53 protein-coding genes (2 of these 53 only partly in view) are annotated in these 57,671 nt (G+C 68.9%); 24 read left to right on the top strand and 29 right to left on the bottom strand.

Going from position 1 to position 57,671, the window contains the following annotated elements; translation table 11 throughout:
* Window positions 1-271, bottom strand: partial view of a recombinase family protein gene (locus IE660_RS14080; RefSeq protein ID WP_203569003.1) — the 5' end (the start) only. The gene continues 368 nt to the left of window position 1, outside the view; the window shows 271 of its 639 coding nt (coding positions 1-271); its start codon is at window positions 269-271; its stop codon lies off the left edge, out of view.
* 327 nt (window positions 272-598) lie between these two features.
* On the opposite strand from IE660_RS14080, the gene IE660_RS14075 reads away from it, so the two are divergent.
* Window positions 599-949 (top strand): hypothetical protein, encoded by a 351-nt coding sequence (locus IE660_RS14075; protein ID WP_203569002.1) that lies wholly within the window; start codon window positions 599-601, stop codon window positions 947-949.
* 37 nt (window positions 950-986) lie between these two features.
* On the opposite strand, the gene istB is transcribed toward IE660_RS14075, so the two are convergent.
* The 4 genes from istB to IE660_RS14055 all read right to left on the bottom strand — a co-directional run bounded on the left by istB (window position 987) and on the right by IE660_RS14055 (window position 10,244).
* The gene (gene istB / locus IE660_RS14070; RefSeq protein WP_203569001.1) at window positions 987-1,781 is read right to left on the bottom strand and encodes an IS21-like element helper ATPase IstB; all 795 of its coding nucleotides are present in this window, start codon (window positions 1,779-1,781) and stop codon (window positions 987-989) included.
* Window positions 1,781-2,992, bottom strand: coding sequence for an IS21 family transposase (gene istA, locus IE660_RS14065; RefSeq protein ID WP_203569000.1), 1,212 nt, complete (start codon window positions 2,990-2,992; stop codon window positions 1,781-1,783). The genes istB and istA overlap by 1 nt, the downstream gene beginning before the upstream one ends.
* Before the next feature lie 264 nt (window positions 2,993-3,256).
* Window positions 3,257-3,676 carry a hypothetical protein gene (locus tag IE660_RS14060; RefSeq protein ID WP_203568999.1) on the bottom strand — a complete coding sequence of 140 codons (420 nt, stop codon included), beginning with the start codon at window positions 3,674-3,676 and terminating at the stop codon, window positions 3,257-3,259.
* Between the two features lie 40 nt (window positions 3,677-3,716).
* On the bottom strand, window positions 3,717-10,244 hold the full coding sequence (locus IE660_RS14055) for a DNRLRE domain-containing protein (protein WP_203568998.1): 6,528 nt from the start codon (window positions 10,242-10,244) through the stop codon (window positions 3,717-3,719).
* 290 nt (window positions 10,245-10,534) lie between these two features.
* Here IE660_RS14055 and IE660_RS14050 point away from each other — a divergent pair, with 290 nt between their 5' ends.
* The 12 genes from IE660_RS14050 (at window position 10,535) to IE660_RS13995 (ending at window position 23,449) form a co-directional block, all read left to right on the top strand.
* Complete coding sequence (locus tag IE660_RS14050; protein WP_203568997.1) at window positions 10,535-10,783, top strand: N-6 DNA methylase; 249 nt, start codon at window positions 10,535-10,537, stop codon at window positions 10,781-10,783.
* A 10-nt stretch (window positions 10,784-10,793) separates the two neighbouring features.
* On the top strand, window positions 10,794-11,684 hold the full coding sequence (locus IE660_RS14045) for an Eco57I restriction-modification methylase domain-containing protein (RefSeq protein WP_203568996.1): 891 nt from the start codon (window positions 10,794-10,796) through the stop codon (window positions 11,682-11,684).
* A gap of 111 nt (window positions 11,685-11,795) precedes the next feature.
* On the top strand, window positions 11,796-12,743 hold the full coding sequence (gene mshD, locus IE660_RS14040) for a mycothiol synthase (RefSeq protein ID WP_203568995.1): 948 nt from the start codon (window positions 11,796-11,798) through the stop codon (window positions 12,741-12,743).
* Window positions 12,733-14,829 carry an RNA degradosome polyphosphate kinase gene (locus tag IE660_RS14035; RefSeq protein WP_203568994.1) on the top strand — a complete coding sequence of 699 codons (2,097 nt, stop codon included), beginning with the start codon at window positions 12,733-12,735 and terminating at the stop codon, window positions 14,827-14,829. Before mshD ends, IE660_RS14035 begins: the two co-directional genes overlap by 11 nt.
* Before the next feature lies 1 nt (window position 14,830).
* Window positions 14,831-15,730, top strand: coding sequence for an NUDIX hydrolase (locus IE660_RS16460; protein WP_203568993.1), 900 nt, complete (start codon window positions 14,831-14,833; stop codon window positions 15,728-15,730).
* A 179-nt stretch (window positions 15,731-15,909) separates the two neighbouring features.
* Complete coding sequence (gene pstS, locus IE660_RS14025; RefSeq protein ID WP_235998092.1) at window positions 15,910-17,025, top strand: phosphate ABC transporter substrate-binding protein PstS; 1,116 nt, start codon at window positions 15,910-15,912, stop codon at window positions 17,023-17,025.
* Between the two features lie 128 nt (window positions 17,026-17,153).
* Window positions 17,154-18,113: a phosphate ABC transporter permease subunit PstC gene (gene pstC / locus IE660_RS14020; protein ID WP_328701969.1), complete on the top strand. Its 960-nt coding sequence runs from the start codon at window positions 17,154-17,156 to the stop codon at window positions 18,111-18,113.
* Entirely contained in the window at window positions 18,113-19,171 is a 1,059-nt protein-coding gene (pstA, locus tag IE660_RS14015) for a phosphate ABC transporter permease PstA (protein WP_203568992.1), read from the top strand. The genes pstC and pstA overlap by 1 nt, the downstream gene beginning before the upstream one ends.
* A 54-nt stretch (window positions 19,172-19,225) precedes the next feature.
* Window positions 19,226-20,005, top strand: a complete 780-nt coding sequence (gene pstB, locus IE660_RS14010) for a phosphate ABC transporter ATP-binding protein PstB (RefSeq protein ID WP_203568991.1) — start codon at window positions 19,226-19,228, stop codon at window positions 20,003-20,005.
* Complete coding sequence (locus IE660_RS14005; protein ID WP_203568990.1) at window positions 20,002-20,520, top strand: hypothetical protein; 519 nt, start codon at window positions 20,002-20,004, stop codon at window positions 20,518-20,520. The genes pstB and IE660_RS14005 overlap by 4 nt, the downstream gene beginning before the upstream one ends.
* Complete coding sequence (locus tag IE660_RS14000; RefSeq protein ID WP_203568989.1) at window positions 20,513-21,379, top strand: sucrase ferredoxin; 867 nt, start codon at window positions 20,513-20,515, stop codon at window positions 21,377-21,379. Before IE660_RS14005 ends, IE660_RS14000 begins: the two co-directional genes overlap by 8 nt.
* Window positions 21,380-21,412: 33 nt before the next feature.
* Window positions 21,413-23,449: a M3 family metallopeptidase gene (locus IE660_RS13995; protein ID WP_203568988.1), complete on the top strand. Its 2,037-nt coding sequence runs from the start codon at window positions 21,413-21,415 to the stop codon at window positions 23,447-23,449.
* A gap of 180 nt (window positions 23,450-23,629) precedes the next feature.
* Here IE660_RS13995 and IE660_RS13990 read toward each other — a convergent pair whose 3' ends face one another.
* Both IE660_RS13990 and IE660_RS13985 read right to left on the bottom strand, forming a co-directional pair.
* Window positions 23,630-24,919, bottom strand: a complete 1,290-nt coding sequence (locus IE660_RS13990; RefSeq protein WP_203568987.1) for a glycoside hydrolase family 3 N-terminal domain-containing protein — start codon at window positions 24,917-24,919, stop codon at window positions 23,630-23,632.
* Window positions 24,919-26,382 carry a mycothione reductase gene (locus IE660_RS13985; protein ID WP_203568986.1) on the bottom strand — a complete coding sequence of 488 codons (1,464 nt, stop codon included), beginning with the start codon at window positions 26,380-26,382 and terminating at the stop codon, window positions 24,919-24,921. The genes IE660_RS13990 and IE660_RS13985 overlap by 1 nt, the downstream gene beginning before the upstream one ends.
* Window positions 26,383-26,415: 33 nt before the next feature.
* Here IE660_RS13985 and IE660_RS13980 point away from each other — a divergent pair, with 33 nt between their 5' ends.
* Window positions 26,416-27,222: an SDR family NAD(P)-dependent oxidoreductase gene (locus IE660_RS13980; protein WP_203568985.1), complete on the top strand. Its 807-nt coding sequence runs from the start codon at window positions 26,416-26,418 to the stop codon at window positions 27,220-27,222.
* Here the strand turns inward: IE660_RS13980 and IE660_RS13975 are convergent.
* From IE660_RS13975 to IE660_RS13940, 8 genes are all read right to left on the bottom strand, one after another.
* Window positions 27,212-28,261 (bottom strand): GerMN domain-containing protein, encoded by a 1,050-nt coding sequence (locus tag IE660_RS13975; protein WP_203568984.1) that lies wholly within the window; start codon window positions 28,259-28,261, stop codon window positions 27,212-27,214. The two genes, IE660_RS13980 and IE660_RS13975, sit on opposite strands and share 11 nt — an antisense overlap.
* Window positions 28,261-28,776 carry an RNA polymerase sigma factor gene (locus tag IE660_RS13970; RefSeq protein WP_235998091.1) on the bottom strand — a complete coding sequence of 172 codons (516 nt, stop codon included), beginning with the start codon at window positions 28,774-28,776 and terminating at the stop codon, window positions 28,261-28,263. The genes IE660_RS13975 and IE660_RS13970 overlap by 1 nt, the downstream gene beginning before the upstream one ends.
* 88 nt (window positions 28,777-28,864) lie before the next feature.
* Complete coding sequence (ccsB, locus tag IE660_RS13965) at window positions 28,865-29,788, bottom strand: c-type cytochrome biogenesis protein CcsB (protein WP_203568983.1); 924 nt, start codon at window positions 29,786-29,788, stop codon at window positions 28,865-28,867.
* A complete protein-coding gene (resB, locus tag IE660_RS13960) occupies window positions 29,785-31,488 on the bottom strand; it encodes a cytochrome c biogenesis protein ResB (protein WP_235998090.1) in 1,704 nt (567 codons plus the stop codon). Before resB ends, ccsB begins: the two co-directional genes overlap by 4 nt.
* Window positions 31,488-32,210, bottom strand: a complete 723-nt coding sequence (locus IE660_RS13955) for a cytochrome c biogenesis CcdA family protein (RefSeq protein WP_203569034.1) — start codon at window positions 32,208-32,210, stop codon at window positions 31,488-31,490. Before IE660_RS13955 ends, resB begins: the two co-directional genes overlap by 1 nt.
* An 80-nt stretch (window positions 32,211-32,290) precedes the next feature.
* Complete coding sequence (locus IE660_RS13950) at window positions 32,291-32,863, bottom strand: TlpA family protein disulfide reductase (RefSeq protein WP_328701968.1); 573 nt, start codon at window positions 32,861-32,863, stop codon at window positions 32,291-32,293.
* Complete coding sequence (locus IE660_RS13945; protein WP_328701967.1) at window positions 32,860-33,555, bottom strand: histidine phosphatase family protein; 696 nt, start codon at window positions 33,553-33,555, stop codon at window positions 32,860-32,862. The genes IE660_RS13950 and IE660_RS13945 overlap by 4 nt, the downstream gene beginning before the upstream one ends.
* Window positions 33,556-33,780: 225 nt before the next feature.
* The gene (locus tag IE660_RS13940; RefSeq protein WP_203568981.1) at window positions 33,781-34,248 is read right to left on the bottom strand and encodes a hypothetical protein; all 468 of its coding nucleotides are present in this window, start codon (window positions 34,246-34,248) and stop codon (window positions 33,781-33,783) included.
* A 131-nt stretch (window positions 34,249-34,379) separates the two neighbouring features.
* Here IE660_RS13940 and IE660_RS13935 point away from each other — a divergent pair, with 131 nt between their 5' ends.
* The 3 genes from IE660_RS13935 to IE660_RS15965 are packed head-to-tail and all read left to right on the top strand — an operon-like array spanning window position 34,380 to window position 38,308.
* Window positions 34,380-35,000, top strand: coding sequence for a PadR family transcriptional regulator (locus IE660_RS13935; protein WP_203568980.1), 621 nt, complete (start codon window positions 34,380-34,382; stop codon window positions 34,998-35,000).
* Window positions 34,997-35,755, top strand: coding sequence for an ABC transporter ATP-binding protein (locus IE660_RS13930; RefSeq protein WP_203568979.1), 759 nt, complete (start codon window positions 34,997-34,999; stop codon window positions 35,753-35,755). The genes IE660_RS13935 and IE660_RS13930 overlap by 4 nt, the downstream gene beginning before the upstream one ends.
* Window positions 35,756-38,308 (top strand): ABC transporter permease, encoded by a 2,553-nt coding sequence (locus IE660_RS15965; protein ID WP_203568978.1) that lies wholly within the window; start codon window positions 35,756-35,758, stop codon window positions 38,306-38,308. It abuts the gene before it with no gap.
* Window positions 38,309-38,674: 366 nt separating this feature from the next.
* Here IE660_RS15965 and IE660_RS13920 read toward each other — a convergent pair whose 3' ends face one another.
* The 7 genes from IE660_RS13920 to IE660_RS13890 all read right to left on the bottom strand — a co-directional run bounded on the left by IE660_RS13920 (window position 38,675) and on the right by IE660_RS13890 (window position 44,044).
* Entirely contained in the window at window positions 38,675-40,276 is a 1,602-nt protein-coding gene (locus tag IE660_RS13920) for a uroporphyrinogen-III synthase (protein ID WP_203568977.1), read from the bottom strand.
* A gap of 214 nt (window positions 40,277-40,490) precedes the next feature.
* Window positions 40,491-40,796 carry a glutaredoxin family protein gene (locus IE660_RS13915; protein ID WP_203568976.1) on the bottom strand — a complete coding sequence of 102 codons (306 nt, stop codon included), beginning with the start codon at window positions 40,794-40,796 and terminating at the stop codon, window positions 40,491-40,493.
* 113 nt (window positions 40,797-40,909) lie between these two features.
* Window positions 40,910-41,011 (bottom strand): 30S ribosomal protein bS22, encoded by a 102-nt coding sequence (locus IE660_RS13910; RefSeq protein ID WP_002550589.1) that lies wholly within the window; start codon window positions 41,009-41,011, stop codon window positions 40,910-40,912.
* Window positions 41,012-41,105: 94 nt separating this feature from the next.
* A complete protein-coding gene (locus IE660_RS16630) occupies window positions 41,106-41,417 on the bottom strand; it encodes a response regulator transcription factor (protein WP_407929027.1) in 312 nt (103 codons plus the stop codon).
* Window positions 41,418-41,614: 197 nt separating this feature from the next.
* Window positions 41,615-41,875, bottom strand: a complete 261-nt coding sequence (locus IE660_RS16625; protein ID WP_407929028.1) for a hypothetical protein — start codon at window positions 41,873-41,875, stop codon at window positions 41,615-41,617.
* 292 nt (window positions 41,876-42,167) lie between these two features.
* The gene (gene proC, locus IE660_RS13895; protein ID WP_203568974.1) at window positions 42,168-42,998 is read right to left on the bottom strand and encodes a pyrroline-5-carboxylate reductase; all 831 of its coding nucleotides are present in this window, start codon (window positions 42,996-42,998) and stop codon (window positions 42,168-42,170) included.
* Complete coding sequence (locus tag IE660_RS13890) at window positions 42,995-44,044, bottom strand: aspartate-semialdehyde dehydrogenase (protein ID WP_207731131.1); 1,050 nt, start codon at window positions 44,042-44,044, stop codon at window positions 42,995-42,997. Before IE660_RS13890 ends, proC begins: the two co-directional genes overlap by 4 nt.
* A gap of 36 nt (window positions 44,045-44,080) precedes the next feature.
* Between IE660_RS13890 and IE660_RS13885 the strand changes: the two genes are divergently transcribed.
* A complete protein-coding gene (locus IE660_RS13885; RefSeq protein ID WP_203568973.1) occupies window positions 44,081-45,019 on the top strand; it encodes an aminoglycoside phosphotransferase family protein in 939 nt (312 codons plus the stop codon).
* Window positions 45,020-45,086: 67 nt separating this feature from the next.
* Window positions 45,087-45,887: a hypothetical protein gene (locus IE660_RS13880; protein ID WP_203568972.1), complete on the top strand. Its 801-nt coding sequence runs from the start codon at window positions 45,087-45,089 to the stop codon at window positions 45,885-45,887.
* 66 nt (window positions 45,888-45,953) lie between these two features.
* On the opposite strand, the gene IE660_RS13875 is transcribed toward IE660_RS13880, so the two are convergent.
* The 3 genes from IE660_RS13875 to IE660_RS13865 all read right to left on the bottom strand — a co-directional run bounded on the left by IE660_RS13875 (window position 45,954) and on the right by IE660_RS13865 (window position 48,681).
* Window positions 45,954-46,712 (bottom strand): CPBP family intramembrane glutamic endopeptidase, encoded by a 759-nt coding sequence (locus IE660_RS13875; protein ID WP_235998089.1) that lies wholly within the window; start codon window positions 46,710-46,712, stop codon window positions 45,954-45,956.
* A gap of 93 nt (window positions 46,713-46,805) precedes the next feature.
* Window positions 46,806-47,732 (bottom strand): proline dehydrogenase family protein, encoded by a 927-nt coding sequence (locus IE660_RS13870; protein ID WP_203568971.1) that lies wholly within the window; start codon window positions 47,730-47,732, stop codon window positions 46,806-46,808.
* Between the two features lie 31 nt (window positions 47,733-47,763).
* Entirely contained in the window at window positions 47,764-48,681 is a 918-nt protein-coding gene (locus IE660_RS13865; protein WP_203568970.1) for a sugar phosphate isomerase/epimerase family protein, read from the bottom strand.
* Window positions 48,682-48,796: 115 nt separating this feature from the next.
* On the opposite strand from IE660_RS13865, the gene IE660_RS13860 reads away from it, so the two are divergent.
* The 3 genes from IE660_RS13860 to disA all read left to right on the top strand — a co-directional run bounded on the left by IE660_RS13860 (window position 48,797) and on the right by disA (window position 52,031).
* The gene (locus tag IE660_RS13860) at window positions 48,797-49,435 is read left to right on the top strand and encodes a VOC family protein (RefSeq protein ID WP_203568969.1); all 639 of its coding nucleotides are present in this window, start codon (window positions 48,797-48,799) and stop codon (window positions 49,433-49,435) included.
* A gap of 136 nt (window positions 49,436-49,571) precedes the next feature.
* A complete protein-coding gene (gene radA, locus IE660_RS13855) occupies window positions 49,572-50,957 on the top strand; it encodes a DNA repair protein RadA (protein WP_203568968.1) in 1,386 nt (461 codons plus the stop codon).
* 9 nt (window positions 50,958-50,966) lie between these two features.
* Entirely contained in the window at window positions 50,967-52,031 is a 1,065-nt protein-coding gene (gene disA, locus IE660_RS13850; RefSeq protein ID WP_328701966.1) for a DNA integrity scanning diadenylate cyclase DisA, read from the top strand.
* An 18-nt stretch (window positions 52,032-52,049) separates the two neighbouring features.
* On the opposite strand, the gene IE660_RS13845 is transcribed toward disA, so the two are convergent.
* The gene (locus IE660_RS13845) at window positions 52,050-52,805 is read right to left on the bottom strand and encodes a hypothetical protein (protein ID WP_203568967.1); all 756 of its coding nucleotides are present in this window, start codon (window positions 52,803-52,805) and stop codon (window positions 52,050-52,052) included.
* A gap of 70 nt (window positions 52,806-52,875) precedes the next feature.
* Between IE660_RS13845 and IE660_RS13840 the strand changes: the two genes are divergently transcribed.
* Window positions 52,876-53,766: an HhH-GPD family protein gene (locus tag IE660_RS13840; protein ID WP_203568966.1), complete on the top strand. Its 891-nt coding sequence runs from the start codon at window positions 52,876-52,878 to the stop codon at window positions 53,764-53,766.
* Here IE660_RS13840 and IE660_RS13835 read toward each other — a convergent pair.
* The 3 genes from IE660_RS13835 to IE660_RS13825 are packed head-to-tail and all read right to left on the bottom strand — an operon-like array spanning window position 53,756 to window position 57,033.
* A complete protein-coding gene (locus IE660_RS13835; RefSeq protein ID WP_203568965.1) occupies window positions 53,756-55,387 on the bottom strand; it encodes an ABC transporter permease in 1,632 nt (543 codons plus the stop codon). The genes IE660_RS13840 and IE660_RS13835 overlap by 11 nt on opposite strands.
* A complete protein-coding gene (locus IE660_RS13830; RefSeq protein ID WP_328701965.1) occupies window positions 55,384-56,292 on the bottom strand; it encodes an ABC transporter ATP-binding protein in 909 nt (302 codons plus the stop codon). The genes IE660_RS13835 and IE660_RS13830 overlap by 4 nt, the downstream gene beginning before the upstream one ends.
* A gap of 42 nt (window positions 56,293-56,334) precedes the next feature.
* Window positions 56,335-57,033, bottom strand: a complete 699-nt coding sequence (locus IE660_RS13825; RefSeq protein WP_203568964.1) for a DNA alkylation repair protein — start codon at window positions 57,031-57,033, stop codon at window positions 56,335-56,337.
* 324 nt (window positions 57,034-57,357) lie between these two features.
* Here IE660_RS13825 and IE660_RS13820 point away from each other — a divergent pair, with 324 nt between their 5' ends.
* Window positions 57,358-57,671, top strand: partial view of an endonuclease domain-containing protein gene (locus IE660_RS13820; protein ID WP_203568963.1) — the beginning only. The gene runs 427 nt beyond the window's last position; the window shows 314 of its 741 coding nt (coding positions 1-314); the start codon lies at window positions 57,358-57,360; the stop codon falls past the right edge of the window.

Raw genomic sequence — 57,671 nt, 5'->3', positions numbered from 1 at the left:
GGAACTGGACTCCACGTTCGCCGAGCGCGGTGATGGTGGTCACCAGGTGCGACAGGGACCGGCCCAGGCGGTCGAGTTTCCATACCGTGAGGACGTCGCTCGGCTGGAGCAGCTCGAGCAGCCGGCCCAGTTCGGGGCGGTTCTGCTTCGCGGCGGAGGCATGCTCGATGACCAGGTGCTCGTCGTCGACGCCGGCGCGGCGGAGCGCGTCGAGTTGCAGCTGGGGGTCCTGATCGGTCGTGCTGACCCTGGCGTATCCCCACGCCGTCATGTTCACCTCCTGTGCTCGAAAGTCGGCCTTGGTGAGCCTTTCGGGCAAGTCTATCAGTGGGCAGGGGTTTTGAGCAGATCTGGTGAGCGTGCAGCGGAACCGACCCCGGTGCCCAGACGGTGTGCCCGAAAGGGATCGGATGTGGACAGTTGGAGGAACTCCACAATGCAGAACGGGGTGCTCGCTGGAGAATCAGAACCAGTACTAGGGTGAGATACCCGCTAGCACCACCCGATGCTGGGAGAACCGCCCTCCTTAGCCCGGGCGTTCGAAGAGCCGCACTGTCTACAGCGTGTGTTGTGCCCAGGTGCCGTCGCTCTGGCGTACGTGAACGCTGGTCGGGGTGGGGAAGAGATCCTTCTCGCTCAGCAAGCGCTTTACACCCTTCAACGCATCCCGAACCAACCCGTGCATGTGCTGCACGAACACCCGCCGCCCATCAGGAAGCGTCCGCATCTCCCAATCGCCGTAACCAACCTCACTCAACAGACCCGTCCACCCCCTGGCCAACCGAGTGATCATCTCGAGGTCGCCTTCCACCGCCCGATCGACTGCTCACTGATCTTCTCGCGGCGAGCCGCCTCGGCGATCGTCATCTCCCCCAGCGAGCACGCTCATCACGATCCGGGACTGACGACGACGCTCGAACTCTGGTCGGTTTCGACGGCCGAAAAGTGAACAGTCGTTGGGCCTGAGGCCCTTGGTTGTGGGGAGTCTATCCCGGGTTGGTGCTGGTGGCTGTGCGGACGCTGGGGAGGCTGTCGATGCCCCGGTTGCGGAGCCGGTAGCTGGCTCCCTTCAGGGTGAGGACGTCGGCGTGGTGGACGATGCGGTCGATCATCGCGGCGGCGACGACTTGGTCCCCGAACACGCCTCCCCAGCTGCTGAATGGCAGGTTGCTGGTGAGGATCAGGGAGGCGTGTTCGTAGCGTGAGCTGACGAGTTGGAAGAACAGGTTCGCGGCGTCTTGTTCGAAGGGCAGGTAGCCGACCTCGTCGACGATGATGAGCCCGTAGCGGCGGAGCCGGGCGAGTTCGGCGGGGAGGCGGCCGGCGCGGTGGGCGTCGGTGAGGCGGGTGACCCAGTCGGTGGCGGTGGCGAACAGGACGCGGTGGCCGTAGTGGGCGGCCTTGATGCCCAGTCCGATCGCGAGGTGGGTCTTGCCGGTGCCGGGCGGTCCGAGCAGGACCACGTTGCGGGCCTCGGCGAGGAACCCGCCGGAGGCGAGCGCGGCGACCTGTTGGCGGACGGCTGGCTGCTGCTCGAAGTCGAAGTCGTCGAGGGTTTTGCGGGCTCCGAACCCGGCATGCCGGATCCGCTGGTCGGCGCCGGAGGCGTTGCGGGCCGACACCTCACGCTCGAGGACGGCGGCCAGGTAGTCCTCGTAGGTCCAGCCGGCGTCGCGGGCGGCATCGGCCAGCCTGCCGGCGGCTTCCAGGATCCGGGGCGCCTTCATCGCACCGGCCAGGTAGTGCAGCTGCTTGTCGACCTCGGTGGTCTTGGTGGCCATCACGCGACCCCCTCACCGGTCAAGCCGAACGCCCGGTCGTAGTCGGCCAGGTCCCGCACCAGCGGATCCCCGGCCGGTCGCGGGCGGGGCTGCTGGAACTCGCGCCGCAGCCGGCCAGCGGTCTCCACATGGGCCGGGTCGGTGAGGGTGACACCACGCGCCCATACCCGCGGATGCTCGCCCACCAGCCTGCCTTCGAGCTTCACCTTGACCTTGTCGAGGTCGGCGTGGGCGTCGACCATTCGGCCGATCGCGGCAGGGTCGACCGAGTAGTCGTTCCCGGCGACCCTGACGTAGTAGTCACGGCCCAGCCGGGCCTGCCGGCGCCACCCGGTCACCGGCGGAACCGGTGGCAACGGCAACATCGCGGCCTTATCGGTCTCAAGCAGGTCGACCGGTCTCGCCTTGGTCGTGCGCACCACCCGGCTGTTCGCGCCTGCCAGCCAGTCGGTGAACTGCTCGTTGAAATCGGCCGGGGACGCGAACGACCTGCCGGGCATGAACGAGGTCTCGAACCAGCCGTTGCGGCGTTCCACGATCCCCTTGGACTCCGGGTCACGGGGCGGCAGCAGCACCAGCCTGGTCGCCAGGGTGCCCATGAACGCCGGCACTCCCTCGGAGCGGCGCGGGCCGCGGCCGATCCCGCGCTCGTTGTCCCACAACAACCGGCGTGGCACCCTGCCCAGCTGGTGGAGCAGCTGCCACATCCCCAGCAGCAGGTCCTCGGTCGCCTTCGACGGGATCATCCGCCCAACGGTGAACCGCGAGAACGCCGCCGTGATCACCAGCACCGGCAACAACGCCGCCGTGCCGTTCTCCAGGGTGATCTTCCTCGGCGGGAACCACAGATCACACTGAGCCGCGTCGCCCGCTTCCCACGACAGCCGGTCCGCCGGGTCCACCGGCCGATGCTCGGGCCGCAGCCGGGCCACGTTCTCCCGGAACCACGAGACCGAACCCGTCCAGCCGACCCGCTCCGCGAGCACCGTCGCGGGCATATCCGGGAACTCCGCCAACAGCACCCGCACCCTCGGCTCGAACACCGCGAACGACGTCTCCGCCGACTTCCGGACATACTTCGGCGGCGCGTCCGAATTGACCGCCTTCACCACCGTGGTCCGTGAGATCCCGAGCCTGGCCGCGATCCGAGCGTTCGGAACCCCCTCCGCGGCAAGCCTCCTGATCAAAGCCCAGTCCTCCAAGGTGATCACCCTCCATCGTGGTTGGGTGTCCACTTTTCACCGGCGAAAGTGTTCAGTTTTCGACCGTCGCCGACAGGGACTTCTGCTCGGCCGAGATCACAGGGGGTCTACCCATAGTTCAGATCCTCCTCCAGGACTCACTTAACAGCCCTGCCAGAAATCTTGACGCGGAACACGGGCAAGCCGGGACAGGTCAGGGGCGGTTCACATCGAACCTGCGAACGGTTCAGACCGCCACCAGTCTCGACGCAGCCTCAGCCCCGGACCACTACGCTAGGCCGCCACGAAGTAGACGGCAATCACCATCAGGCTCGCAATTGCGACCCCTCCGAGATCGTCCAAGGCGCCAGGTACGCGGAAGCGAATCACCCCTCGCCGCTGCAGAAATGCCTTCAGAGCGAAAAAGATCGAAGCCCCGATCCCCCACACCATCAACCAGCTAAAGACCCATGTCAGATGGTCGACGCCGACGCGCTCCTCAACGAGCCAAGACACCCCAATCCACATCAGAGCATTCACCACACCCAGAATGCCCATCGGATAAGCCACGTACATGTAGTCGTTGTCATCCAGATCCCACGCCCAAGGCGGATCGCCTGCCTGCCCCTTCCGCTCCCACTCGAGCCACTCGTCAGCGAGCGCCCAACGGCGGCGCCAGTCATGCTCCTCGGGTGACACGTAGGCCAGGACCACACGAAGCACCCACCAGGACGGCCCGCGCCAACCTCTGAATCTAGACCGCGCGCTGGTAATCACGATAGTTGCTGTACAACCCACCCAGACCCATCACAGCGTCGACACGGTTGGCCCGCCTCACGACTGTCTGATGACGCGCGTTTGAACGTCGCGTGTTTTTCTGGATGTACTTCTGCTTGCTGGCGTTTTCGCGCCTCCTCTGCTTCGGCGTCGCCTTTTTCTTATTCCACTTACTGATCTTGCTAGCCGCTTTGGTTACCGACCTAGTTTTCGCCGCCTTAGCCATCCAAGAGATACCCTTCGCCCCACCCGGAAGTAGCCCGAGTGCCTCGGAGGCTGCGGCACGTCGGTTGCCTCGCGAGAGTTCGTAGATCGCTGAAGCACCAGCAACGCTTGCTGAGATGACGTAGCAGACGGTGCAACCAGGGACCATCCCCAGTGCCGATGAGAAGGTCTTAACAGCCTTCCAAACTCGACTCTTCGACCACCACCTTCGACCATCCAGATCGGCACTATTGACCGGGTCCGTGGGATACCCGTAGCTGGTGTCGCCGCCTTGAAACTCGGGGTCGAGGCTGGTGAAGAGACCGCTTGCAGGGTTGTAGAGGCGGGCGCCCATGAGGGTGAGGCCGAGGGTGGTGGTGGCGCGTTGTTTGGTGCCGAGCCAGCCGTAGCCGATTCCTTGGGTGGTGCCGGGTGTGGTTGTGGTGGGTTGGCGTGGGGTGCCGTATTCGGTGTAGTCGTTCCACATCTCGAGCCCGGTGGCAGGGTCTCCGGTGGTGGGGGTGGTGGCGTTGGCGGGGAGGTCGATTTCGGAGGTGACGTCGCCGCGTGGTCCGGAGACGGCGAGTGTGGCGGTGGAGCCGGCGCCGGTGGTGGTGATGGTGAGCCCAAGGTCGCCGCTGATGAGTTCGGCGTAGCGGGTGGTGGTCGAGGCCCCGGCCGCGGTGTCGACTGACCAGGTTGGGTTGTCGGAACTGTCGGTGTAGTGCCTGGTCAGCGTGGCTGTTCCGGTTGGGGTGTTGCTGGTTTGGACCTTGCGTCGGGTTTGGGAGTCGAGGCTGAATCCGATGGTGGTTCCGTCTTGGGCGATGGAGGCGATGGCGTCGTTGTCGTAGTAGGCGAGGGATGTAGCCCCTGCGCCCGGGTTGGCTGAGTCTGCTGCGGGGATGGTGGTTTGGCGGCCGAGCTGGTCGTAGACGTATGTGCCGGTGCCGTTGGCTCCTGTGGTGGGCCGATCAGCCGTGTCGTAGGCGCGGGTGACGGTCGCCGTCGCGGTAGTGGGACAGGTGCTGGTGGCGGAGGTGGCGGTCCCCTGGCTGGTGCGGTTCCCGTTGGTGTCGAAGCTGTAGGTGCGCAGGGTGCAGGGAACGTCGGTGTCAGGGTCGGGGTTACCGGTGAGGTCCTTGACCGTGGTGAGGCGCCCGGCTTGGTCGTAGCTGTAGCTGCGATCGGACGCGATCACGGTCTCGCCAAGGTCACCGGTGGTGCCGAGCTGGCCGTTGGGCATCCATTCGTGCACGACCCGGCCAGCGGCATCGGTGCGCGAGGACCACGCGATCCAGGGCTGGTCGGCCAGGACGGTGTTGTCGGGTTGGACAACGGGGCCGTTCCAGGTGAGGTCGATCAGTTCACCTGCGACGTCGTAGTTGGTGCGCTTGATGATGCCGCCGGGGAACTTCTCCAGGGTGAGGGTTCCTTGGGCGTCGTAGGCACCGGTCGAGGTCCAGGACTTGCCAGCGGTGGAGATCGTGACCGCGGTGACCAGGCCGCGACGTTCGGTGTTTCCTGCGGCGTCGGTTCCGTCGTAGACGTAGCTTGTGGAGCCGTTGTTGTCGACCACAGATACCACTTGCCCGAGGGCGTCGTAGGTAGTGGTCGAGGAATCGGTCTGGCCGGCGTTGGTGATGCTGTACCCGGTTTGGCGTCCCCACTGGTCGTAGGTGTTGGTGACGGTCCCGAACGCGTTCGAGGTGGTCGCGACCCGACCAGAGGTGTCGTAGGTGGTGGTCGTGGGCGGGAGCCCGGTGGAACCGGCCAGCCCGGCAGTGATGGTGTCGGTGGTGGTGACCCGGAATGCGGTGTCGTAGGTGGTGGTGGTTGTCGATGTCACCGCACCAGAAGTCACCACCTCGGTGGTGGGCTGCATCGCGAAGTTGTAGCCAGTGGTCTTCGACTCGGGCAGCGTCTGCCCTGCGGGTTGGGCCTTGGGGCCGACGGTGCAGGCCAGGCCAGCGTAGGCGGCGTTGACGCAGCCCCCGGTACCGGTGCCGGTGTAGTAGGTGGTGAGACGGACTCCAGCGTCGCTGGCTTCAGCGGACTTGGGTTGGCGCTGCTCGATGATGCGTCCGCGAGCGTCGTAGCGGGTGACCCTGGTGATGTCACCGGTGCCGACCAGCTTGTCGTTGTTCATGTCGGTGGTGATCTTGGTGGGTTGACGCAGCTCCCACCCGGTCTTGGGATCTGCGGCGTCGACCTTGTCGTATCCGTTGATCGTGGTGGACAGGGTGTAGATCGGGGTGCCGTTGCCCGCGATCACCGTTTGGGTGGTGCTGGTGACCAGCCACGGTTTGGTGTCGGGGTTGTTCTCGTCCGGGCTGCCCTTGTCGTATTGGGTTTCGGTCAAGACCCGGACAGATTCCCCGTCGGGGGTGCCGCCTGGGATGACGGCGCGCCGGATGGGGCTGATCGTCTTCACGATCTGGGTGCCGTTGAACTTCTCCCAAGCTGGGTCGGTGCTGGTGTAGTAGATGGTGTCGGTGGCGCGTTGGTCGACGGTGCCCTCGAGGAGGTTGGTCTCGGGGTCGGCCAGGTTGGCGCGGATCGCCGCGGTGGTGCGGGCATCCCAGGACTTGATCACGTTGTCGTACTGGTCGTAGATGGTGGCGTCGAGTTGCCACTGTCCTACGCCCATGTTGGCGGTGTGGATGGTGTAGCCCTCAGCGTCTGTGAGATACAGCGAGGCGTATTCCCAGTCCGCACCCGCCGGTGCTGCCCCGGCAACAACCCGATCAGGGCCGAAGGTCGCGAAGCCCTGGCTGGCTGAGCGGGTCAGGCCGTAGCCGGCGCCGCCGTCCTCGGTGGCTTTGAACTGAGTCAGGTCCAGCCCGGTGACCCCAGTGAGGGTGTCGAGGTCGTAGATCGCGAGCAGCTGCGCGGTGCCGCCGATCGAGTCCGGCTGAGCACGAGTGACCTTGACCAGAGCCTCAGCATCACCGGCCTTGGGCCGCGTGGCGTAGGTGAGGGTGTAGGGCTTCTCTCCGGGCGGGGTGATCGTGGCCAGGTTCCCCGCCGTGTTGTAGGTGTAGCCGGTGGACAGCCCGGTCAGGCTGTCAGTAGCGGTCACCAGACGGCCTTGGGTGTTGTAGCTGTAGCCCGCGATCTGCTTGGACTCGGCACCGTTGTAGGCGGTCACCGAGGTCAGCCGCCACGGCATCCCCGGAGTGAGGGACGTGTAGTCGGTGCTGCTGTAGGCAAGCTTGATGAACCGACACCCCGGCCCCGGCGAGGCAGTGTTGCAGGTACTGATGCCTTCGGGCAGAGGAGCGACGATGTGGGTCACCCGGCCTTGCGTGTCGTACTGGTAGGAGGTCGATTCGCCAGTCACCTTGTCGGCGACACCGGAGGCGCGGAACGCGGCATCCCCGGTGCTGGTCGCCACCGTGGTGGTGGTGAAGGTGGTTTCGAAACCATCCTGGTCGGTGAACTTCAGGATCGGTGATGCCGATGCTGGGGTGGCGATGGTGAGGGTGATGCCGGCGGCTTTGGTGTCATCGGTGACCGGCGTCCAAGTGCCCGTCTCGAAAGTGGCGGTGGTGCGGCGCTTGCCTGACGGTGAGGCGAAGACCAGCACGTCTCCTTCGGCGGATTCGACCACGAGGGTGCCGTCGTCGCGGGTGCCGTCGTAGACCTCTGAGCCGGTCAACCCGTCAGATTCGGCCGCATCCAGGGCCGCGGTCCAGCCCGGACCAAAGATCGCGTTACGAGGCTCCGCCGGTCCGGCCAGTGAGCTGAACGTGCGCGACACCGACAGGCCGGCGCCGGGGGTGTTGAACTCTGCATCGGTGTCGCTGACCTGGACCTCCCCGGTCCACAACGCGACGTTGGCCGGGCCCGCCTCGGTGGTGGGGAAACCCGCGCCGTAGGCGTGCGGGACCTTCACCAACGTGCGGGTGTCGCACTTGGTGCCACCGGGATAGGTGAAGCACAACTTCAACTCGATACTGGAAGCGGTCCGCTTGGACACCTTCGCGCCCGAAGCGTCGGCCTGGTCCACCAGAGCTGCTGTGTTGAACAGGCCGCTGACCTTGCCGGTGGTGGTGTTGATCGTCAGCTTCGACGTCGCTGTCGCGGGGGCAGCCGTCCACCCCGACGTGGTATCCGGGGCACCAGCAACCCGCCACTGCAGACTCGACGAAGTCGCGTTGGCCGGGCCCTCGACCAACACACCGATCGAGTCAGTCGTCACCGCATTCTGCGCCGGCAGACTGAACTGCAACTGACCGAACCCGAACTTGTAGGTGGTGGTGGCCGAGTTCTTCGCCAACGGTGAGGTCGCGAACGCCGTGATCGTGTGCTGCCCCACCTTGTCCTTCTTGATGGTGAAGTTGTAGACCCGCGACGCCGTCGCTGTCGGCTGGGCCGGGGCGAGGTCGTACTTGGTGCCGTCGACGGTGTAACTGGCCCACAACGGCGCTGACGTGTTCGACCCGGTCAGCGTCATCGTGCAGGTGATGTCAGCCGTCGGCATCGCGTCGTTCCAGGAGTTGTTGCTGTACGGGGCCGGGCAGGCGATCGTGGGCACGTTCGGGACACTGTCAGCGACAGTGAACTGCCGCGCAGCCGACCACGCCGACAAGTTGTGGCTGTCATTGACCCGGTACCGCAGCCAATAGGTCGCGTTGTCAGCCACCGCCGGCATCACACACTGCACCGTGGTACCGCCAGCCACGTAACCGGTGTTGCACGACGACACCTCACCAGTCCCCGCACCAGCCGAGGTGAAGATCTTGAACTCTGCCCGGACGGTGTTCCCGTCGGGATCGTTCGGCATCACCGCGGACGCGGTCGGGGTCTTCGACGACCACTGCACCTCGCGATACAACGGCCCCGACACGTACGGAGTGACCGGGGTACCGATGGTGCGGTTGTAGGAGACACTCAACAACGGCTGATACGACGAGTTCGCCGAGTAGAACCGCTTCCATCCATACGGATCGGTCTCATCATCGGCGCGCAACATCATCCCGACCTGAGACGCTGACGTCGTTGACCATGACTGCGCCAACCCGCCCAAGTTGTACACCGACACCCGCCCCGCAGGACAGGACGTGGACGCTCCCTTGGTTTCGGTCGAGGTGGCGCGCTTGGTCCCGATCGTGGGCTGCGCTGTCCACCGGGTCGCAGTCGACGCCAACCCGGCGTCGTAGGCAGACCACGGCTTCGCCGTGCACGACCAGGAATGCTTCGCGAAAATCGACAACGATGCATTGACGATGGTGCGTCCCTTGAACAGAGTCGCATCAAAGTTCATGTACGTGCGGGCCACCTGGCCGGCACCGTTGTTGCCCAGCTTCAACTCACCATCGGCCGACATGTCAGTCGTGTAGCCCTGCTGCACGAACGTGTCCAACGCCGGCGCCCGATAATCCGAGGCATACGTCGGGTCGATCATGACCGGGAACGCACGGTTGGGCTGGTTCAACCACGCCACCGACGCCACCACATCCACCTTGCGGGTGGTCTGCTTGCCCTTCGCTACAGCGTTGCCCGGCTTGAACGACACGGGCTCGATCACACCCCGACTTTCCGCCTCGGTCTTCGGAGCGTCCCACATCACCGGCGCCGCGAACGACCCCACCTTGGCACCCTTGGCGCCCTTGAGCACCAAAGCACCCGACTCGATCGAGGTCGTCACCGCAGCGTCGGTGGTGATCGTGGTCGGCAGCTCCAACACCCCAGCCCTGCCCCAACGCTTCACCAACTCCGCAACCGCGGCCTTCGACTTCACGATCCACAACAGTTCGAACCCGGCAGGAAGGATCTCCACCGACACGTCGACACCCGGCACGACATCGACATAGACAGCTCGAGAGCCCTCCACGCGCGGTTCGGGCAACTTCAACCCGTCCAACGACAACGACAACGCACCCGACACATCCACCGCCGCGGTGGCACCCGACCCGAGTACCACGGGGTTCTTCACCGCGTTCGGGCGCAGCCTGCCGTCCTTACCCGTCACCAGACGGGTATCAATCGCACGCCACCCGTGCTCAGCGGTCGGGTCGGGGAACTGCACCGGCCCAGCAGAGATCTCCTGATCCACCACCCCATCAGGCCGGATCCACGTCTTACCGAACTCGGTGCGCTCCGACAACACCTCCACCCGGGCACCAGACGCCCGCGCCGTCACCGTCGCCGACACCCAATCCGGACGCACCAGATCAGCCTTCTTCGACGGCTCATCAACCGGGGCCGGATCAGCCACAGCAGCCTTGGTCGGCAACAACGCCCACCACACCGCCAACGCCACCACCACAGCCACACAACGACGCAGAACGCCCATCACACACACTCTCCCCGCAACGATCCCGAACCGACAACGCTGCGGGCCAATCCCAAGCTCAGCGCGTCCACGAAACGTAAACCCTCAACACCGAAACAAGCGATCACGGACAGGTAACGATTTCTTCTCACTCGCACCCAACTCCGCGCAACCCGCGACGCAGAGTAGGGCCCAGCCAATGTGAAACTCCTCAAAGGCCGGGCTTCCTTGAGGGATCGGCCGCTCCGGCCGCATGAGACGCGGGCTGGGTAGATGCCGCGAAAGTCGGTGGGAACCGCCACGATGGCCCCATGATGAGCCACCTGGCCTCCGTGCCCGACACCGCGGACCTACGGAAGGCGCGTGGCGCGTTCTTCACACCTGACCAGCTGGTCTCGTTCGTGGTCGACTGGGCGATCCGCAGCGCTGATGACCAGGTACTTGAGCCGTCATGCGGTGAAGCCGCATTCCTCACACAAGCGGTCGACGCCCTGCGTACCCGTGGCAGCAGCGCTACACCGCGTCGATGGGGTCGAGATCCACGCCGCTTCCGCACATGAGGCGCGGCGCATGGTACTCAAAGCAGGCGGCGACCCAAACATCATCGTGACCGACTTCTTCCTCACCGAGCCCACCGGCACCTACTCAGCGGTCATCGGGAATCCTCCCTACATTCGGTACCAAGACTTCGCCGGCGAGGCCAGGAAGCGATCCCGCGAGGCAGCGTTGCGGGCCGGGGTGAACATGTCCGGGCTGGCTTCGTCATGGGCCGCGTTCACCGTCCACTCCGCCCTCATGTTGCGCAAAGGTGGGCGCCTCGGCCTGGTGGTCCCTGCTGAGCTGCTGTCGGTGAACTACGCAGCAGAGGTACGCCGGTTCCTTCTGGACCGATTCAAGCGGATCGACCTCGTGCTGTTCACAGAGCGTGTGTTCGCTGAGGCACAGGAAGACGTGGTCCTTCTGCTGGCCGACGGATTCAATGAAGGGCACGCCGAGCACATGTCGATCTATCAGGCGCGGAATGCGGCCTCCCTGACGACGACTCTTGCAGCAACCACCTGGAGCCCGGCCGATCCGGCCGACAAGTGGACACCCTCCCTCCTGACGAGAGACGCCCTCGTCGCCTACAACGCTCTCACCGCAGACGGATTCACGACACTCCACACTTGGGGCGAGACGACCCTCGGGATGGTCACCGGAAACAACCGCTACTTCACCATGAGCCCGGCCGAGGCCGCCGATCGCGGCATCCCGAGATCGGAGCTGCTCAAACTCTCACCCCTCCGGCAGCTCGCACCTGCGAGGGCTCATGCTGTCAGACGACTCCTGGCGGGCCCTGGGGAAGAAGGGGGCAGCGACGTACCTGTTCCGGCCGAACGACACCCCCCTCTCCAGCGGCCCAGGCGTACATCCATGCAGGCGAGACGGCCAAGGTGGACCAGGCCTACAAATGCCGGGTGAGGAAGACCTGGTGGCAGGTGCCCTTGGTCAAGCCCGCCGACCTGTTCCTCACCTACATGAACGCGGAACCACCAGATTCCACCCCACGAGCGGTCTGACTAGGCTGACCACATGGACGCACCGATCACTTCCGGCACCACGCTGCCGAGCCCTTGGCGCGAGCAGATCGAGGACTGGCTCGAGGCTGTCACCCGCGCCGACGGGGTGCGTCCGGTCAACGACCTCGGCCTGCGCATGCTGCGCGGCGACCGCGAGGGCAGGTTCTGGTGGGTCGAGCGAAGCGGGGCCCTGCTGGGGGTGGCCCTGCTCGACCCGGCCGACCGCTCGGTGCAGGTGGTGGTCGACCCGACCGTCCGTCGCCAGGGTCTGGGACGACGACTGGCCGAGCAGGTGCTGGCTGCAGACCCGGCCACCTGGTGGTCGTTCGGCACCCTGCCGGGGGCACAGGCCTTGGCCGCCCGGTTGGGTCTGGAGCCGGTGCGCCAACTGCTCAAGATGCGCCGCGACCTCAGCCGGGCACCGCTGTCGGCCGACGAGATCTCGTCCCTGCTGCCGACCGGAACCTCACTGACCGGCTTCACCGACCCCGACCTGGACGACCTGGTCAGGGTGAATGCCGCTGCCTTCGCCGACCACCCCGAGCAAGGGGCGATGACCGCCGACGACTTTCGGGTGGCGATGGCCGAGGACTGGTTCAGCGCCGACGACCTGTTGCTGGTGCGCCAGGACGACACGGGGGACGACACTGGGGGCGACGCTGGGGGCGACACTGGGGACCTGCTCGCCTTCCACTGGACCAAGACCGTCGGCGACGACGGTGAGGTCTACGTGATCGGCGTCGCTCCCGAGCACGACGGACGCGGCCTGGGTCGGGCGCTGCTGGCCGCCGGCCTGGCCCACATGGCTCGGCGCGGGGCCCGCTCGATTCACCTGTTCGTCGAGGCCGCGAACACCAGGGTGGTGACCATGTACGAGTCCGCTAGCTTTGAGGTGGAGCTGCGTGACACCTCCTGGGCCGCGAGCCCGACCGCTTCCAGCGAGGATCTCGATGAACACTGATCTACCCACCGACGAGCCGGTCGAGCTGCCGCCCGACCGCTACTCCGACCGTGAGCTGTCGTGGCTGGCGTTCAACCGCCGGGTGCTCAACCTCGCTCAGGACGACCTGCGCATCCCGCTGCTCGAGCGGGCCAAGTTCCTGGCGATCTTCTCCAACAACCTCGACGAGTTCTTCATGGTGCGCGTCGCCGGCCTGAAGCGCCGCATCGACGCCGGCGTGGCCGTGCCGGCAGCCACCGGTCAACTGCCCCGCGAGGTGCACGAGTCGATCCTGTCCGAGGCCCAGCAGATCGTCGCCGAGCAGTCGGCCACCTTCCAGGAGCACGTGCGTCCGGCCCTGGCCGAGCACGGCATCGTCGTGCTGACCTGGGAGGAACTGACCGGCGCCGAGAAGGACCGGATGCGCACGCTGTTCAGCGAGCGGATCTTCCCGGTGCTGACTCCGCTGGCGGTCGATCCGTCGCACCCGTTCCCGTTCATCTCGGGCCTGTCGCTCAACCTGGCCGTCGCGCTGCGCAACCCCGCCACCGGTGCCCGCCAGTTCGCCCGGGTCAAGGTGCCCACCATCCTCAGCCGCTTCGTCTCGCTCGGCGAGGGGCGCTTCCTGCCGCTGGAGGAGGTGATCCGGCGCCACCTCGAACAGATCTTCTCGGGCATGGAGGTGGTCGAGTCGACCACCTTCCGGGTCACCCGCAACGAAGACCTCGAGGTCGAGGAGGACGACGCCGAGAACCTGCTGTTCGCCCTCGAACGGGAGTTGCTGCGCCGCAAGGTGGGTCGTCCGCCGGTGCGCCTCGAGGTGGACGACGACATCTCGGCCCGGATGCTCGACCGGCTGATGAACGAACTCGACGTCAACGAGAACGAGGTCTTCCGGGTGCCGGCACCGCTCGACCTGACCGGGCTGTTCTCGCTGGCCGCGGTCGACCGGGACGACCTGAAGTACACCAACTTCCTGCCGGTGACCCACCCCCACCTGGCCGAGGTCGAGACCGCTCGTCCCGCCGACATGTTCGCCGCCCTCAAGCACCGCGACGTGCTGCTGCAGCACCCCTACGACTCGTTCGCCACCTCGGTGCAGCGCTTCATCGAGCAGGCCGCGGCCGACCCACAGGTGCTGGCGATCAAGCAGACGCTGTACCGCACCAGCGGCGACTCCCCGATCGTCGACGCGCTGATCGAGGCCGCGCTGGCCGGCAAGCAGGTGCTCGCGGTGGTCGAGATCAAGGCCCGCTTCGACGAGCAGAACAACATCGCCTGGGCGCGCAAGCTCGAGCAGTACGGCGTGCACGTGGTCTACGGCATGCTCGGGCTCAAGACCCACTGCAAGCTGTCGCTGGTGGTCAGGGACGAGAACGACCAGTTGCGCCGCTACGCCCACGTCGGCACCGGCAACTACAACCCCAAGACCGCCCGCCAGTACGAGGACATGGGGCTGCTCACCTCGAACCCGATCATCACCGACGACGTGGCCAGGCTGTTCAACCACCTGTCGGGGATGACCCACGAGACCCACTACCGCCGGTTGCTGGTCGCCCCGCACGGCATCCGTTCGGGTCTGATCGAGCGGATCGAGAACGAGATCGACAACCACCGCGCGGGCCTGCCCGCGGGCGTGCGGATCAAGGTGAACTCACTGGTCGACGAGCAGGTCTCGGACGCCCTGTACCGGGCGTCGATGGCCGGGGTCGAGGTCGACCTGTGGGTGCGTGGCATCTGCACGATCAAGCCCGGGGTGCCGGGGCTCAGCGACAACATCCGGGTGCGCAGCATCCTGGGTCGCTTCCTCGAGCACTCCCGGATCTTCTGGTTCGCCAATGCCGGCCAGCCTTTGGTGGGCATCGGTTCGGCCGACCTGATGCACAGAAACCTCGACCGTCGCGTCGAGACCCTGGTCAGCCTCACCAACCCCCAGCACGTCGCCCAGGTCGAGGCCCTGTTCGCGCGAGCCTTCGACGACGACACCGTCGCCTGGCACCTGGTCGACACCACGTGGACCGAGAAGTCGCGCCGCGAGGACGGATCGCCGATGACCGACCTGCAGGAGACGCTGGTGCTCGAGAACGCCGGCCGACGACACAAGTGACGTGAGCAGCAAGAAGAACCGACCGGTCCAGGTCGCCGCAGGGGCTGTGGTGCTGCGTGACAGCACCACCGGCGAGCCAGAGGTGCTGGTCGTCCACCGCCCCGCCTACGACGACTGGTCGCTGCCCAAGGGCAAGCCTCGTCCGGACGAGGACCTGGCCGTCACCGCCGTCCGTGAGGTGCGCGAGGAGACCGGCTGCCAGATCAGGGTCGGGCTGCCTCTGGGCTCGTCCAGCTACCCGATCGGCAAGGGACCCAAGACGGTGCACTGGTGGCGCGGTCACGTGGTCAGTGAGCACCGCTGGAAGAAGTCGTCCGAGGTCGACCGGGTCGAGTGGCTGCCGGTGAGCAAGGCGCGCCGGCGGTTGAGCTACGAGGACGAGCGTGGCCTGCTCGACAAGGCGCTGGCCGCCGAACCGACCGGGGTGCTGCTGATCGTGCGCCACGCCAAGGCGATGGAGCGCAAGAACTGGTCGGGTGGCAAGGACTGGAAGCGCCCGATCGGCACCCGGGGTCGCCGGCAGAGCAAGCGCTTGGCCGGCCTGCTCGCCGCCTACGGCGTGGCCGAGTGCATCTCGTCGTCCTCGACCCGGTGCGTGCAGACCCTTCGTCCCTATGCCGAAGCGGCCAAGGTCGACCTGGTCGAGGTCGACGAGTTGAGCGAGGAAGCGTTCGAGAAGAAGCCCGAAGGGGCGGCCAAGGCGATGCGCCGGCTGCTCAACCGTGTGCGCCAGACCATGGACCAGCCGTTGGCGGTCTGCGGGCACCGCCCGGTGCTGCCTACCATGCGCGAGGCGATCGACATGCCACACAAGCCGATGCTGACTGCCGAGACCCAGGTGCTGCACGTCGACGGCGAGGGACGCCTGGTCGTCCAGGAGACCGTCAAGTCCAAGTTCTGAGCACCGTCCGCCATCTGGCGCGCGACGCAGTGACCGAAACGAGATTCCCCGTTCACCCTGCGTTCACCCGCAGGGACCGGACGCGTCATGAGGCCTCCCTAGCGTGAGTGACGGCGCCGGTGGCAGAACCGGCACCCGGGGTGACCACCCCGCCCTTGTCTCACTCGTGAGGAAAGACGTTGAACATCAAGAAGATCGGCGCCCCGTTCGCCATCCTGATGGCTGCCGCGCTGTCGATGAGCGCCTGCGCCGCCAACGAGGGAACCCCGGCTGACAACGCCACCACCCAGAGCAGCGGCTCGGCCGACGCGGGATCGAACCTCAGCGGCACCCTCGCCGGCCAGGGCGCCTCCTCGATGAGCGTCGCCCAGCAGACCTGGATCGCCGAGTTCCAGAAGAAGAACAGCGGCGTCACCATCAACTACTCCCCCGACGGCTCCGGCGCCGGCCGCAAGGCCTTCCAGGGCGGCGGCGTGCAGTTCGCCGGCTCCGACCGGGCCTTCAAGGACGAGGAGATGAAGGCCGGCTCGTTCGGCAAGTGCACCGCCGAGTCGAACGCGCTGAACCTGCCCGTCTACATCTCCCCGATCGCCGTGATCTACAAGGTCGACGGTGTCGACGAGCTCAAGCTCGATCCCGACACCCTGGCCGGCATCTTCGCCGGCAAGATCACGAAGTGGAACGACCCGAAGATCGCCGCCACCAACGAGGGCGTCACCCTGCCCGACGCGACGATCACCGCCGTCCACCGCTCCGACGACTCGGGCACCACCGAGAACTTCACCGACTACCTCTCCCAGGCCGCCCCGTCGGTGTGGACCGAGAAGGCCAATGGTGAGTGGCCGTCGGCCTTCGGTGGCGAGGCCGCCAAGGGCACCGCTGGTGTCGTCGACGCCGTCACCCAGGGCAAGAACACCATCGGTTACGCCGACGCCTCGCAGGCCGGCGACCTGGGCGTCGCCAAGGTGAAGGTGGGCGAGGAGTTCCTCGGCCCGGACGCCGACAAGGCCGCCAAGTTGGTTGAGGCCAGCCCCAAGGTCGAGGGCCGCAAGGACCACGACTGGGCCCTGAAGCTCGACCGCAAGGCCCAGGGTGCCTACCCGATCGCGCTGGTCGCCTACGCCCTGGTCTGTGAGGACTACAAGGACGACAAGGACGCCGAGCTGGTCAAGGCCTACGTCGGCTACATGGTCTCGGACGAGGGCCAGAAGGTCGCCCACGAGAAGGTCGGCTCTGCCCCGCTGTCCGCCGACATGCAGGCCAAGATGAAGGCTGCGGTCGACTCCATCAAGTGACCGCGTGCTGACAGACTGACACTGGTGCCCGCTCCCGGGAACCCCGGGGGCGGGCACCAGACGGTCAACTGCCGTACGCCCCCCCCCGCACCACCTCCGCCACGGCGGACCAACCCTGGAAGGGTGACGTGAGTTCGAGCACCATCGCGCAGACGGACAGTTCCCTGCGCCCGGCCAAGCGCCGCATCGGCGACACGGTCTTCGGAGGACTCTCGACGTTGTCCGGCGTGTCGATCCTGGTGATCCTGGCCGCGGTCGCCATCTTCCTCCTCGCCCAGGCCCTGCCTGCGCTGACCACCGCCCCCGACGTGCTGGCCGAGCAGGGCTACGGCGAGTTCTGGGGCTGGGTCCTCCCCTTCGCCTTCGGCACCGTCTGGGCCGCCTTCCTCGCTCTGCTGATCGCCGTGCCGGTCTCGATCGGCATCGCCCTGTTCATCTCGCACTACGCCCCCCGCCGACTCGCCCAGAGCCTGGGCTACCTGATCGACCTGCTGGCCGCGGTGCCGTCGGTGGTCTACGGCCTGTGGGGCATCTTCCAGTTGGCGCCGGCCCTGCAGCCCGCCCACCTCTGGCTGTCGAAGTACCTGGGCTGGTTCCCGTTGTTCAGCGGCAACCCCTCTGGCACCGGCCGGACGATCTTCACCACCGCCTTCGTCCTCGCCGTGATGATCCTGCCGATCATCACCTCGCTGTGCCGAGAGGTGTTCCTGCAGACCCCGCGGCTGCACGAGGAGGCTGCCCTGGCCCTGGGCTCGACCCGCTGGGAGATGATCCGGATGGCGGTCTTCCCGTTCGCGCGCGCCGGCATCGTCTCGGCCATCATGCTCGGCCTGGGCCGGGCGCTGGGCGAGACCATGGCCGTGGCGATGGTGCTGTCGGGCGCCGGTGTCATCCACTTCAAGGTGCTCACCCAGCAGAACCCCAACTCGATCGCCGCCAACATCGCGCTGAACTTCCCTGAGGCCTTCGGCCTGCGGGTCAACCAGTTGATCGCCTCGGGCCTGGTCCTGTTCATCATCACCCTGGCCGTCAACATCCTCGCGCGGTGGATCGTGTCGCGGCGCGCCCAGTACTCGGGAGCGAACTGATGTCGGTCACCACGAACTCCTCCAGCAAGGCGCTCAACCCGCTCAAGGCAGGCCAGCTGCCCCGGTGGGCACCGTGGGCCGGCCTCGGCCTCGCCCTCATCGTCGGTCTGGTCTTCGGCGGCATGAAGGTCGCCGCCTCGACCCTGATCGCGGCTGCCGTCTTCGTCGTCGGCATGCACGTGCTGTCGCTCTACGTCGAGGGACGACGCCGCGCCAACGACCGGCTCGCGCAGCACATCGTCTATGGCATGTTCATGCTGGCGCTGGTGCCGCTGGTCTGGGTCAGCTGGATCGCTGTCAAGAACGGTCTGGCCCGCCTCGACGCCCCGTTCTTCACCTACTCGATGCGCAACATCGTGGGTGAAGGCGGTGGTGCGGCCCACGCCATCTACGGCACCCTCTACGTGACCGGCATCGCCACCGCCATCTCGGTGCCGATCGGCCTGTTGACCGCGATCTACCTGGCTGAGTACGGCGGCAACTCCAAGCTGGCCAAGGGCATCACCTTCTTCGTCGACGTGATGACCGGCATTCCCTCGATCGTCGCCGGCCTGTTCGCCTACGCGCTGATGGCGCTGCTGTTCGGGCCCGGCACCGTCAACGGCATCGGCGGCGCCATCGCCCTGTCGGTGCTGATGATCCCGGTCGTCGTCCGCTCGGTCGAGGAGCTGCTGCGCATCGTCCCCAACGAACTGCGCGAGGCCGCCTATGCACTCGGGGTGCCGAAGTGGAAGACCATCCTCAGCATCGTCATCCCCACCGCCATCTCGGGCATCGTGTCGGGTGTGATCCTCGCGATCGCCCGAGTCATCGGTGAGACGGCTCCGTTGATGGTGGCCGCGGGCTTCACGCAGAGCCTCAACAACAACCCGACCCAGGGCCAGATGATGACCCTGCCGGTGTTCGTCTACGACTCCTACGCCCACCCGGGCATCCCGCGCCAGCCCTACTGGGACCGCGCCTGGGCAGGAGCCCTCACACTGATCCTCATCGTCATGCTGCTCAACCTCATCGGGCGAGTGATCGCCGCACGATTCGCCCCCAAGGCCGGTCGCTGACCGGGGCCATCCCCCAGCCGACGTCCAGCCGCTGACCCAGGAGAACCACCGCACATGTCCAAGCGCATCGAGGCCAAGAACCTCGACATCTACTACGGCTCGTTCAAGGCCGTCGAAGACATCTCGATGGTGATCGAGCCCCGGTCGGTGACAGCGTTCATCGGTCCGTCGGGTTGTGGCAAGTCGACCATGCTGCGCTCGCTGAACCGCATGCACGAAGTGATTCCGGGTGCCTACGTCGAGGGCGAACTGCTGCTCGACGGACACGACCTGTACGGCCCCGGCGTCGACCCGGTCAACGTGCGTCGCCAGATCGGCATGGTGTTCCAGCGGCCCAACCCGTTCCCGACGATGTCGATCAAGGAGAACGTGCTCGCCGGGCTCAAGCTGAACAACCGCAAGATGAAGGGCTCCGAGGCCGACGACGTCGCCGAGCGGGCCTTGCGCGGCGCGAACCTGTGGGAAGAGGTCAAGAACCGGCTCAGCCTGCCGGGCTCGGGCCTGTCGGGCGGCCAGCAGCAGCGTCTGTGCATCGCTCGGGCGATCGCCATGCAGCCCGAGGTGCTGCTGATGGACGAGCCGTGTTCGGCCCTCGACCCGATCTCGACGCTGGCCATCGAGGACCTCATCCAGGAACTCAAGGACAGCTACACCATCGTCATCGTCACCCACAACATGCAGCAGGCCGCGCGGGTCTCGGATGCCACGGCGTTCTTCAACATCGCCGGCACCGGTGCGCCGGGCAAGCTGATCGAGATGGGCCCGACCGACAAGATCTTCTCGACCCCCGACCAGAAGTCCACCGAGGACTACATCACCGGCCGCTTCGGGTGAGCACTCGCAGCGCGGCAGACCTGCTCCTGGTGGTCGGGCCGATCGCCAGCGGCAAGTCGTCGACGGCCGCTGGGGTCGCCGCCCAGCTTCGCGAGCGCGGGCACCTGGTCGCGCTGGTCGGTCTGGACGAGGTCGCCGACTCAGTCGCTCGGGCCGACTGGGCGGCCGCCCACCAGGTGCTCGGCGAGTTGACCGGGGCGTGGCTGCGACAGGGGGCGACCGTGGTCTGCGAGGGGCCGTCGACCCCCGACCAGGTCGCCGAGGTGACCCGCTGGGCACCGGAGGGCACGCGGGTGGTGACGGTGCGGCTCGCGATCGACCTGGCCGCGGCCCATGCCCGGGCGCAGACCGACCCGAGCCGCGGGATCTCGAAGGATCTCGCGTTCCTGACCCGCGACCATGCCGACCACGATGCTGGGGTGGCCGGGCTGGCCGTCGACCTGGTCATCGACAGCGGAACCACCACGCTCGACGAGGCGGTCAGCCAGATCGTGGCAGTCTTGAACGGTGACTGACGCCCCTTCCCCAGTCCCCCCTGCTCCGGTCGGACGCCATGACGCCGTTCGCTGCCACGATGCCTGGCTGCGCGACGACCTGCCCGCGTGGGGCACGGCAGCACGCGCGCTGTTCTGGGTGGCGCTCGAGGTGCCGGGACCCTGGGGACGCACGGCGGCCACCGAATCGCACCTCGACCCCGAGTTCGGTCAGTGGCTCGACCAGTGGTGCTCCTCGCGGGGCGGACGACTGGTGCTGGTCCGTCGTCCGGGACGGCACGCCGATGCCCACCACATGGCGTCGCGCACGCTGTTGATCGCCTCGTCCTTGGCGGGGCGGCCGTGGTTGGGTGGCGTCGAGGCGAGCGATCCGGACGAGCTGCGGGCCAGACTCGACGCCCTGGGCGACCAGGTGCTCACGTTGACCGCCGACCGCCACCCCGACTGGCTGGCCGACCAGCCCGGCGCCCTGCTGGTCTGCACCAACGCCAAGCGTGACCAGTGCTGTGCCCTGGTCGGACGACCGATCGCCGCCGCCGTCGAGCAGCTGGCACCCGGACGCGTGTGGGAGTGCAGCCACCTCGGCGGGCACCGGTTCGCACCGACGGTGCTGGCGCTGCCGACCGGGCAGGTGTTCGGCCGGGTCGGTGTCGAGTTGGCCGAGCAGGTGCTGGCCGACCTCGACGCCGGGGTGGTCTCGACCACCTCGGCCTGGCACGACAGGGGACGATCACACCTGCCCCCCGCCGACCAGGTCGCCGACATCGCCGTGCGGCTGGGGCTGGCGGGCACCCCGGTGCAGGTGGACGCGGGCGAACTGCCCGAGTCGTGCGGCAAGTCGGCGGTGCCGGTGAGCGTGTGGCGGCTCGACGCTGGCTGAGCAGCTGCGTCGAGGCTCTGGTTGGATGGATCCATGGCCAACCCTCTGCTGTCCCCCTCCGCGCTGGAGTTCCAGCTGCCCGACTATGCCGCGATCACCGACGCCGACTTCCGTGAGGCAATCGAGGTCGGCATGGACGAGCAGATCGCCGAACTCGAGGTGATCGCCACCGACGAGTCGCCGGCCACCGTCGCGAACGTGCTCGAGGCGTGGGAGCGCACCGGCGCCACTCTGACCCGGGCGATGTACGCGTTCTGGGTGGCCAAGGCCGCCGACACCAACGACGAGCGGGACGCGATCATGCGCGACCTCGCCCCCAAGCTCGCCGAGCACACCGACCGGATCAACCTGGACCGCCGGCTCTACCAGCGCCTGGTCGCGCTGGATGCCCGGGTCGAGGAGGCCGAGATCGTCCTCGACGAGCAGGACGCCCACCTGCTCGAGGAGCGGCTCAAGGAGTACCGCCGTGGCGGGGTGCACCTCGAGGGTGAGGCCCAGGAGCGGTTCAAGCAGATCAACACCGAGCTGGCCACCCTGTCGGCGCAGTTCGAGGAGTTGGTCGTGGCCGGACGCAATGCCTCGTCGGTGCACGTCACCGATCGTGAGCGGCTGGCCGGGTTGAGCGAGGACGAGGTCGCCGGTGCTGCCGAGGACGCCAAGGCAGCCGGGCTCGAGGGCTGGCTGCTGACCCTGACCAACACCACCCAGCAGCCGCTGATGACCTCGCTGGACGACCGCGAGCTGCGCCGGGAACTGTTCCAGCTGAGCATCAACCGGGGACTGGGCGGCGCGCACCCCACCGGTGACCTGATCATCCAGATCGCCAAGCTGCGCGCCGAGCGGGCCGAGTTGCTCGGCTACCCCCACCACGGGGCGTACGTCGCTGAGGACGGCTGCGCCGGCAGCACCGAGGTGATCGGTGAGATCCTCACCCGTCTGGGACGAGCCTCGCACGCCAATGCCCGCACCGAGGCGGACGAACTGGCGGCCCGGTTCGCCGAGCTGGTGCCCGGTGAGACCTTCGAGGCGTGGGACTGGGCGTGGACCGCCGAGATCGTCCGACAGGAACGGTTCCAGCTGGGCGACTCACAGCTTCGTCCCTACCTGGAGTTCGAGAACGTGCTGACCAAGGGCGTGTTCGCTGCCGCGACCGCGCTGTACGGCATCACCTTCGTCCACCGGCCTGAACTGCGGGGCTACACCGAGGCTTCGCGGGTCTACGAGGTACGCGAAGAGGACGGATCGCCGCTGGGTGCGGTGGTGATCGACCCCTACACCCGGCCGACCAAGCAGGGTGGGGCGTGGATGACCTCGCTCGTCGACCAGTCGACGCTGTTGGACGATCGCCCGCTGGTGACCAACACCTGCAACTTCCCCGAGCCGGCGCCGGGATCGCCCAGCCTGCTGTCGTGGGACAACGTGATCACCCTGTTCCACGAGTTCGGCCACGACCTGCACGGACTGCTGTCGGACGTGCGCCACCCCTCGCGCACCGGTACCGAGGTGCCGCGTGACTTCGTCGAGTTCCCCAGCCAGGTCAACGAGATCTGGGCCTGGCAGCCGGAACTCTTGGCCCAGTACGCGGTGCACCACGAGACCGGTGAACCGATGCCGGCGGAGTGGATCGAGACGCTGTTGGCTGCCCGCAGCTTCGGACGAGGCTTCGAGTACGGCGAGACCACCGCCGCGATGATCCTCGACCAGGCCTGGCACACGCTGCCGGTCGACCAGTTGCCGGCCGACGCGTCGGGCGTGGAGGAGTTCGAGGCGCGCGTGCTGGCCGAGGCCGGTGTCGACGTCGTGCCCCCGCGCTACCGCAGCACCTACTTCAGCCACATCTGGGGCTCGGGGTATGCCGCGGCGTACTACTCCTACCTGTGGAGCGAGATCATGGACGCCGACACGGTGGCCTGGTTCGGTGAGAACGGCATGCTCAACCGCGAGGCCGGTGAGCGGTTCCGTCGCACGCTGCTCGGACGAGGCGGCTCGATCGAGGTGATGGCTGCCTACCGCGACTTCCGCGGCTCCGACCCCGACGTGAAGCACCTCGAGGCCCGCGTCGGCGCCTGAGTCCCTCCGCGCCTGAGGCTTCCCGCACCCAGGCCTTCCCCCGCATCCAAGCGCGGACGCCTTCATGACCCGGGCAAGAATGATCTCCTGGCACAGGTTTGAACGTGTGCCGGGTGACCATTGCTGTGCCGGGTGGCGCGAGGGGTCGGCAGCCAGTCAGTGCTCGGCGGGGGGCGGGGCTCAGGCGGAGCACTCGATCAGGCCGAGTGAGGCCTTCAGGGCGAGCACTCGTCCGGCTGCGGCGGTGACCTTGGCCTCGAACGCTGCGTCCTGGCGAGCCTTGGCGACCAGCGCTGAGACCATCGTCTGCACCTTGCCCGGGTCGGCGCAGATCACCACGTCACCGCCGGCGTCGACGAAGCGGGTGGCGCGCTCGCCCACCGGAACCGTGGCCACCGACTCGGCCGCGCCGAGGTCGTCCGAGATCACCACGCGGTCGAAGCCGAGCCGGCCACGCAGCAGGTCGGAGATGATCTTGCGCGAGAACACCGCCCGATGCTCGGGGTCGAGCTGGGTGTAGACCGCACTGGCCACCATCACCGACCCCGCGTTTACCTGCTCGAACACGTCGCGGAACACCGAGATCTGGGCCGAGCCCTCAGTGGTGACGGTGTCGGCGGCCTCACCGAAGTCGGTGTTGGTAGTCACCTCGCCCAACCCGGGGAAGTGCTTGAGGCCGGTGGCCAGACCCGCCTTGTGCATGCCGCGCGCGGCTGCGGTCGCCGCCCGAGTCACCCGCTCAGGGTCGGTGCCGAAGTTCCTGCGCAGCCGGCCGATCGGGGCATTGGACGACACCTTGGCCGGCGGCACCACGTCGGCGACCGGCGCGAGGTTCCACAACACCCCCGCACGCTGCAGTTCGGCGCCCCAGCGCTGCCACTGGGTGGTCAACCGATCAGCCGGCCATTGGCCCTGCACACCGGCATTCGGGATCGACTCGAACCCGGCGCCGACCAGCCGCTGCACCTGCCCGCCCTCCTGGTCGACCGCGACGACCAGCGGCACCTCCTGGTTGACCGAACTGAGTTCGTTCGACAGAGACGACATGGCCTGCCGGCCGCGGATGCGCGAGCCGAGCACGACCACCGAACCGATCCGTGCCTTCGACATCGCCTGCAGGTACTCCGCGGTGGGACGCGGATCGGTCACGCCTGCCATCAGCAACTGCCCGCAACGGGTCTCCAGCGACAGGGCGGCGGCCATCTGCTGGCAGCTGGACGCCTGCGTCGGCGACGTCTGCGCCGAGGCGCTGGCGGTCTCGGGGTCGGCACTCTCAGGGCCGGCGGTCGGCGGGGTGCTGCCGGTCCAGGTCGGGTTGGGTCGGCTCGTGGACGCACCCCCGCCCGCGGACCCACCCCCGCTCGGCCCACCGGTCGAACCGGACGGGCCTGCGGGCGCCAGACCAGGCTTGGCGCAGGCACCGAGAACCAGCCCCACCGCCGCGGCGGTGATCACGTGACGACGCTCCATCAGGCTCCCGCTACCCCGACCGACTGGGCTCCGACCGGCTGGGCTCCGACCGGCTGGGCTCTGCCCAGCTCGAGCAGGCAGTTCTCGATCACCTCGGGCAGCGCCGGGTGGATCCAGTACTGCCCCTTGGCCATGGTGTCGATGTCGGTGCGGGCGTTCATGGCCTGGATGCACTGCTGCACCAGGGTCGACGCCTGCGCTCCGATGAAGTGGGCGCCGACGAGTTGACGCGTCTCGGGGCAGGCCAGCAGCTTCACGAACGAGGTCTGGTCCTCAAGCGCCCAGCCGTAGGCGACCGAGCCGTACTCCTGCACGTGGCGCAGGTACGGACGCCCGGCCTCGGCCAACTCGTCCTCGGTGAGCCCGACCTGGGCGATCTGGGGGTGGGAGAACACCGCCGACGGGACGAACTCGTGGTTGCTGGCGACCAGCGCGTCACCCTCACCGAAGGCCTCGTGCAGCAAGTTGTGCTGCACGGTGCGCATCTCGTGGTTGGCGACGTGCTTGAGCATCCACGGCGAGGCCACGTCACCGAGCGCCCAGATGTGCGGCTGGCTGGTGCGCTGGTACTCGTCCACCCGGACGAAGCCGGACAGGTCGACCTCGACACCGGCGGCCTCGAGGTTGAGCGTGTCGCCGTTGGGGACGCGTCCGACCGCATTGAGCAGCAGGTCACAGGCGTGGCTCGACTCGGTGCCCTCGAGGTCACGAGTGCGCACCACCAACCCACCGTCGTCACCGGCCTCGACCGCGACCACGTTCTGGCGCAGCGCCAGACTCACCTGTCCGCCGAGTTGCTCGGTGAACCTGGCGCTGACCTCGCTGTCAGCCTTGCGCAGCAGCCGCTCACCGCGGTGGACGATGGTGGTCTCGACACCCAGCGCGCTGAACACGTGGGCGAACTCTGCGGCCACGAAACCTGCGCCGCTGATCACCAGCCGCCGCGGCAGGTCGTCGATGCGCATGATCGTGTCCGAGGTGTGGATCCGCCCGGCCAGGGCGGGGTCGTCGAACCCGGGCACTGGCAGCGTGCGTGGCCTCGACCCGGCCGCGAGGACAAACCGCTCGGCGCGGATCTGGTGCCCGTCCTCGAGTTCGAGGGTGTGCGCGTCGACGAAGTGGCCACGCTGGCGGTGGACGCTGACGTGGTCCTGCTGCTCGCGCCAAGCCAGGCCACCGCGCGAGATCAGGTCGATCCGGTCGCGGAACACCCGGTCGCGGATGTCGCGCCAGCGCACCCCGTCCAGGCTGAGGTCGACCCCCAACCGGCGGGCGTGGTCGATCGACGAGGCCAGGTCGGCGGGCAGCACCAGCATCTTGGTGGGGATGCAGCCGTTGTTGAGGCAGGTGCCGCCGAAGTGCAGGCCGGCGTCGACCAGGGCGACGCTCATCCGCGAGAACCGGTCGTCGAGCAGGGAGTTGCCCGAACCCGAGCCGATGACGCAGAGATTCACCTGTTCCATGAGGGCCAGTCTGTCATGCCTAGAGTGAGGGTCATGAGCTCACACGACGCCTCCCCCGATCGTCCTGTCATGCACCACACCCGCCCCTGGGCACTGGTCACCGGAGCCTCCGGTGGCATCGGCGAGGCCTTCGTCAACCGGCTCGCCGCACACGGCAGCAACGTCGTGCTGGCCGCGCGCAGCGTCGACAAGCTCGAGGCCGTGGCCGAACGTGCCCGGCAGGGTGGTGTCGATGCCGTCGTGGTGCCCTGTGACATGGGCGACCGGGCCGCCCGTGACCACCTGCTCGGCGAGATCGAGCGCCGCGAGATCACGCTGACCACGCTGGTCAACAACGCCGGCTACGGCATGTTCGGCCCGTTCGTCGAGGCCGACCAGCAGCGCGTGCTGCAGATGCTCGAGGTCAACTGCGCTGCGCTCACCCACCTGACCGGGGCGCTGCTGCCCGGCATGGTCGAACGGCGTCACGGCCAGGTGGTCAACGTCGCGAGCACCGCGGCCTTCCAGCCGCTGCCCAACATGGCCGCCTACGCCGCGTCGAAGGCCTACGTGAAGTCGTTCACCGAGGCGCTGTGGCACGAGCTGAAGGGCACCGGTGTGCGGGTGATCGCGTTGTGCCCCGGCCCCACCGAGACCGACTTCTTCGCCAACGCCGGCGACGCATCCGCGCTGAGTTTGCGACGCAGCGCCGAGCAGGTGGTCGAGACCTGCTTCCGGGCGCTGGCAGCCGGACGCCCCACGGTGGTCGACGGCCCGCTGAACGTGGCCCAGTCGGTGGCGCCCCGCTTCGTCCCGACCCGGGTGGCGCTGGCCGTGGCCAAGCGGGTGGTCAGCCGGTGACGGTGAAGGTCTTGACGACCTCGGTCTGCTCGGTCTTCAAGGTGAGGGTGTAGTCGCCGGGTTCCAGTTCGAGCGGGATCTGCCAGCTGCGCCATCCCGCCTCGTCGCCGGAGGCCGCCACCTGACCCGAATGGAGTGCCGTCGTCTCGGTGCCCTTGGTCAGCGACCAGTCGATCGTGGGCACAGCCACTGTGACCTGCAGGTAGCCGCTGAGCCTCACCCGACCCCTCGACAGCTTCTGGCCTGTCTCGGGCACGGTCACCCACAGCAGCCCCAGCGGCACGTTGCCCTCGCGGACGAAGTCGGTGGTCGGGGTACCCAGCACCGGCAGGGTGGCCGAGCCGTCGATCAGGATCTTCACCGTCTTCTCACCACTGCGGTCACCGACGGCGCCGCTCGCGGTGTACACCACCTGGCGCACCGCCAGTTCGGCCGAACGCTCGTCGGTGAAGTTGCCGAAGGCAGAGCTCGACAGGTCGAGCACGATCTGGTTGCCCTCCAGAGTGGCCGAGTTCACCTGGCCACCGACCCAGCCCGAGGTGTAGGCCGGGTCGAACGGGGCGACGTTGAGCACGGCCGCCACCGCGGTGGTCAACCTGTCGGTCTGGGTGGGCAGGTCGTGGAACTCGCGCTGCAGCAGGCCGTCGGCGCCCAGGTAGTAGATCGCCAGTTGGCGCTGCGTGGTCGGCAGGGACGACTGCCCGCTCGGGTCGACACTCGTCGTCGGGGTCACGCTCGGCACATCGGGCGAGGGCGGCAGCCCGGCGGGGTCGTCCGGCTGGCCGCGGAGCATGCCGAGAACCAGTGGCACCGACAGCCCCAGGGCCAGGGCGACGATGGCGGCCGGAGCCAGCCAGCGGAACCATCCACCCCCGGCCAGCTGGCCCTCCTCGGCCTCGGACTCCTCGATCTGGTCGAGCAGCGAGGCGAAGCGGTCACCGGGAGTGACCTCGTCGGCCTCGGCCCGCAGCGCCTGCCTGAGGAGCTGGGCGACTTCGTCATCGGGTTGGTCGTCCAGTCGGACGATGTCGTCGGCCATCAGCGTCCCTCCTTCACGACCTGGGTCAGGGCCTGCCGCAACGCGGCCATGCCCCGGTGCGCGTGAGACTTGACTGCCCCGCGCGAGATGCCGAGGGTGTCGGCAATCTCCTCTTCGCTCGCTTCAGCGTAGTAGCGCAGCACCAGCACCTCCTGCTGGCGTTGTGGCAGACCTCGCAGCGCGGCCATCACCTGGTCCTCGGTCTCGCGGCGCAGCACCCGGTCCTGCGGGGTCTCCGGAGGGGGCGCCGGCGCGGGACGATTGCGCTCGACCACGGCACGGTGTCGGTGCGCCGAGCGCGTCCGGTTGACCACGGCAGCACGCAGGTAGGCGGCGGCATGGTCGAGCGAGGCGAACTGTTCGCGGCGCTGGTGCACGGCCAGCAACGCGTCCTGGACGATCTCCTCGGCGCGGTCGCTGCCGCCCAGCAACAGGCTGGCCAGGCGCACCATCGCCACCCACTGTGCGTCGTAGAGGGCGCGCAGCCACAGGTCGTCGTGCAGTTCCTCAGGCAAGACAACCTCCTGGGAGCTCACCTCGAGCAGCACGGCGGTCACACCCCGTCAACGCCCTGCCTGCCCCGCGGGTTGTCATGGCCGGTCGCTAGATCCCGGCGTAGGAGTGCAGCCCGTTGATCAGCAGGTTGACCCCGATGAAGTTGAACCAGAAGGTGATCAGGCCGATCACGGCGATGATCGCAGCGGCGCGTCCCTTCCAGCCGGCGGTGGCCCGAGCGTGCAGGTAGGCGGCGTAGACCACCCAGGTGACCAGCGACCAGGTCTCCTTGGGGTCCCAGCCCCAGTAGCGCCCCCAGGCGTACTCGGCCCAGACCGAGCCGGCGGCGATGGTGAAGGTCCACACCGGGAATCCGAAGGCCACCGAGCGGTAGGCCAGGGTGTCGATCGCGCGCAGGCTGGGGGTGCGCGACAGGAAGCCGACCAGGCCGGCCTCACCGCCGGCCTTGTTGGCCGCACGCTGCTTGGCCAGGTGCAGGATCGAGGCGATGCCTGCGATGTTGAAGGCCGCGGCGGCGATGCAGGCGGCGACGATGTGGATGATGAACCAGACCGAGTGCAGGGCGGGCACCAGCGGGGCGACCGCGACGTAGAACACGGTCGCGGCCAAGCCGTTGCCCAGGGCCAGCAGCAGGGTCATGCCGATGCCCAGCCAGCGTGCCCCGAACAGCCAGACCCCGATCAGGTAGGCGACCACGGCGAAGGCGAGCGCAGCGGTGACGAACTCGTACATGTTGCCCCAGGGGGCCCGTCCGGCGGCCAGGCCGCGGGTCACCACACCGAGCAGGTGGGCGGCGGCCGCGATCACGGTGATGCCGATGCCGAGTCGCCCCCAGGTGTCGGAGCGCACCCGCTGGGCGGTGTGGTCGGAGGTGACGCGGGTGTCGAGGTCGTCCTCGTCGGTGCCGATGCCGCGCAGGAACGCCCACTCGCCGCTGTGGGCGATGAAGGCGACCAGGTAGAGCACGGCCGAGGTCACGATGCCGAGGCTCGACAGCTCAGCCAGCGTCATGGGCGTGCTCCTTGTTCTGAGTTCTGCTCGAGGTCGTGCTGTGCCTGGTCCGGCGGGGTCTCGTCCACCGAAGGCTCATCCGCTGGTGGTTCGTCCGGCGGTGGCGTGAGCCCGGCCGCCTGGGCGAGGGCGGCCACGTCGTCGGAGAGCCCGGTGCGGGCATCGGCGCGGTCGAGCCCGCCCACGTCGACGCCCAGTCTGCCCGAGGCCTCGTCGGTGCGCACCTTGATGAAGAGCCGTCGAGGTCGGACGAACAGCGACAGGCACAGCCCCAGCACCGCCGCGGCCAACGACCCGAACGCCCACGGCAGGCCGGGAGCGCGAGAGAACTGCAGCTTCGTCCAGCGCTGCCAACGGTCGAAGGTGACGCTGCCGCGGCCATCGGGCAACTCGAACGTCTCCCCCACCCCGAGCCGGAAGGCGACCACCGTGCCGTTGGCGGCGGAGACCTGCTTCAGGCCGGTCTTGTCGAGCACGTAGACGTTCTCGGGTGCCCCGGTCTCTTGCTTGGGGGCGCCCGCCCAGGCGTTGAGGAACAGTTCGGGGTTGTAGGCGTCGGGAAACAGCGAGCGGGGGCCCTTCTCGTCCACGGTGGCAGTCGGCAGGAACCAGCCCTCGAAGGCGAGGCGTTCGGGGCGGGCGTCGGGTGCCTTGATGACCCCGGACGAGCCGAAGTTGCCATCCTGGGGCAGGAAGATGACCGGCCCTGACCAGGCGATGTCGCCGTTGCCGTCGCGTACGGTCACCCGGGCGGCATAACCGTGGCCGAGCAGGTGCACGTTGACGCCCTGAACGGTGATCGGGCGGTTGACCTCGATCACCTGGTCGGCGGTGGTGCCGTTGGCGGTGACCTTGACGTCGGCGCGGAACTCGCGGGCGGCGCCACGCTGCACCTCGCCGGTCTCGAACCGTGCGGTGAACTCGGTGAGGGTCAGCGAGAACGGGGGCAGGTTCTCGGAGTCGACCAGGGCGCCGGCGTAGAACTCGTCGTACTGGGTGATGGTGTTGCTGAAGCCCTGTCCCTCGACCACCAGCGTGCTGCCCTTGTAGGTGGTCAGGGTGTTGAACCCGACCGCCAGAAGGACGAACACCAGGCTGACGTGGAACAGCAGGTTGCCGAACTCGCGCAGGTAGCCGCGTTCTGCCGAGATGCCCTGGGTGGCGGCGTCCGGCTCCGTGCGCAGCACTCGGAAGCGGTGCTCGCGCAGCCACTGCTCTGCGGCATCAAGCGCTTCGGTGGCACTGAGTTCGCTGGTGCCGGCGGACGACTCGGCGAGCCGGTCGAGGCGCGACGGCAGCCGCGGCGGTGGGGTGCGCAGCGCCCGGGCGTAGACCTTGATGCGCGGGACGATGCAGCCGATCAGGCTGAGGAACAGCAGCAGGTAGATCGCCGAGAACCAGGGCGAGGTGAAGACCTCGTACATGCCCAGCGGTGTGTAGAACTTGTCGAGGGTGGGGTGCTCGCGCTTGAAGTCGGCGACCTGGATCGACGACTGGCTGTACTGCGGGATCAGCGAGCCGGGGATGGCGGCCACCGCGACCAGGAACAGCAGCAGCAGGGCGGTGCGCATGCTGGTGATCTGGGTCCACAGCCAGCGCATCAGCGCGCCGAAGCCCTCGGCCGGGGCCATGTTCTTCTCGGTGCTCCGGTCGGGGGCGGCGTTCTCGTCCTTGACCGTGGTCGGCTCGGTGGTGGGCATCAGATCGGTGTCCCCCAGTTCGCAGCCCACTGGCGCAGCACGCCCATGATCTGGTCCCAGACGCCACTGACCAGCAGCACGCCGACGGCGACCATCAGCAGGCCCCCGAAGACCTTGACGCCACGCTGGTGGCGCTTGACGAAGGCGATTGTTCGTCCCATCCAGCCGATGGCCAGCCCGGCGAGCAGGAACGGGATGCCGAGACCGAGGGCGTAGAGGAAGGCGAGCAGCGCGCCACGGGTGGCCGAGCCCTCGTTGAGGGCGAGCGTGAGCACGACGGTGAGCGCAGGTCCGATACAGGGGGTCCACCCCACCCCGAAGACGATGCCGAGCAGCGGGGCGGCGACCAGTCCGAAGCGCGGCACCCGGTGCAGGCGCACGTCACGCTGACCGACCGGCAGCCAGCCGGTGAAGACCAGCCCGAGCGCGATCACCAGCACCCCGACGACGACGTTGATCGTGCGTTGGTGGCTGAGCAGGGTGGCGCCAAGCCCGCCGACAATGGCCCCGGTGAGCACGAACACCACGGCGAAACCGAGCACGAACAGACCGGTGCCCAGCAGCATTCGTCCTCGTCGGGCGGCCGTGGACGAGCCCTCGGCGACCTGCGAGGCCGACAGGCCGGTGGCGAACGACAGGTAGCCGGGCAGCAGCGGCAGCACGCACGGTGAGAAGAACGAGACCAGACCGGCCAGCACCGCCACCGGGATGGCAATGACCATCGAGCCGCCGATGGCTTGGCGCGCCCAGGTGCCCAGCCCGGTCTCGAGCGGGAGCAGGGTGGGCAGCACCTCGAGCGGGGTCACTTTCCGGCCGCCAGGTCGTTGACGGCTCCAACGAAGGTCGACGCCTTGGCCTCACCCAGGATGCGGGCGGCGATGCGTCCTTGCGGGTCGAGGAACAAGGTGCTGGGGATGGCGTTGGCCGGCAGCGCCTTGAGTTGCAGCAGCAGTTCACCGCGCGGGTCGTAGAAGTTGGGGTAGTCGACCTTGAAGGCGCGGACGAAGGCCCGGGCGGGGGCGACGTCGTTGTCTCGGGTGTTGATGCCGAGGAAGTCGGCCGTGCCCCGGGTCTGGGCGGCGGCCTTGACCAGTTCTGGGGCCTCGGCGCGGCACGGGCTGCACCACGATCCCCAGACGTTGAGGACGACCACGCGTCCGGTGCGTCCGTCGGTGGTGAGCGACTTGCCCTCGAGGTCTGGGCCGGTGAGGATCGGCGCCTGGACGCGTTTGTCGACCGGCACCAGCGAGAACGATCCGTCGCCGGCGACGAAGCCGACGTCCTCGGTGGCCGACGGGTTGCGGGTGCAGCCGGCTGCGCCGAGCAGGCCAGCGAGCCCCAGCCCGGCGAGCAGACTTCGGCGGGCGAGGGTCACTGGGTCGGCTCCGGGTGCAACGGGCCGCTGTGACCCGAGGAGAAGTTGGCGTTGCGGTCCTTCGACGGAATCAGGCCGAGCGCCGGTTCGGCGTAGCTGACCCTCACGACCCGCTCGCCGAGCAGGTGGAAGGTGGTGATCGAGGCCAGCGTGCACTGGCGCTTCCGGGGGTCGTGGACGAGGCGTCGTCCCTCGGCGTCGAGCCGGGCGATCCAGATCGGCAGTTGGTGGCTGACCACCAGGGCCTGACCACCCGGGCCCGCGGCGCGGGCGGCCTCGAGGATGCCGGTACGCATGCGCTCGGCGAGGTCGGTGAACGGTTCGCCCCAACTGGGACGAAGCGGGTTGCGCAGCTTCCACCAGTTGGCAGGCTTGCGCAGCGCCTGGTTGCCGGGACCGAAGACCTGGCCCTCGAAGTCGTTCGTGGCCTCGAGCACGGCCTCGCTGACCTGGGGCTCGAGGTGGGGGTGGCGGGCAGCGATCGGGGCGAGGGTCTCGCGGGCACGCTCGAGTGGTGAGCTGGCGAGGTGGGTCAGCGGCCAGTCGGCGGTGTGCTCGGCGACCCGCTCGGCCATGGCTCGTCCACGCTCGGTGAGGGGGAAGCCCGCCAGACGCCCGTAGAGGACGCCGCCGGGGTTGTCGACCTCGCCATGGCGCACCAGGTGCACCAGGGTGTGCTCAGGCGTGGTCACGCAGGTCTCCTCGGCAGTGGCGGTGGCGTCTGGCACAGCCTACACGGGGTGCGCCGGACAGCCCACCCGCTGGTGGTTGCGTGGCCCGCGAGGCACGAGCGACACGAACCTCTCGTGGCTGGTCGAGTGGCCCGCGAGTCACGAGCGGGCGTGTCGAGACCCGGCCGGCGCCCGCCGGGAGATCTCACCGGCTCGACGCCTCGTGACGATCAGACCCCAAGCGCCTCAGGCGCAGTTGTCGCAGACCCCGGTCAGTGACATCTGCATGAAGCACCGCGGGCAGACCGACCCCTGCAGCGGCTCGGTCGACCGGTGACGAGCCGGTGCCGCGGGCACCGACCGTGCCGCACCGCTGCCTCGTCCAGCGGGACGAGGCGGGGGCGGGCTCGCGGGCCTGCCCCAGGCCACGACCGACGACAGCGCGGGGCCCTCACCGGCCTGGGCGGCGCGCTGGTCGACGCGGTTCAGCAGGTTGACCAGCCAGGCACCCTCGGTCTCACCGCCGGCCGGCACCCGCACCTCGATGCCGCTGCGCCGCTGCAGCACCCGCGACAGGTCGGCCGACGACACCCGCTTGTCCGACGCGCTGGCGGCGCGGAGCAACTCGTGGGCGAACGACAGCATCAACGTCTGCGCGGCCGACTCGCTCAATGGCCGGTGGTTCTGGGTGTCCCAGTAGGTCGTGCTCGCCAAGGTGGCCTCCCTGTTCCGGGCTCCCATGCTAGTGCCGCCGCACGTCATCACCGACAACCTCTTGCGCAGGGCATACTCAGTATGCAACACTCGCTGCATACCGAGTATGCCGCTCTCCACTAGGGGTGTTGATGTCGATTCGTCAGAGCCTGCTGGCCCTGCTCAGTGAGCAGCCCCGGCACGGGTACGAGCTCAAGGCCGAGTTCGACCGCCGCACCGGCCACTCCTGGCCACTCAACATCGGTCAGGTCTACTCCACCCTCGAGCGCCTCGAGCGCGACGGTCTGGTCGTCCGCGGTGACGAGGACGACGACGGCCGGGTGGTGCACTCGATCACCACCGATGGACGCCGTGAGGTGCAGGCCTGGTTCGCCAACCCGGTCGTCCTCGACAACCCGCCGCGCAACGAACTCGCCATCAAGATCGCCATCGCGTCGTCCATGCCGGCGGTCGACCTGACTGCGCTGGTGCAGGTGCAGCGCCGCGCTTCGATCGCCACCTTGCAGGACTACACCCGGGCCCGGCGCGCGGCCGACCCCGACGACCTGGCTTGGCACCTGGTGATCGAGTCGATGATCCACCAGACCGAGGCCGAGGTGCGCTGGCTCGACCACTGCGAGAACGCCGCCCTGCGCGCGTCCCACCGTGCCCGGGCTGCCCGTACGGCCCGAGCCGCAGCGGCCGTCGAGCCCCAGCCCACCCCACCCGCCACCACCAATCCCCTTCCCGCCTCGCAGAAGAGCCCGCGATGAGCATCGTCCTCGAACTCGACAACGTCACCCGCAGCTACGGCTCCGGACCGACCACCGTCCACGCCCTGCGCGAGGTGTCGCTGAGCGTCGAGCGTGGTGAGTTCGTCGCCGTGATGGGCCCCTCGGGCTCGGGCAAGTCGACCCTGCTCGCCCTGGCTGGCGGACTCGACCAGCCCACCGGCGGCGGGGTTGGCGTCGCCGGCACCGAACTCAAGGGCCGTACCCGCGACGAACTCGCCCGTATCCGACGCCGGATGCTCGGCTTCGTCTTCCAGGACTTCAACCTGGTGCCCACGCTGACCGTGCTCGAGAACGTCGCACTGCCGCTCGAACTGGACGACGCCCGCACCGCCGACGCGCTGCAGCAGGCACGCCATGCCCTCGAGCGGGTCGGTATCGCCGAACTTGCCGACCGCGGCATCGACCAGGTCTCCGGCGGTCAGCGGCAGCGCGTGGCGATCGCCCGCGCCATCATCGGCGACCGTCGCATCCTCCTGGCCGACGAGCCCACCGGCGCCCTCGACACCTCCACGGGCGACCAGATCATGGCGCTGCTGCGCCAACTGGCCGACGAAGGGGTTGCGGTCGTCATGGTCACCCACGAGGCCCGCCACGCCGGCTGGGCCGATCGGGTGATCTTCCTGCGCGACGGACGACTGGTCGACGAGTCCCGCTCGGACGACCCGACAGTGCTGCTGCGGCACTCCAACTCGCGCGTCCCCCGCCGGATCTTCGACCCGGACGTCGAGGCCTGAGTGTTCCGCGACATCACCACGCGCCTGGCTTGGCGCGACATCACCCGCCACCGCAGACGCTCGCTGCTGATCGTCCTGCTGGTCCTGCTGCCGATCGTGACCGTGACCGCACTGGCGGCCGTGGCACTGGACGACTACAACCAGTCCGGCCAGGTCGAGGCCGAGTTCGGCAACGCTCGGGCCAAGATCGTCACACTGCAGGGAGCCGACGGCACCTGCCGACAGGTCGACCTGGCGACACCGTTCTGCGCGAACAGCGACCAGACGGCAGCCCCGCTCAAGCCTCTCGGTGAGGTGCCCACCACCGGACTCGAGGTGCGTCCCCAGTCGACGGTGCGCGTCCCGATGACCTGGCGCGACGCCACCCTCGATGCCTCCGTCGCCGTCATCGACGTCACCAGCCAGCCAGAGCGCTTCCGGGTCGGGCCTCTCGTGACCCCCAGGGCCGGCGAGGTACTGCTGGTGGCGTGGGGGGCCAACCGCCTGCAACTGGGCGTCGGCGACACCGTGTCACTGGCCGGCAGCAACCACAGGATCGTGGGCCTGGTCCGCACGAACGTGCCCCTGGACGGCTGGTTCGTGGTGCCTCCCGGTCATCCGCTCGCCAAGGACGCCGAGATGGTCGAGGCGTTGGTGGTCGGCGCTGTGCCCAACGCTGACCAGACCGCCGCACTCAACCGGCAGGGCGCGGCGGTGCTCACCAAGGACGCGGTCGCTGCGCAGTACGACGTCGGCAGCCTCAATGACGGCGCGACCGCGGCCAGTGCCTTGATGGTGCTGGTCGGGGCACTCGCCCTGGTGATCACCGCGACGATGGTGGCCGCAGCGTTCACCATCGGCGTGCGGCAGCAGCGCCGCACCCTGGCCCTGCTGGGGGCCACAGGTGCCCCACGTGCCGTGCTGCAGGGCATGGTCACCCGCCAAGGCCTGCTGCTCGGGCTGATCGGCTCAGCACTCGGCGTGGCCGTCGGCACTGCGGTCGGACTGGGCCTGCAGCGCTGGATCGAGTCCCAGGGGGTCGGGTACCCGCGTCCGGTGACCGTTCCGTGGCTGGTGATGGCAGGACTGCTCGTGGTCGGCACGCTGGCTGCCCTGGTGGCGGCGTGGATCCCCTCGCAGCAGGTCGTCCGACAGGACGTGATGACCGGCATCCGTCGCAGCGAGGCGGCCGCACCACCGGTGCGTCGTCCGTGGCTCGGGCTGGGCCTGGCCGCGGCCGGCCTGATCGTCGGCATCGCCGGGTCGCAGTGGGCGCGCGCCCAGTACAGCGCTGCTGCCCGCAACCAGGTCGAGCGGGGCATCATCCCCGCGGTCGGCAGTGTGGTGCTGCTGTTCGTCGCCGCGCTGCTGATGCTCGGCTGGCTGCTGACGTGGCTGGGACGAGCCGTCGGGCGCGGCCCCCTGGCGACCCGGCTTGCCGCCCGGGACTGGTCTCGAAACCGGGCCAGGGCCTCGGCAGCGGTCGCCGCGACGATGGCCATGATGGCGTTGGCCACCACCATGATCGTGGCCACCGCCTCGGTCGGACGCACCGAGGTCGCCGACTGGAAGCCGACCATGACGTCAGGCTTTGTCACCCTCGTGCCGCAGGTCGACGCTGGTCCGGGCCAACGCTCCGGCAAGATCGACCCGGCAGCCATCGCCCGGACGACCGACAAGCTCACCAAGGTCATGGGTCAGCCCCGAGCCACGGCGCAGACCACCCAGCTCATCGCCTCCGGACCCGAGAACGGCCACATACCGCTGTTCCTGGTGACGCCGTGCGACGAGAAGGGCTGCCGCTACAACGGCCCCGGCTCGGTGATTCTGGGCGATGCCGACACGGTCGCCTTCCTGACCCGCCAGTCCACCCCTGCTGAGGCGGCCGAGGTGCTCGCCAAGGGTGGAGTGGTCGTCTTCGGCGACGGCGCCATCACCGACGGGAAGGTCTCGCTGACAACGGGCGCCGGAGATGTCGAGGTGCCGGCGGTGCAGGTGGGCAACAGCTACGCTCCCCCGCTGGTGGGACGAGCCTTCCTCGACGCCCACAAGGCGACCGTTGCGGAAGGCCCCACGACGACTTGGCTGGACTATGGACGCCTGCCCACCGCCGACGAGCGTGAGCGACTGGACCAGGTGAGCTTCGAGGCAGGAGTCGCCCAGGTGATGATGGCCTACGAACCCGGCCCGATCGACCACTACTCGGGGACCAACAAGTGGTTCACCGTGGCCTTCGGTGCACTGCTGGTAGCGGTGGCGACGGTGACGACCGCACTCACCCTGCGGGACGCCCGTGCATCCATGACGACGTTGGCCACGATCGGGGCCAGGCGTCGGACGCTTCGAGGCATGTCGTCAGTGATGGCGACCTCGACCACGACGCTGGGGCTGGTGCTGGGCGTGCTGGTGGCCCTGGTGCCGCTGGTGATTGCGATCCTCAGCTCGGGCGACGTGGTCAGGCTGTCCATCCCGTGGCACTGGCTGGGGGCCCTGTTCCTGGTCGTCCCGGTGGCCCTGGCTGTGATCGGGTGGGTGATCCCCCCGGCGAAGGCGAGCGCAGTCCGCGCCGAGTGAGTTGAACCGCGGGGGCCAGAGGTCGTCCGAACGATCACTGGCGCGAAACTCGCGGCTCTCACTGCAGTTCACGCCACAAACCGGTGCGGCGAGGGGTCTCGGCGGGAGGGGGCGGCGCGACGGGCACCATCGATCCGCGACGGACACGATGGCGAACGACGGGCATGGTATGCAGTGCCCGTCGGACAGTTCTGTGGCCGTGGCCAACAGAAGGTACCCGTCGTGGGACGAACCTCAGGTTGAGAGCCCACGGGAGGTGGTCTCGACACGCTCGAGGTTCCTCGCGAGCTACTCGACCAACCAGAGGGAGCACGGTCTCGACACGCCCGCTCGCACCTCGGGAACTACTCGGCCTTCCAGCGGTGCTCAGGGGCGGCTGACAGCGCGGGAGCTGGGTCGTCCACGTCGCTTCACCAACGACGGACGCACCACCGGCTTGCCCTTCTCCTTGAGCTGCTCGCGGCGGGCCTCGGCGAAGTGCGCGAGCGCGTCCACCATCTCGATCGGGCTCGGCTGGTCGGGCTGCACGTCGACCCGCAGACCGTGCTCGACACAGGTCTCGGCGGTCCGGGGACCGATCGCGGCGATCACCATGGCGTTGTGCGGCTTGCCCGCGATACCAACCAGGTTGCGCACCGTCGAGGACGAGGTGAACACCACCGCGTCGAACTGTCCGGTCTTGATGGCGTCGCGGATCTCGACCGGCGGGGGCGCGGCTCGCACCGTCCGGAAGGCGATGACGTCCTCGACCTCCCAGCCCAGCTCGACCAGGCCGTGCGACAGCGGCTCGGTGGCGATGTCGGCGCGCGGCAGCAGCACTCGGTTGATCGGGTCGAGCAGGTCGTCGTAGGCGGGGAACTCAGCCGCCAGCCCAGCCACCGACTGCTCTCCCTCGGGGACGAGATCGGGTTTCAGGCCCCAGGCCTGCAGTGCCGCCTGGGTGGCCTCGCCCACCGCAGCCAGCTTCAGGCCTGAGAACGAGCGGGCGTCCAGACCATACTCGTCGAACTTCTCGCGCACGGCACGCACCGCATTGGCCGAGGTGAACGCGATCCACTCGTAGCGGCCCTCGACCAGTCCGTGGATCGCCCGCTCCATCAGTTGGGGCTGGCGCGGCGGCTCGACCGAGATGGTCGGCACGAGTTCGGTGATCGCCCCGTACGACTCCAGTCGGCGCAGCAGCGCCCCGGCCTGGTCCATCGTCCTGGGCACCAGCACGCGCCACCCGAACAGTGGCTTGTTCTCGAACCAGTTGAGCTTGCGACGTGCCTCAGGACCAGCCTGGTCACCGATCACCACCATCACCGTGGTGCGCTCCTCGGCCCCCAGTGAAGCCACAGCGGCACCCAGTTCCTCGACCGTGGTGTGCTGCGAGGCCTGGTTCACGCTTCCGGCGCTGACCACGACCAGTGCCGCCTCGTCGGCGGCTCGTCCGGACTGCTGGGCGATCCGGCTGACCTCGCCGATCTGACCTGCGGCCCCCATCACCACCAGCGGACCCACCGGCGCCCAGTGCTGCTCGGCGTCGACCGGGTCGCTCAGGGTGATCATCTGCACCTGGGCCGACAGCGACACCCCGGCGAATTCGGGCAGTGCCACACGCCTGGGCACCCCGGGGATCACCTCGACGTCGAGTCCGGCGTCAATGCACTGCGTGACCGTCATCGCAGTCTCGGCGTTGAGGAAGGGGTCACCGGGAATCAGCACGGCGAGGCTACGCCCCTCGCGCACCAAGGACTCGAAGTCGGGGGCGTCGTCCTCGTCGAGGACGGTGACCTCGCGCGGGGTGACCCCGGCATGGCTCAGCAGCACTCGCTGCTCGTCGGTCAGCAGCACCACGCCATCGGCCTCGTTGACCGCATCGACCGCGGCCAGGGTCAGCAATGACGGCAGGCCGGGGCCGGACCCGATGAAGGTGATCCGTCCACGCAGCCCACGGTCGAGCGCCTGCTGGCTCACCAGCGCCATGGAGCTCCTCCCCGTCGTCACGGCTCGTGCGCCCTCTCCCCTGAGTGGCACGCCGCACAGTCTGCCGCAATCTGCAGCACCGTCAGCACTTTTCCTCGGTGCGGACACCTGTCGTTGGGCCCATCGTGGCCGACGGCGACCCCACGTCGCAACACCTGCCGCCCTCGGGATGAGCCGTCCCGCGCCAGAGCCCAGCCGGTCACCGTGACCACGGTCACAACGGCGGCGGGCTCGCCCAGTCGCCACCGGCCAGCGCGTGTTCGAACCGCCCGGGTTCCAGCACCCAGTAGGCGAACAGCCGACCGTCGACGAAGACCACCGGCACGTGGTCGGTGTAGCGGCGGCGCAGGTCGTCGTCGGCGTCCACGTCGAGGGTGCTGACCTGGTCGGCGCCCACCGATCCCGCGGCGACCGACTGCGCGATGGTGTCGGCAGCCTGCTCACACAGGTGGCAGCCGCTGCGGGTCACCAGGACGACGCGGGCCTGGTCGGCAGGTGCCCCAAGGCCGTTCTCGGGCATGCCAAACCCCGCAGACCCACGCTCGAGCTGTTCAGCTGGAGCGTTGGCTGCGGGGTGAACATCGGTCTTCGGTGTGCGGCGGTCGCGTCGCCACCGAATCACCAGAGGCTCGCTTACTTGCCGGCGCGACGACGCTGGATGCGCGTCTTCTTGAGCAGCTTGCGGTGCTTCTTCTTCGCCATGCGCTTGCGACGCTTCTTGATGACAGAACCCACAGTGTGGCCTTTCAGGACGAGGTGCGGACGATGCCCGCTGGGTACCGAACGCTGACGTCCGGAGCAAGGCTCAACCTTACTCTGCCCGTGCGCGTCACGAAAATCGGGGGTTCGGCGCCACGGTCACGACTCGAGCAGGTGGCACCGCGGGCACCCGCCGGTGCACCAGGTGGTCGTCGCTGAGCCCGAGCTTGGCGAACAGCCGCTGCGAGTGCTTCTCGACCGCCCCCTCGGTGACCACCAGGCGCTGGGCGATCACCGCGTTGGTGTGACCCTGGGCCATCAGTTCGAGCACCTCCCGTTCGGGTGGGGTGAGCTGGGCCAGCGCCGAGGACCCCTGGCGTCCGAACACCTGGGCGACCACCTCGGGGTCGAGCACCACGCCGCCGCCGGCGACCCGGGTCACCGCTTTGCGGAAGGAGTCGACGTCGGCGACCCGGTCCTTGGGCAGGTAGCCGATCGCCGGCTCCGGAGGCGAGCAGCTCGTCGGCGTAAGCGGCGGCCACGTACTGGCTGAGCAGCAGGATCGGGGCGGCAGTCCACTGCTCGCGCAGGGCGACCGCCGCCCGCAGGCCGTCGTCGGTGAGCAGCAGCCGCAGGCCCTCACCGAGCAGCACCGAGTCGTCGGCGATCAAGGTGCGCATGGTCAGAAGTCTGCCTGCACGACGGTCGGACCGCCCTGGGGTGAGTCGACCAACAGTCGCCCACCGACGCCGCGCACCCGCTCGGCCAGGCCGGCCAGACCGTGGCCCTTGGCCAGCGGTGGGGGGCCGGGATCTCGTCCCCGCTCCAGCGCTCGACCGCGTCACGCTCGGCGTGGGCGAAGCGACCGGCAGCCGTCAGCGCGAACACCAGGATCGGCACACCGATGCCGATCACCAGGGTGCTGGCGCCGAAGCTGACCAGGAACACCGTGGCGTGAACGAGGCGATGGTCAGGGGCAGGCTGCTGAGCAGGTAGGCGCTGTGGCCCTTGAGTCCGGCCCAGATCCCATCGCGATCGAGGGTCATGGCCGTCCCTCCCACGAGTCTGTCGAGAGGTTCGTCGTCAGACTCAAGCCTGGTCCGACGCGATCTTGCGGGCCATCCTGCCAACTGGTCAGGTCGTTGTCGGGCCAGCCCGACAACCGCCTGTCGAACCTGGGGTCTCGGGCGACTCAGCCGTGCTGCTGGCGGGCGGTCTCGGCCAGGGCCCGACTGCGGTCGCGGGCCGCCTCCATCGCGGTGATGAAGGCCGCCCTGACCTTGTGGTCCTCGAGTTCGCGCACCGCGGCAGCGGTCGTCCCACCGGGCGAGGTGACGTTCTCGCGCAGCACCGTCGGGTGGGTGCCCGACTCACGCAGCAGGGTGGCTGACCCGAGCATGGTCTGCACCACCAGTTCAGTGGCGGTGTCACGCGGCAGGCCCAGGTGCACCCCGGCCTCGATCATCGCCTCGACCACGAAGAACAGGTAGGCCGGACCCGACCCGCTGATCGCGGTCACCGCGTCCTGGTAGTTCTCGGGGACGACCACGGCTCGTCCGACCGCGCCCATCATCGAGGTCACCCGCTCGAGGTGCTCGGGGGCGGCGCTCCGTCCACCGGAGACCGCAGCCATGCCCTCACCGACCTGGGCCGGGGTGTTGGGCATCACCCGCACCACCGGTGTCTGCGCCGGCAGCCGCTGTTCGATCAGGTCGGTGGGCACGCCGGCGCACAGGCTGACCACCAGGGTGCCCGGACGAACGCTGTCACTGATCTCGTCGAGCACGTCGGCGACATCCTGGGGCTTGACCACCAGCACGACGGTGTCGGCCTCGGCCACCGCCTCGGGGTTCTCGGCAGTGCGCACCCCGTGCAGTTCGACCAGTTCGGCGCGGCGGGTCTCACGGCGGTCGGTGGCCACGATCCGGTCGGCCGACCAGCCGGCCTTGAGTAGCCCGGCGAGCAGGGTCTCACCCATCACGCCGACACCGATCAGCGCGAGCGTGCTGCCCTCGTCGTTCATGGACGACCCGACTTGCCGGCGACCAGTTCGGCTGCGACGAGTTCGGCGATCTGGATGGCATTGAGGGCGGCACCCTTGCGCAGGTTGTCGTTGCTGATGAACAACACCAGCCCGCGGCCCTCGGGAGCGGCCTGGTCGGCGCGGATCCGGCCGACCAGCGAGGGGTCGACACCGGCGGCCTTGCGCGGGGTGGGCACGTCGTCCAACTGGACGCCGGGAGCGTCGGCGAGCAGCGCGCGGGCCTCGTCCGGGCTGATCGGGTTGGCGAACTCGGCGTGCACGGCGAGGCTGTGGCCGGTGAACACCGGCACGCGCACGCAGGTGCCCGAAGCGAGCAGGTCGGGAACGTGCAGGATCTTGCGCGACTCGTTGCGCAGCTTCTGCTCCTCGTCGGTCTCGCCGGTGCCGTCGTCGACCAGCGCACCGGCGATCGGGACGACGTTGTGGGCGATCGGCGCGACATAGGGCTTGGTGTCACCGTCGACGAAGACGCTGCCGTCGTGGGCGAGCCGTTGCGGGTCGGGCGTCTCGACGATCTGACGCCCCAGGGACTCGACCCCGGCCAGGCCCGAGCCCGAGACGGCCTGGTAGGTGGCCACGACCAGCCTGGTCAGCCCGGCCTTCTCGTGCAGGGGCTTGAGCACCGGCATCGCGGCCATGGTGGTGCAGTTGGGGTTGGCGATGATGCCCTTGGGACGGTTACCGATGTCAGCAGGGTTGACCTCGCTGACCACCAGCGGCACTTCGGGATCCATCCGCCAGGCCGAGGAGTTGTCGACCACGACGGCCCCGGCGGCGGCCACCTTCGGTGCGAACTCCAGCGAGGAGCCCTTGCCCGCAGAGAACAGCGCGATGTCGAGGCCGGTGAAGTCGGCAGTGGCGGTGTCCTCGACGACCACCTCGCCGTCCTTCCACGGCAGCTTCAGCCCGGCCGACCTGGCCGAGGCGAAGAACCGCACCTCGTCGATCGGGAAGTCCCGCTCGACGAGCAACTTCCGCATCACGCCACCGACCTGGCCGGTGGCCCCGAACACTCCAACTCGCATGGGGTGAATCCTACGTGCGGCTGCGACACTGGCCCGGTGACGTCACAGGGGTGGGACGACGTGCTGGCCGACGCCGCCGAGCGCTGGTCGCGCAGCAGCGTGCCCGCCGATGCGTGGCAGCGGGCGTTCCCCGAGACCTTGATGGCTCTGGTGCATCGGTGGGGGCTGGAGCTCGAGGCGATCCTGCCCCACGGAGGTCTGCCGGTGTGTGCGGTCAGGCGTCCCGACGGTCAGCCGGCGGTGCTCAAGCTGGGACGACCGGCCGACCTCAACCAGGAGGCGGCCATGTTCGCCGCCGACGGCGGACGATCGACCGCGCGGCTGCTCGAGCACGACCCGGACGCCGCCGCGATCCTGGTGGAGCGACTGGGTCGGGCCCTCGGCGACGTCGAGCCTGACCCGCTCCTGCAGTGCCGACGGCTGGCCGAGACGCTGCAGCTGTGGTGGCAGGTACCGCTGTCGGTGGCGCCAGACCACTCCATGCACTTCGGCGGCAGCAAGGCCCGTGGCCTGCGCAGCATCCTGGACGAGCAGGGGCCCCGCTTCGGCGGGGCGGCACCAGTGGCGATCGCTCGAGCGCGCCACCTGGCCGACGCACTGGCCACCGATGAACACCCCGAGGTGGTCTGCCACGGCGACCCACATCCATGGAACCTGCTGGAACACCTGGACGGCGGTTGGCGCTTCGTCGACCCCGACGGACTGCTCTGTGAGAAGGCCTATGACCTGGGAGTGGTGCTGCGCGGGCACGGCGCCCACGTGATCGCACTCGAGCGTGCCCGGCCGGGCAGCGGGTCGGACTTCCTGGCCGAGCTGGCCGGTGAACTGGGGGCGATCACCGGGGTCGATGTGCAGCGGATCCTGGACTGGGCGTTCGTCGAACGGGTCACCACCGGGCTCTACTGCCGCATGCTCGGCCACGAGGCCGATGGGGTCGAGCACCTGACCGCGGCAGAGGTCCTGGCGACTGCGTGACGACATCGTCATCTGAGCGCGCCGGAGCTGTTCTAGACTGCCGCCACCACCGAGCCCTGGAGCTGCCATGTCTTACACCCGAGCCGCCGTGGTCGCTGTCGTCGCCGCAGGCCTCGCCCTCGCTGGATGCAGCACGACCACGACCGACCAGCCCCCCACCACCTCCGCCAGCGTCCAGCCCTCAGCACCGGCCAGCCAGGCCTCGAGCGCTCCGGCGACCACCGATACCCCCACGCCGACCCCGACCGAGACCCCGACGCCTGACCTGCCGAATGCCGCGACGCTCTGGAAGAACGCCCGCACGGCCTCGACCCAGCAGGAGACCGTCAAGGTCGTCGGCAAGCTCGTCGAGGACGACGTGCCGATGACCATCACCGTCGCCGGGACGATGGACGGCAGGAACTCCACCCTGACCGTCACCTCAGGTGAGCTCAGCTACACCGGTCTCACCGTGGCCGGCAAAGGCTACGTCAAGGGCAACGCGGCGTTCTGGAAGAACTCGGGCGCCGACGACGCCACCGCCAAGAAGATGGCCAGCAAGTGGGTGGCCAGCACCCAGACCAACACGGAGTTCACGCCGAAGGCGTTGCTCGACGGCATGTTCTCCGAAGACCTCAACTGGCTGAGCTCGGCGAGCGTCCGGGTGGAGCGCACCACCCTCGACGGCAAGCCGGCGATCCTGCTGGCCGACCGCGGTACGGGCAAGGGCACCGGCCAGATCTGGATGACTGACGATCCTGACAAGCCGCTTCCGCTGAAGCTCTCCGGAACCGACGACGACGGCTCGCCGCTGGACTTCACGTTCACCGAGTGGAACGAGGTCAAGCCGGTCAAGGCACCGCCCGCCGATCAGATCATCCAGCCCTGAGATCGACACAGAGCTGAAATCGACAAAGGGCTGAAATCGACATAGGGCTGACGCAGCCCCCACCGATCACAGCCAGCTGACGTGGCCCTTGAGCAGGGAGTAACCGACGAAGCTGGCGACGTCGAGCAGGGTGTGGCACACCACGAGCGGCCACACCCTGCGGGTGCGCAGCCAGAAGCCGCCCAGGATCAGTCCCATGATCACGTTGCCGATGAATCCACCGAAGCCCTGGTAGAGGTGGTAGGTGCCCCTGATCAGGGCTGATGTCACCCAGATCAGCCAGACGCTCCAGCCTGCCTGGATCCAGCGGGTGAACAGGTAGCCGACCATCACCACCTCTTCGACGATGCCGTTCATCGCGGCCAGCGCCACCAGCACCGGGATCGTCCACCAGACGTCGGTGAGGTTGGCGGCCGCGATCGTGGTGTTGATGCCGAGCGCCCGTGCGCCGAGGTAGAGGCCGAGCCCGGGGATGCCGATGCCGGCGAACAGGATGAATCCCCAGGCCAGATCGAAACCGAACCGTCGGGGTGCGAAGCCCATCGCCCGATCGGCGCCGATCGAGGGCACCAACCGGGTGCGCACCAGGTGCACCGCCAGCAGCGCCGGCACGATGCCGAAGCCGACGGCCGCCAGTTGGTAGGCCAGGTCGAGCCACGGCCGGTCGGGCGTAGTCGAGGTGTTCATCGTGGTGGTCTGCTTGGCCAGCGGCTCAGGCCGCGTCATCCGTTCGATGATCCGCAGCACCGCATAGATCGCCGACTGACCCAGCGAGATCGCCAGCAGCAGCACGGTCTCGCGGTTGAGTTGACGGTTTCGTGCCAAGCGATTCTCGGATTCGACCGATTTCGCCCCATGGCGCGGATCGCGTGGCACGAAACCATCAGCGGTCGTCGTCGACTGCCCCACTGCTCGGCCTCAGCGTCGGCTCAGCAGCGAGCGCCCGATCAGCGCCACCGTCGCCGGCTTCTCGGCCACCCGCCGCACGAAGTACTCGTACCACTGGGTGCCGTAGGGCAGGTAGACCCGGCTGCGGTAGCCGATGTCGACCAGACGGCGCTGCTCCAGCGGCCGGATGCCGTGCAGCATCTGGAACTCGAAGCTGTCGCGGGAGCGTTCGAGCATGCGGGCCATGCCCTGGGTGATGCCGATCATCCGCGGGTCGTGGGTGGCCACCATCGGGTAGCCGTCACCTTCCATCAGCACCCGCAGGCAGCGCACGAACGCCAGGTCGATCTCGTGGTCGTCGGCGAAGCTCAGCCCCGGCACCCGGGCGTAGGCACCCTTGCACAGCCGCACCCTCGCCCCCTCGACGGCGAACTCACGGCAGTCGTCCTCGGTGCGCTTGAGGTAGGCCTGCAGCACCAGCCCGGTCTCGGGGTGGTCGCGGCGCAGTTCCCTGACCACCTCGAGGGTGGCGTCGGTGGTGGTGTGGTCCTCCATGTCGATGGTGACCTTGGTGCCGACCTCGGCCGCCGCCCGACACAGCTCGCGGGCGTGGTCGAGTGCGATCTGCTGTCCGCCGGTGAGGCCGAGCCCCAGCGCCGACAGCTTCACCGCGATCTCGGCCGACTCGGTCAGGCCTGCCTCGGCCAGGCTGGTCAGCAGGCTGTGGTACTCGTCGGTGATCGCCCGGGCGACCTCGAGGGTGGCGGCGTCCTCGCCCAGGTGGTCGACGATGGTGAGCAGTCCCTTGCCGGCGAGGTCGGCGGCGACGGCGACCAGTTCGTCCCGGTCGGTGCCGGCGACGAAACGGCTGACCAGTTCTGGGGTGATCGGGGCATTCTCGACCAGGCCCTGCACGCGGCCGTTGCGTGACAACTTCAACAGTGACTGGCGAAGCATGGGACTCCTCAGGGTGGGGCAGGGGTGCGGGTCACAGGTGGGTGGGGCGCAGCGGGTCGCTCACCTCTGCGGGGTCGGGTGGGGTGTCGCCACCGGCGGCGATCTGCTGCTGGGCCTCGGCCACGCAAGAGATGGTGACCTCGTCGACGGGCTGGCCGAGCCGTCGGCGGATCTCGATCAGGGCCTGTCCGAGCAGCAGTTCGCGGGTGGCGCGGCTGCCGGCCTTGCGCGAATTCACCTCGAGCACGGTGTGGCCGTTGAAGTCGGCCTCGCGCAGGTCTTCGAGCAACTCGAAGGCTTGCTGGTTGCCCTCGCCGGGCATCAGGTGTTCGTCCTTCATCGAGCCCTGCCCGTCGGTCAGGTGCAGGTGGCGAAGCCTCGTCCCCCACTCGCGGGCCAGTTCGCGCGAGTTGGCGCGGGCGGTGGCCGCGTGCGACAGGTCGAGGGTGAGGTGCTCGTAGTCGAGTTCGGTGGGGTCCCAGCCGGGCAGGTAGGCCTGGAACAAGCCGGCCGGAGTGCGCCACGGGTACATGTTCTCGACCGCGAAGTCGACGTCGTCGAACTCGGCGTTCAGCCGGGCGATGCCGTCGATGAAGCCGCGGGCGTACTCGCGCTGCCACCTGAACGGCGGGTGGACGACGACCACGTCGGCTCCCAGTCGGCGCGCTGCCTCACCCGATCGCTGCAGCTTGTCCCACGGATCGTTGCCCCAGGTGCCCTGGGTGACCAGCAGGCACGGTGCGTGCACGCCGAGGACGGCGACCTGGTGGTAGTCGCGCAGCTTCTCGACGTAGTCCACGTCGGCGGCGACCGGGTCGATGCCGACCATCAGCTCCACACCGTCATAGCCCAGCCGGGCCGCCAACTCGAACCCGCTGGCCGTCGACTCCGGGTAGACCGAGCTGGTCGACAACAGGACCTTCGATCCCGACCCGGACGGACTTGGCATGTGCACCCCACCAACGTACTTCGCCGTCCGGCGCCGTGCTGGCGGCCACCCAGAACGCGGTGGGACGACCCGGGCCGATTTCGTCCCCCGTAGGTGGGGGGGCCATGATGGGTTCATGCATGTCGACCATCTGATCTTCGCTGCCCGCCCCGAGGGTCTGAAGGCCACTGTGGACGCGCTGAGCGAGCAGCTCGGGCAACGCTTCCGCGACGGGGGGTTCCACCCCAGGTTCGGCACCCGCAACCACATCCTTCCGCTGGCGGACGCCCGCTACCTCGAGGTCGTCGAGGTTCTCGACCACCCGGCCGCCGAGAAGGCTGTCTTCGGGCAGGCCGTGCGCGCCCGCCAGAACGCCGGCGGTGGCTGGCTCGGCTGGGTCATCTCGGTGGACGACCTGACCCCCTACGAGAGCCGCCTCGAGCGCAAGGCCGTGCCGGGCTCGCGCCACTTCCCCGACGGACGCCTGCTCGAGTGGGAGCAGATCGGCATCCGCGGCACCATGGCCGATCCGCAGCTGCCCTACTTCATGCGCTGGACCTCGCCGGCCGAGCTGCTGCCCAGCGCCCTCGGCGGTGACATCAAGGTCAGCCAGATCGACATCTCGGGCAGCCGTCCACGCATCGAGGAGTGGCTCGGCGCCGAGGTCGGCGACGACGTCGACGGCGTCACCGTGCACTTCAGCGCCCCCAACGGCCAGCCCGGCCTCGACGCGGTCACCTTCGAGGTGCCCGGACGCGGCGCCGTCCGTATCTGAGCGGTTCGTCCCCGGGCGTTCGCCGTCCCTGGGCGTTCGTCCTGATCTGGGGCCTTCGTCCCACCTGGGCGTTCGTCCACAGCCCCACCCGGACCGTGAGTCTGACTTGTCAGCGCCGCCCCGTAGGCTCGTCGCCATGGCGAGGGCGAAGTCGGGTGAGGCGTTCCACTGCACCGAGTGCGGGTGGACGACCGTGCGCTGGGTGGGGCGCTGCGGTGAGTGCCAGGCCTGGGGTTCGGTGGTCGCCAAGGGCGCCCCGAAGTTGCAGCACGTCGACAGCACGGTCCCCGCGACCAAGGCCGTCCCGATCAGCGAGGTGCCTGCCGGGCAGGCCGATCGTCGACTGACCGGCATCTCCGAACTCGACCGGGTGCTGGGGGGTGGTCTCGTCCCCGGGGTGGTGGCCCTGCTGGCCGGCGAACCCGGCGTGGGCAAGTCGACCCTGCTGCTCGAGGTGGCGGCACGCTGGGCGAAGTCCGGGCAACGCACGCTCTATGTCACCGGCGAGGAGTCCGCACCCCAGGTGCGGCTTCGGGCCGGACGCACCGGGGCGCTCGCCGACGAGCTGTACCTGGCGGCCGAGACCGACCTGTCGACCGTGCTCGGCCACATCGAAGAGGTCTCCCCCACCCTGCTGGTGATCGACTCGGTGCAGACCATCGGGACGACCGAGGCCGATGGCTCACCCGGCGGGGTGACCCAGGTCAGGGAGGTCACCGGCGCCCTGGTGCGCGTGGCCAAGCGTCGCGGCATGGCGGTGGTGATCATCGGCCACGTCACCAAGGACGGCTCGATCGCCGGCCCCCGTCTGCTCGAGCACCTGGTCGACGTGGTGCTCGCCTTCGAGGGCGACAGGCACTCGGGCTTCCGGATGGTGCGGGCCACCAAGAACCGCTACGGACCCGCCGACGAGGTTGGCTGCTTCGAGATGGGCGACTCCGGCATCGTCGAGGTGCCCGACCCGTCAGGGCTGTTCACCAGCCACCACACCGAGCAGGTGCCCGGCACGTGCGTCACGGTCACCATGGAGGGACGACGTCCGCTGCTGGCCGAGATCCAGGCGCTGGTCGCGCCGTCGGCCAACCAGACGTCACCGCGACGCACGACCCACGGGCTGGACAGTTCGAGGATCGCGCTGGTGCTGGCCGTGCTCGAACGCAAGGCACGAATCCCCTTGTCGAGCCGCGATGTCTATGTCTCGACAGTCGGCGGCGCCCGGGTGACCGACCCCAGCGTCGACCTGGCGGTGGCGATCGCGGTGGCCTCGGCGACCGTCGACCGCAACTTCCCGCAGCGGGTGGTGGCGCTCGGCGAGATCGGCCTGGCCGGCGACCTGCGCCGGGTGCCCGGCCTGGAACGCCGCGTGGGCGAGGCGGCCCGGTTGGGCTTCGAACTGGCGATCGTCCCGGCCAATTCACGCGATCGCACCCAGAAGGTGCCCAGCATGCACGGACTGAAGGTGGTCGAGGTGGCCTCGGTCGCCGATGCCCTCGGGGTGCTCGACCTGAGACGGGGCTCCTAGACTGGACCCGTGCCCCACGACCACGACCACCTGGCCCGACTGCGCCGTTACCAGGCGTTGTTGGCGCCGGGCACCGCGATGCGCGACGGGCTCGAGCGGATCGTCCACGGCCGCACCGGCGCGCTGATCGTGTTGGGCAACACCAAGGCTGTGCAGCAGGTGTCGTCGGGTGGTTTCACCCTCGACGTCGACTTCACCCCGACCGCGCTGCGTGAGTTGTCCAAGCTCGACGGCGGCATCGTGTTGTCGAGCGACCTGCGCCGCATCGTCCAGGCCGGGGTGCACTTCGTCCCCGACGGCACCCTGCCCACGGTCGAGACCGGCACCCGGCACCGCAGCGCCGACCGGGTCGCCCAGCAGACCGGGCTGCCCGTGGTCACGGTGTCAGCCTCGATGTCGACGATCGCGCTGTTCCTCGAGGGCGACCGCTACCAGGTCGAGCGCCCCGAACAACTGCTCTCGCGCGCCAACCAGGCCCTGGCCACGCTGGTCAGCTACGGCAGCCGCGTGGTCGAGCTGACCGCGGCTCTCAACGGGCTCGAGGTCGCCGACCAGGTTACTCTGCGCGATGTCGCCCTGTTGGTGCAGCGCATCGAGATGATGCGCCGCCTCGAGGTCGAGATCGACGACTACGTCACCAAGTTGGGCACCGACGGACGCCTGCTGCAGATGCAGTTGATGGAGCACTCACTCGGCCTGGAGGAACTCGCCCTCGAACTGGCCGTCGACTACCGCCCTGCCGACGCCGACGAGTTGGCGTTCGGGCTGCACCGACTGGACGAGTTGTCGGCCCACGAGTTGTTCGACGTGCTCGACGTGGCCCAGGCGTTCGGCTTCCCGGCCTCGGACCACCTCGAGACCAGGCTGGTCAGCCGCGGCTACCGGCAGTTGGCCTCGATCCCACGGCTGCCGCTCAGCCTGGGCCAGCGGCTGCTCGAGCACTTCGGGTCGATCCAGGCCCTGTTCAGCGCCAGCGTGGCCGAACTGCGAGAGGTCGAGGGCATCGGCGACCAGCGAGCGCGCAGCATCCGCGAAGGACTGTTGCGGTTGGCCGAGCAGGCGCTCACCCGCTGACCAGGATCCGGGTCGGCCTCAGCCGCTGACCTGGAAGACGAACTGCTTGGTGTCGGCGCCGGTGAGGTCGGCGTTGGCCACGTAGGTGCCAGACCTGAGCACGTCGTCGGTGAGCGTGCAGTCGGCCGCCGAGCGCTTCGCCGGCCAGATCGGACGCCAGGTCCAGGCCTTGCCCGGGGCCAGGGTGATAGTGCCCCTGGCGCGCCACTGCCCGCAGTCGTTGCTCGACCAGATGCGGTCGGTGCCCGAGTGGATGCGCAGCTCGAACGGCGTCTGGGCGAAGCTGAGCACGCAGGTGGTCGATGAGCGGTTGACACCGGTGATCGTGAAGGTGGTGTTCCTGCCCGGGGTGACCCGGCGCGCGCCGGTGATCGACAGGTCGAGTGCCGCAGGATCGCAGGCGACCGGACCGGTGGGCGTGGGTGTGGGCGTTGGCGTGGGACGCGGCGACGGCGGGCTCGAGGCAGGCGTGGGCGTCGGGCTGGCCTCGGACGAGGTCGCGCTGGTCTCGGGAGTGGAACTCCCGTCGGCCTCGGCCGGAGTCGGCGTACCCGAGGCGGTCGAGTCGTCCACGACGGTGGCAGATCCCCCGGGGACCGCCTGGCTCGCACTGGGCAGCGCGGGAGTGGTGGCGGGGGTGCGACCGCCGAGGGCGGCCTGAACCAGCCAGACCAACAAGGCGAGCACCAGGAGCAGCGCGAGCACCACGATGGCGCGCCGGATCCAGTACGTGCGTTCAGGCTCGGGCCCGACTGGATGCCACAGCGCACTCATGGGGGCATGCTAGGACGAGTGCCCCGACCGGGCGCTGTCACCACGCCGCGACCAGCCGAAGGGCCACCCCATGCCGCAGCCTGACCCCTCACAGGTGGTCGATGCGGTGCTCGACTGGTACGACGAGCACGCCCGCGACCTGCCGTGGCGGCGCCCCAGCCGCACTCCGTGGGGAGTCATGGTCAGCGAGTTCATGCTGCAGCAGACGCCGGTGGCCCGGGTGCTGCAGCCGTGGCAGGTGTGGATGGAGCGTTGGCCGACCCCCGAGGCGCTGGCCTCGGAGCCGTCGTCGTCCGCGGTCGCAGCCTGGGGACGACTGGGCTACCCGCGACGGGCGCTTCGCCTGCACCAGGCCGCTGTCGCGATGGTCGAGCGGCACGACGGGCAGGTGCCCTCGTCGCTGGACGACCTGCGTGCCCTGCCCGGTGTGGGCGACTACACGGCTGCGGCGGTGGCGAGCTTCGCCTTCGGACAGCGCCAGGTGGTGCTCGACACCAACGTGCGGCGAGTGCTGGCCAGGGTCGCGTCCGGCCGGGAGTACCCCGACAGCTCACCGACGCGCGCTGAGCGTGACCTGGCTGAAAGCCACCTTCCCGCCGACGAGGCCCGCGCGGCCCGGTGGTCGGTGGCCTCGATGGAACTGGGAGCGTTGGTGTGCACAGCCCGGTCACCGCGCTGTGGCGAGTGTCCGGTAGTCGGTAAGTGCGCCTGGCTGGCGGCTGGTCGTCCCCGGCACGCGGACGACCCGACGGCGCGTCCCCGGCGCGGCCAGGCCTGGGAGGGCACCGACCGCCAGTGCCGCGGCACGCTGCTGCAGGCCCTGCGCGACGGCGTCGGCGGCTGGTCGACCGAGGAGTTGCTGGCCCTGTGGCCACGCGACCGCGACCAGGCCGAGCGCAGTCTGAAGGGCTTGTTGGACGACGGCCTGGCCCACGAGTCCGACGGGGTCGTCACCCTCTGAGCCTCGTCCCCGCGGCCCGCGGGAAGCGGGAAGCGGGAAGTCCGCCGAGGTCCCGGGCCCGGTACCTCCACCCCGCCCCCCCGAGCAGCACCGCGGCGACTGCGACCAGCCCTGCTTCGCTGGGCCAACTCACCGGCTCGACCGGCACCGCAGCCACGTGCTGGTAGGGCGAGATCTTCACCACCCACCCGGGCAGCTTGAGCACCGGTCCGAGTTCACCGATGGTGACCACCACGCCCAGCACGACCCATCCGAGCCAGGCCCAGCGAGCCCTGACCGCCCCGGCCAGTACCGCCACCGCCGCCACCACCCACATCGCCGGCAGGTGTACCAGAGCCGCGGGCACCTGTTCGCGCAGCGCCGACCACACCCCTCCCGACTGGCTGCCATAGCCCAACGACGAGCCGACCGCGTAGCAGACCGCGAGCACCACCAGACCACCCATGGCCAGGGCCACCACCGACCAGAACAGCTGCGCCCTCGACCCGTGCGCGGCGTGCACGGCGGGGGTTCGTCCGTCGGTCTCCTCGTGTCCGGCATGGACGACCACCTGCAGGGCGTACCCGGTCAGGAAGGCCGCCATGATCGCCATCAGCGCCGCGAGCATCACCTCTTCGACCTTGCCGCGGCCGCCGAGGGCCTCGAGCACCTCGCGTCCCCCCGGGGAGTCGAACAGGCCGCCAATGTGTGGGGCGACCGAACCGAACAGGGCACCCCACAGCACCGTGGCCACCACCCACCACAGGCTGAGCCCGCGGTTGAGCCGCCAGACCAGGCCCGGGATCGTCCCCACCCGGCCGTCGGGCGACCCGGCACGCTCGGCGAGCAACCCGCTGCCGAGGTCGCGTCGTCCGAACAGCACGTGGGCAAGAACCACCAACCCGACCGCCAGCACGAGGTACAGCACCAACACCCACCACCGGGTCTGGCCCCAGGCGTCCAGGCGCGTTCCCCACCCCAGGGGCGAGAGCCAGCCGAGGGCGTCCGGGCCGATGTCGCCCACGGCTCGCAGCAGGAACAGCGCGGCGATCACAGCCATGGCGATGCCGCCACAGGTGCGGGTGCTCGCCGACAACTGGCAGCAGACAGCAGCGATGCCAGTGCCGACCAGGCCGGCACCCACCCAGCTGAGCCCGAAGGCGACCGACCCGGGCACCTCGAGGCCGAAGGCGATGTTGCCGAGTGCCCCGAGCGCACCGACCAGCACCGACGCCAGTACGCCCTCGAGCAGCGCCGCCCGGAGTGGGGCGGCTCGTCCGACCAGGGTGGTGCCGACCAGTTCGGCGCGTCCGCTCTCCTCCTCGGTGCGGGTGTGGCGTCGGACGATGACCAGCGCCATGCCCATCACGAACACGGCGTACATCACCGTCATCTTGCTCATCGCCAACTCGCCCATGCTGTCCTCGTTGAGGATGGGCCCGTACAGGGCGACCAGCGCCGGACTGGTGTTGATCACCCGCGACGCGATCACCCGGTCGGCCGCCGAGGCGTAGAGACCCTCCATCGCGGCGGCCGAGACCGCCACCATCGACGACAGTGCCAGCACCCAGACCGGTAGCAGCACGCGGTCGCGGCGCAGGGCCGCCCGCAGCAGTGCCGCTGTGCCCGTGGTCTGGCTCATGCCCGCCCACCAGTGGGGCTGGGGTCGGGCTCGCGATAGGCGTCGATGAACAACTCCTCCAGCGAGGGCGGGGTGCAGGTCAGCGCGGACACACCGGCCTGCTGGAGCGCCGCCAGCAGCCGGGGCAGGCCTTCGGGGTCGACGGTGCAGGTGACTCCATCGGGGTCTTGGACGAGGTCGTGGACGCCCGGCAGGTCGCGGGGCAACTCGGCCGCGACCTGGGCCCGGACGTGGTGGCGTCGCAGGTGACGCAGGCTCTCGAGGGTTCCGGTCTCGACCACCCGGCCGTTGCGGATGATGGTGACGTGGTCGGCGAGCCGTTCCACCTCGCTGAGGATGTGGCTCGACAGCAGCACAGTGGTGCCCTGGGCACGGTGCTCAGCCAGGCACTCGTTGAAGACCTGCTCCATGAGCGGGTCGAGGCCGGCGGTGGGCTCGTCCAGCACGAGCAGGTCGGTGGGGGCACAGAACGCGGCGACGAGGACGACCTTCTGCCGGTTGCCCTTGGAGTAGGCGCGGCCCTTCTTGGTGGGGTCGAGGTCGAAGCGTTCGAGCAGCTCGGCACGGCGGGTGGTGTCGGGTCTGATCCCGCGCAGCCGCAGCAGCAGGTCGATGGTCTCGCCGCCGGTGAGGTTGGGCCACAGCGAGACCTCGCCGGGCACCGCGGCCAGCCGCCGGTGCACCTCGACGGTGTCCTTCCAGGGGTCCTGGCCGAAGACCGCCACGGTGCCGGCATCGGTGCCGATCTGACCGAGCATGGCCCGGATGGTGGTGGACTTGCCGGCGCCGTTGGGGCCGAGGAACCCGTGCACCTGACCCTGTTCGACGACCAGGTCGAGGCCGTCGAGGGCCCGGGTACGACCGAACGTCTTGACCAGGCCGTGGATCTCGATCGGATGGTTCACGGCGACCACGCTACGCCTGCGGGGTCGTCTCACCAATGACCGTCACAGGTGCTTGATCGCCTCGCGTCGACTGAGCCCGGAGAGCCGGTCTCCCGAGCCGTCGACCTCGGCCCGCACCCAGTCCGGATCGACCCTCGCGTACTGGCGCAGCGCCCAACCGATGGCCTTGCGCAGCCAGAAGCTCTGGTCGTCGAGGTTCGCCTCGATCGCCTGGTGCAGCAGCCCGGTGTCGGTCTGCTCCTTGTGGGTCAGCTGGCTGAGCACCGCGGTGCGCCGCACCCACAGGTCGGGGTCTGTTGCCCAGGCCCGCATGATCGGTGTCGCCTCGTCGCGGTGGTCACGCAACACCGCTCCGACCAGGTGCGATGCGGTCTCGTCGACCAGGTCCCACCAGGCGCCGGTGACGACCAGGTGGCGAAACAGCGGCAGGCTCTCGACGTCGTGCCACTGCCGAGCACTGCGGTGGCGGGCCAGGGCCAGTGCCGCGTAACGCTCTTCCCGGTGGGTTGCGTCGTCCCACAGGGCCAGCACCGCCGCCTGCCACTCCTGGCGGCTGCCGGGCCGGAAGCCGGCCAGGTGCGGCCGCAGGATCTTCTTCAGCTCAGGCGTGGTGACGCCGTGGTAGGGCATCGCCGACTTCATGTAGCGCTGCTGGCCTCCGGCGCGTTCCGGGTTGCCGGACGCTGCGAGGTCGGCACGAATCGACTGGGCGAGAGTCTCGGCGGCGTTGGTGGTCGCCATGCACCACAGTCTGGTGGGCTCCGGCGCTTCGCGAGCCACCTCTTCGGTCATCTGTGATGGTTTCGTGCCACGCGATTGGCGATACACCCCGATTTCGGGCGATTTGGACGATCGCGTGGCACGAAACCATCAACCTTCCGTTGTCCACAGGCTGGTGTGGCCGCGCCGGCTGTCCACAGAGTCACAACTGGTTGGCGCGCCACGCACCGCGCCCGCCCACAGTGTGGTGTGTCAGCTCCCATCACACTCGACCCTCGTCTGGTGCTCAGGCGCCGCGATCCCATCCGATTCGACAACCTCGTACGCGCCAGAGCGCTGGTTCCGATGACGCCCGGCGTGGCCCGGCACCACGACCAGCCCGAAACCCTCGACCTGCGCTGCGCTGCCGTGACCGCCAGACATCCCGTTGCGGTGGTCAGGGGCGCCACAGCGGCCACCCTCACCTGGTGGCCCGAACTGGCAGCCAGCCAGGTGCAGGTCTCCGGCGTGCGCACCCACAGCCCCAGATGGCTCAGCGCCGATCGCAGCCAGGCCCCAACGGATCTTCGTCAGTTCCACGGAGACCTGGCGGTGGCCGGGGCTGAGCTGTCGACGCTCGACATGGCCCGCCACCAGGGAACGCGACCGATCTGGGAGGC

It is taken from the genome of Aestuariimicrobium ganziense (assembly GCF_015352975.1).
GTDB lineage: Bacteria > Actinomycetota > Actinomycetes > Propionibacteriales > Propionibacteriaceae > Aestuariimicrobium > Aestuariimicrobium ganziense.
Note: the sequence above shows the minus strand (reverse complement) of the source record. Positions and strands in the feature narration are given on the sequence as shown.

Bases quoted from the DNA above. Each gene is read 5' to 3' on its own strand.
- IE660_RS13915 (WP_203568976.1), bottom strand. From the start codon at position 40,796: ATGCCCGAGAACGGCCTTGGGGCACCTGCCGACCAGGCCCGCGTCGTC.
- IE660_RS13835 (WP_203568965.1), bottom strand. From the start codon at position 55,387: ATGAGCCAGACCACGGGCACAGCGGCACTGCTGCGGGCGGCCCTGCGC.
- IE660_RS13870 (WP_203568971.1), bottom strand. From the start codon at position 47,732: ATGCTTCGCCAGTCACTGTTGAAGTTGTCACGCAACGGCCGCGTGCAG.
- radA (WP_203568968.1), top strand. From the start codon at position 49,572: ATGGCGAGGGCGAAGTCGGGTGAGGCGTTCCACTGCACCGAGTGCGGG.
- IE660_RS13860 (WP_203568969.1), top strand. From the start codon at position 48,797: ATGCATGTCGACCATCTGATCTTCGCTGCCCGCCCCGAGGGTCTGAAG.
- IE660_RS14050 (WP_203568997.1), top strand. From the start codon at position 10,535: ATGATGAGCCACCTGGCCTCCGTGCCCGACACCGCGGACCTACGGAAG.
- IE660_RS13935 (WP_203568980.1), top strand. From the start codon at position 34,380: ATGTCGATTCGTCAGAGCCTGCTGGCCCTGCTCAGTGAGCAGCCCCGG.
- IE660_RS13880 (WP_203568972.1), top strand. From the start codon at position 45,087: ATGTCTTACACCCGAGCCGCCGTGGTCGCTGTCGTCGCCGCAGGCCTC.
- IE660_RS13930 (WP_203568979.1), top strand. From the start codon at position 34,997: ATGAGCATCGTCCTCGAACTCGACAACGTCACCCGCAGCTACGGCTCC.
- mshD (WP_203568995.1), top strand. From the start codon at position 11,796: ATGGACGCACCGATCACTTCCGGCACCACGCTGCCGAGCCCTTGGCGC.
- IE660_RS13865 (WP_203568970.1), bottom strand. From the start codon at position 48,681: ATGCCAAGTCCGTCCGGGTCGGGATCGAAGGTCCTGTTGTCGACCAGC.
- proC (WP_203568974.1), bottom strand. From the start codon at position 42,998: ATGAACGACGAGGGCAGCACGCTCGCGCTGATCGGTGTCGGCGTGATG.
- istB (WP_203569001.1), bottom strand. From the start codon at position 1,781: ATGGCCACCAAGACCACCGAGGTCGACAAGCAGCTGCACTACCTGGCC.
- IE660_RS14045 (WP_203568996.1), top strand. From the start codon at position 10,794: ATGGTACTCAAAGCAGGCGGCGACCCAAACATCATCGTGACCGACTTC.
- ccsB (WP_203568983.1), bottom strand. From the start codon at position 29,788: ATGACGCTGGCTGAGCTGTCGAGCCTCGGCATCGTGACCTCGGCCGTG.
- IE660_RS13975 (WP_203568984.1), bottom strand. From the start codon at position 28,261: ATGGCCGACGACATCGTCCGACTGGACGACCAACCCGATGACGAAGTC.
- pstA (WP_203568992.1), top strand. From the start codon at position 18,113: ATGTCGGTCACCACGAACTCCTCCAGCAAGGCGCTCAACCCGCTCAAG.
- IE660_RS13980 (WP_203568985.1), top strand. From the start codon at position 26,416: ATGAGCTCACACGACGCCTCCCCCGATCGTCCTGTCATGCACCACACC.
- IE660_RS13985 (WP_203568986.1), bottom strand. From the start codon at position 26,382: ATGGAACAGGTGAATCTCTGCGTCATCGGCTCGGGTTCGGGCAACTCC.
- IE660_RS13955 (WP_203569034.1), bottom strand. From the start codon at position 32,210: ATGGTCATTGCCATCCCGGTGGCGGTGCTGGCCGGTCTGGTCTCGTTC.
- IE660_RS13845 (WP_203568967.1), bottom strand. From the start codon at position 52,805: ATGAGTGCGCTGTGGCATCCAGTCGGGCCCGAGCCTGAACGCACGTAC.
- IE660_RS13995 (WP_203568988.1), top strand. From the start codon at position 21,413: ATGGCCAACCCTCTGCTGTCCCCCTCCGCGCTGGAGTTCCAGCTGCCC.
- IE660_RS13825 (WP_203568964.1), bottom strand. From the start codon at position 57,033: ATGGCGACCACCAACGCCGCCGAGACTCTCGCCCAGTCGATTCGTGCC.
- IE660_RS13920 (WP_203568977.1), bottom strand. From the start codon at position 40,276: ATGGCGCTGGTGAGCCAGCAGGCGCTCGACCGTGGGCTGCGTGGACGG.
- resB (WP_235998090.1), bottom strand. From the start codon at position 31,488: ATGCCCACCACCGAGCCGACCACGGTCAAGGACGAGAACGCCGCCCCC.
- IE660_RS14055 (WP_203568998.1), bottom strand. From the start codon at position 10,244: ATGGGCGTTCTGCGTCGTTGTGTGGCTGTGGTGGTGGCGTTGGCGGTG.
- IE660_RS13840 (WP_203568966.1), top strand. From the start codon at position 52,876: ATGCCGCAGCCTGACCCCTCACAGGTGGTCGATGCGGTGCTCGACTGG.
- IE660_RS13890 (WP_207731131.1), bottom strand. From the start codon at position 44,044: ATGCGAGTTGGAGTGTTCGGGGCCACCGGCCAGGTCGGTGGCGTGATG.
- pstB (WP_203568991.1), top strand. From the start codon at position 19,226: ATGTCCAAGCGCATCGAGGCCAAGAACCTCGACATCTACTACGGCTCG.
- IE660_RS14035 (WP_203568994.1), top strand. From the start codon at position 12,733: ATGAACACTGATCTACCCACCGACGAGCCGGTCGAGCTGCCGCCCGAC.
- IE660_RS13990 (WP_203568987.1), bottom strand. From the start codon at position 24,919: ATGGAGCGTCGTCACGTGATCACCGCCGCGGCGGTGGGGCTGGTTCTC.